The 57,671-nt window shown below is 41.5% G+C and carries 44 protein-coding genes and 3 pseudogenes (2 of these 47 only partly in view); 28 read left to right on the plus strand and 19 right to left on the minus strand.

The genetic code is table 11. The annotated features are described in order from the left end of the window. The 5 genes from WA1_RS19055 to WA1_RS55110 all read right to left on the minus strand — a co-directional run. Window positions 1–314, minus strand: the 5' portion of a protein-coding gene (locus WA1_RS19055) for a DUF6464 family protein (protein WP_148662719.1). Its footprint begins 133 nt before the window's first position; the window shows 314 of its 447 coding nt (coding positions 1–314); the start codon lies at window positions 312–314; its stop codon lies off the left edge, out of view. A gap of 1 nt (window position 315) precedes the next feature. After that, window positions 316–1,704: a terminase large subunit domain-containing protein gene (locus WA1_RS19060; RefSeq protein ID WP_026134502.1), complete on the minus strand. Its 1,389-nt coding sequence runs from the start codon at window positions 1,702–1,704 to the stop codon at window positions 316–318. Beyond that, on the minus strand, window positions 1,664–2,287 hold the full coding sequence (locus WA1_RS19065) for a hypothetical protein (protein ID WP_017741968.1): 624 nt from the start codon (window positions 2,285–2,287) through the stop codon (window positions 1,664–1,666). Before WA1_RS19065 ends, WA1_RS19060 begins: the two co-directional genes overlap by 41 nt. A gap of 135 nt (window positions 2,288–2,422) precedes the next feature. Continuing rightward, a complete protein-coding gene (locus WA1_RS19070) occupies window positions 2,423–3,361 on the minus strand; it encodes a hypothetical protein (RefSeq protein ID WP_026134501.1) in 939 nt (312 codons plus the stop codon). A 227-nt stretch (window positions 3,362–3,588) separates the two neighbouring features. Beyond that, the gene (locus WA1_RS55110; protein ID WP_148662721.1) at window positions 3,589–3,813 is read right to left on the minus strand and encodes a hypothetical protein; all 225 of its coding nucleotides are present in this window, start codon (window positions 3,811–3,813) and stop codon (window positions 3,589–3,591) included. 152 nt (window positions 3,814–3,965) lie between these two features. Between WA1_RS55110 and WA1_RS57070 the strand changes: the two genes are divergently transcribed. The 9 genes and pseudogenes from WA1_RS57070 (at window position 3,966) to WA1_RS59955 (ending at window position 9,207) form a co-directional block, all read left to right on the plus strand. Further along, the gene (locus WA1_RS57070) at window positions 3,966–4,121 is read left to right on the plus strand and encodes a hypothetical protein (RefSeq protein WP_158516659.1); all 156 of its coding nucleotides are present in this window, start codon (window positions 3,966–3,968) and stop codon (window positions 4,119–4,121) included. A 101-nt stretch (window positions 4,122–4,222) separates the two neighbouring features. Then, a complete protein-coding gene (locus tag WA1_RS19080) occupies window positions 4,223–4,483 on the plus strand; it encodes a hypothetical protein (protein WP_017741966.1) in 261 nt (86 codons plus the stop codon). 161 nt (window positions 4,484–4,644) lie between these two features. Further along, window positions 4,645–5,799, plus strand: coding sequence for a helicase HerA domain-containing protein (locus tag WA1_RS58730; protein ID WP_201789104.1), 1,155 nt, complete (start codon window positions 4,645–4,647; stop codon window positions 5,797–5,799). Next, a complete protein-coding gene (locus WA1_RS58735) occupies window positions 5,796–6,737 on the plus strand; it encodes an ATP-binding protein (protein WP_201789105.1) in 942 nt (313 codons plus the stop codon). Before WA1_RS58730 ends, WA1_RS58735 begins: the two co-directional genes overlap by 4 nt. 3 nt (window positions 6,738–6,740) lie before the next feature. Next, the gene (locus WA1_RS19090; RefSeq protein WP_017741965.1) at window positions 6,741–7,904 is read left to right on the plus strand and encodes a DNA double-strand break repair nuclease NurA; all 1,164 of its coding nucleotides are present in this window, start codon (window positions 6,741–6,743) and stop codon (window positions 7,902–7,904) included. Continuing rightward, window positions 7,871–8,032 (plus strand): annotated as a pseudogene (locus WA1_RS59945) (transposase); the annotation flags it as partial. The gene WA1_RS19090 and the pseudogene WA1_RS59945, both read left to right, overlap by 34 nt. A gap of 191 nt (window positions 8,033–8,223) precedes the next feature. Then, window positions 8,224–8,562: pseudogene (locus tag WA1_RS52910) on the plus strand (transposase); the annotation flags it as partial. Window positions 8,563–8,939: 377 nt separating this feature from the next. Continuing rightward, window positions 8,940–9,077 carry a four helix bundle protein gene (locus WA1_RS59950; protein WP_272819175.1) on the plus strand — a complete coding sequence of 46 codons (138 nt, stop codon included), beginning with the start codon at window positions 8,940–8,942 and terminating at the stop codon, window positions 9,075–9,077. Then, the gene (locus WA1_RS59955) at window positions 9,013–9,207 is read left to right on the plus strand and encodes a four helix bundle protein (protein WP_272819176.1); all 195 of its coding nucleotides are present in this window, start codon (window positions 9,013–9,015) and stop codon (window positions 9,205–9,207) included. Before WA1_RS59950 ends, WA1_RS59955 begins: the two co-directional genes overlap by 65 nt. Window positions 9,208–9,775: 568 nt before the next feature. Here the strand turns inward: WA1_RS59955 and WA1_RS19110 are convergent. Then, entirely contained in the window at window positions 9,776–10,624 is an 849-nt protein-coding gene (locus tag WA1_RS19110) for a pentapeptide repeat-containing protein (RefSeq protein WP_017741964.1), read from the minus strand. A 248-nt stretch (window positions 10,625–10,872) separates the two neighbouring features. On the opposite strand from WA1_RS19110, the gene WA1_RS19115 reads away from it, so the two are divergent. Next, the gene (locus WA1_RS19115; RefSeq protein WP_017741963.1) at window positions 10,873–11,103 is read left to right on the plus strand and encodes a GUN4 domain-containing protein; all 231 of its coding nucleotides are present in this window, start codon (window positions 10,873–10,875) and stop codon (window positions 11,101–11,103) included. A 27-nt stretch (window positions 11,104–11,130) separates the two neighbouring features. Here WA1_RS19115 and WA1_RS19120 read toward each other — a convergent pair whose 3' ends face one another. Then, complete coding sequence (locus WA1_RS19120; protein ID WP_017741962.1) at window positions 11,131–11,763, minus strand: Uma2 family endonuclease; 633 nt, start codon at window positions 11,761–11,763, stop codon at window positions 11,131–11,133. Between the two features lie 732 nt (window positions 11,764–12,495). Here WA1_RS19120 and WA1_RS19125 point away from each other — a divergent pair. Then, the gene (locus WA1_RS19125; RefSeq protein WP_017741961.1) at window positions 12,496–14,052 is read left to right on the plus strand and encodes a flavin monoamine oxidase family protein; all 1,557 of its coding nucleotides are present in this window, start codon (window positions 12,496–12,498) and stop codon (window positions 14,050–14,052) included. Between the two features lie 167 nt (window positions 14,053–14,219). Beyond that, window positions 14,220–14,396 (plus strand): annotated as a pseudogene (locus WA1_RS52915) (ISAzo13-like element transposase-related protein); the annotation flags it as partial. A gap of 283 nt (window positions 14,397–14,679) precedes the next feature. Here the strand turns inward: WA1_RS52915 and WA1_RS19130 are convergent. After that, entirely contained in the window at window positions 14,680–15,270 is a 591-nt protein-coding gene (locus WA1_RS19130) for a chromophore lyase CpcT/CpeT (protein ID WP_017741960.1), read from the minus strand. 282 nt (window positions 15,271–15,552) lie between these two features. On the opposite strand from WA1_RS19130, the gene WA1_RS19135 reads away from it, so the two are divergent. Together WA1_RS19135 and WA1_RS19140 are read left to right on the plus strand one after the other, a co-directional pair. Next, a complete protein-coding gene (locus WA1_RS19135) occupies window positions 15,553–16,785 on the plus strand; it encodes a tetratricopeptide repeat protein (RefSeq protein WP_017741959.1) in 1,233 nt (410 codons plus the stop codon). Between the two features lie 294 nt (window positions 16,786–17,079). Then, entirely contained in the window at window positions 17,080–18,063 is a 984-nt protein-coding gene (locus tag WA1_RS19140) for an FkbM family methyltransferase (protein ID WP_017741958.1), read from the plus strand. A gap of 59 nt (window positions 18,064–18,122) precedes the next feature. Here WA1_RS19140 and WA1_RS19145 read toward each other — a convergent pair whose 3' ends face one another. The 6 genes from WA1_RS19145 to WA1_RS19170 form a co-directional block, all read right to left on the minus strand. Next, entirely contained in the window at window positions 18,123–19,394 is a 1,272-nt protein-coding gene (locus WA1_RS19145) for a glycosyltransferase (RefSeq protein ID WP_017741957.1), read from the minus strand. A 285-nt stretch (window positions 19,395–19,679) separates the two neighbouring features. Further along, on the minus strand, window positions 19,680–20,939 hold the full coding sequence (locus WA1_RS19150; RefSeq protein ID WP_017741956.1) for a glycosyltransferase family 2 protein: 1,260 nt from the start codon (window positions 20,937–20,939) through the stop codon (window positions 19,680–19,682). Window positions 20,940–21,189: 250 nt separating this feature from the next. Continuing rightward, the gene (locus tag WA1_RS19155; RefSeq protein ID WP_017741955.1) at window positions 21,190–21,660 is read right to left on the minus strand and encodes a DUF2141 domain-containing protein; all 471 of its coding nucleotides are present in this window, start codon (window positions 21,658–21,660) and stop codon (window positions 21,190–21,192) included. Between the two features lie 50 nt (window positions 21,661–21,710). Continuing rightward, window positions 21,711–22,715 (minus strand): NAD-dependent epimerase/dehydratase family protein, encoded by a 1,005-nt coding sequence (locus tag WA1_RS19160; RefSeq protein WP_017741954.1) that lies wholly within the window; start codon window positions 22,713–22,715, stop codon window positions 21,711–21,713. Window positions 22,716–22,812: 97 nt separating this feature from the next. Then, the gene (gene devC, locus WA1_RS19165) at window positions 22,813–23,991 is read right to left on the minus strand and encodes an ABC transporter permease DevC (RefSeq protein WP_017741953.1); all 1,179 of its coding nucleotides are present in this window, start codon (window positions 23,989–23,991) and stop codon (window positions 22,813–22,815) included. An 88-nt stretch (window positions 23,992–24,079) separates the two neighbouring features. After that, window positions 24,080–25,288, minus strand: a complete 1,209-nt coding sequence (locus WA1_RS19170; RefSeq protein ID WP_017741952.1) for an ABC exporter membrane fusion protein — start codon at window positions 25,286–25,288, stop codon at window positions 24,080–24,082. Between the two features lie 1,103 nt (window positions 25,289–26,391). On the opposite strand from WA1_RS19170, the gene WA1_RS19175 reads away from it, so the two are divergent. The 9 genes from WA1_RS19175 to WA1_RS19215 all read left to right on the plus strand — a co-directional run bounded on the left by WA1_RS19175 (window position 26,392) and on the right by WA1_RS19215 (window position 47,035). After that, window positions 26,392–27,777, plus strand: a complete 1,386-nt coding sequence (locus WA1_RS19175) for a ParB/RepB/Spo0J family partition protein (protein WP_017741951.1) — start codon at window positions 26,392–26,394, stop codon at window positions 27,775–27,777. Between the two features lie 769 nt (window positions 27,778–28,546). Further along, entirely contained in the window at window positions 28,547–28,822 is a 276-nt protein-coding gene (locus WA1_RS19180; RefSeq protein ID WP_017741949.1) for a hypothetical protein, read from the plus strand. A gap of 240 nt (window positions 28,823–29,062) precedes the next feature. Then, on the plus strand, window positions 29,063–34,504 hold the full coding sequence (locus tag WA1_RS19185; RefSeq protein WP_017741948.1) for a type I polyketide synthase: 5,442 nt from the start codon (window positions 29,063–29,065) through the stop codon (window positions 34,502–34,504). An 82-nt stretch (window positions 34,505–34,586) separates the two neighbouring features. After that, window positions 34,587–35,093 (plus strand): peptidase associated/transthyretin-like domain-containing protein, encoded by a 507-nt coding sequence (locus tag WA1_RS19190; protein WP_017741947.1) that lies wholly within the window; start codon window positions 34,587–34,589, stop codon window positions 35,091–35,093. A gap of 182 nt (window positions 35,094–35,275) precedes the next feature. Continuing rightward, complete coding sequence (locus tag WA1_RS19195; RefSeq protein ID WP_026134498.1) at window positions 35,276–37,015, plus strand: SDR family NAD(P)-dependent oxidoreductase; 1,740 nt, start codon at window positions 35,276–35,278, stop codon at window positions 37,013–37,015. 392 nt (window positions 37,016–37,407) lie between these two features. After that, on the plus strand, window positions 37,408–42,267 hold the full coding sequence (locus tag WA1_RS19200; RefSeq protein ID WP_017741944.1) for a PfaB family protein: 4,860 nt from the start codon (window positions 37,408–37,410) through the stop codon (window positions 42,265–42,267). Window positions 42,268–42,494: 227 nt separating this feature from the next. Then, window positions 42,495–44,135, plus strand: coding sequence for a PfaD family polyunsaturated fatty acid/polyketide biosynthesis protein (locus WA1_RS19205; protein ID WP_017741942.1), 1,641 nt, complete (start codon window positions 42,495–42,497; stop codon window positions 44,133–44,135). 200 nt (window positions 44,136–44,335) lie between these two features. Continuing rightward, window positions 44,336–45,859 carry a thioester reductase domain-containing protein gene (locus WA1_RS19210; RefSeq protein ID WP_017741940.1) on the plus strand — a complete coding sequence of 508 codons (1,524 nt, stop codon included), beginning with the start codon at window positions 44,336–44,338 and terminating at the stop codon, window positions 45,857–45,859. Window positions 45,860–46,069: 210 nt separating this feature from the next. Next, entirely contained in the window at window positions 46,070–47,035 is a 966-nt protein-coding gene (locus tag WA1_RS19215) for a class I SAM-dependent methyltransferase (RefSeq protein ID WP_017741939.1), read from the plus strand. Between the two features lie 240 nt (window positions 47,036–47,275). Here WA1_RS19215 and hetI read toward each other — a convergent pair whose 3' ends face one another. Next, a complete protein-coding gene (gene hetI / locus WA1_RS19220) occupies window positions 47,276–47,995 on the minus strand; it encodes a 4'-phosphopantetheinyl transferase HetI (RefSeq protein ID WP_017741938.1) in 720 nt (239 codons plus the stop codon). Between the two features lie 535 nt (window positions 47,996–48,530). On the opposite strand from hetI, the gene WA1_RS19225 reads away from it, so the two are divergent. Further along, complete coding sequence (locus tag WA1_RS19225; protein WP_017741937.1) at window positions 48,531–48,785, plus strand: peptidoglycan-binding domain-containing protein; 255 nt, start codon at window positions 48,531–48,533, stop codon at window positions 48,783–48,785. 435 nt (window positions 48,786–49,220) lie between these two features. On the opposite strand, the gene speD is transcribed toward WA1_RS19225, so the two are convergent. The 3 genes from speD to WA1_RS19240 all read right to left on the minus strand — a co-directional run bounded on the left by speD (window position 49,221) and on the right by WA1_RS19240 (window position 54,023). Further along, window positions 49,221–49,658, minus strand: coding sequence for an adenosylmethionine decarboxylase (gene speD, locus WA1_RS19230; RefSeq protein WP_033334787.1), 438 nt, complete (start codon window positions 49,656–49,658; stop codon window positions 49,221–49,223). A 366-nt stretch (window positions 49,659–50,024) separates the two neighbouring features. Then, a complete protein-coding gene (locus WA1_RS19235; protein WP_017741935.1) occupies window positions 50,025–52,223 on the minus strand; it encodes a serine/threonine-protein kinase in 2,199 nt (732 codons plus the stop codon). 96 nt (window positions 52,224–52,319) lie between these two features. After that, entirely contained in the window at window positions 52,320–54,023 is a 1,704-nt protein-coding gene (locus tag WA1_RS19240; protein ID WP_017741934.1) for a serine/threonine-protein kinase, read from the minus strand. Here WA1_RS19240 and WA1_RS58145 point away from each other — a divergent pair. The 4 genes from WA1_RS58145 (at window position 53,964) to WA1_RS19255 (ending at window position 56,627) form a co-directional block, all read left to right on the plus strand. Continuing rightward, entirely contained in the window at window positions 53,964–54,116 is a 153-nt protein-coding gene (locus WA1_RS58145) for a hypothetical protein (protein WP_169886874.1), read from the plus strand. The two genes, WA1_RS19240 and WA1_RS58145, sit on opposite strands and share 60 nt — an antisense overlap. Window positions 54,117–54,402: 286 nt before the next feature. After that, the gene (locus WA1_RS19245; RefSeq protein WP_017741933.1) at window positions 54,403–54,651 is read left to right on the plus strand and encodes an AbrB/MazE/SpoVT family DNA-binding domain-containing protein; all 249 of its coding nucleotides are present in this window, start codon (window positions 54,403–54,405) and stop codon (window positions 54,649–54,651) included. Continuing rightward, complete coding sequence (locus WA1_RS19250; protein WP_017741932.1) at window positions 54,644–55,027, plus strand: type II toxin-antitoxin system VapC family toxin; 384 nt, start codon at window positions 54,644–54,646, stop codon at window positions 55,025–55,027. Before WA1_RS19245 ends, WA1_RS19250 begins: the two co-directional genes overlap by 8 nt. 94 nt (window positions 55,028–55,121) lie before the next feature. Beyond that, on the plus strand, window positions 55,122–56,627 hold the full coding sequence (locus WA1_RS19255) for a phenylacetate--CoA ligase family protein (RefSeq protein WP_017741931.1): 1,506 nt from the start codon (window positions 55,122–55,124) through the stop codon (window positions 56,625–56,627). A gap of 99 nt (window positions 56,628–56,726) precedes the next feature. Here the strand turns inward: WA1_RS19255 and WA1_RS19260 are convergent, their stop codons facing one another. Continuing rightward, window positions 56,727–57,671: the 3' portion of an NACHT C-terminal helical domain 2-containing protein gene (locus WA1_RS19260; RefSeq protein ID WP_017741930.1), read on the minus strand. It continues 1,575 nt past the right edge of the window; 945 of the gene's 2,520 nt are visible here — the last part of the coding sequence; the start codon falls outside the window, past its right edge — the gene reads right to left on this strand; the stop codon is at window positions 56,727–56,729.

The raw sequence follows: 57,671 nt of genomic DNA on the forward strand, positions 1-57,671 counted from the left end.
GATATATTCAAAATATCGCTCAAGTCTTCAGTTGATAAACCACTCAAGTCAGCTGCTTTTACCAATCTTCCTATATCGCGATCGCCCAAAGGGAATGACAAGCTCGTTATGCGTAACACTTCAGCTTTGGCACTTTGTTTTTGTCGGAATGTTCGTATTTGAAGATACATCCACAAACACGTTACTGACAAAGAGGTAATAGTAAGGAATATCCCTTCAAGGGTGCGATCGTTCCTAGATAGATAAAATACATTTATAGCAGTACTTACTACCACGACTGAATAAGTAAATATTTTTAGAAACTTGTTAAGCATATTACTCTGAAATCATTGACCACATATCAAAACCAGTATTCCCTAAAACTTTGATTTCAGCATACGCTCCAGATGTAGCATCAACGATATCGTTAATTAACGGGCGACGCTTGGCACCATCAAAGCCTTGAAGAGCGCTTAAAAAACTATCATTCCATCCTCCCCTCAACAGTTTAACCTTGCCAGCGTAAGCGTCAGTAGCGACGGGGATAGCACGAGTTAGTTTATCCCCAAGTGGCTTAACGGGGCTTGCATCAAACTTAGACAACCTAGCTTCCAAAGTAGAAGCATACAGTTTGCCCGCGCTACCCCCTTCTAACTCCCACCGCACACTAACGTCCCTTCCATCTACGATCGCGGTTTTTTCCAACAACTCGTCCACTTCTCCCGGTCCCACCTGAGACACAACACAATCGAGTATGTAATAAATGCCGTCCGCCTCTCTTATCTTGACACCCGCAGTGTAAAAGCTACTTGAAGTTGCGGCACTGCTTGAGGTTGCAGCTAAATCCCAGAATCTAACTGTCTTGCCTGGAGGGATGGAATCCACAACTTCAAACCAAAATCTGTTAAATACTTTCCCTTGTTCAAAACGGATCTTCCAGTTCCCACCCAGCAATCGCGCTTGATCAACCGGGTGCAACGCTTGTAAATTCGCAAGATAACTGGGGTCTTTTTTTAACAGTTCTGGGTTGTCGTAGATATTGGCTGCAATGAATGTAAAAGAGATGGGAGGGATACCGGGAAACCGCGAATCTAATTCGGCGGGAGTATCAGCCCAGTGCAATTCACCTCGATAATTAACAAACCACCGAATCTTGCCGCAGCGATCGGCGATCGGGAATCCGTCTGCATCAATGTACCAATCGACTAATTCAGCTACCCAGCTATCGGCGTCGGGGTTGGTACTAGCACGAATGTAAGGTTGAACTCCGCAAGTCGAGCGGTTCCGAGATAGCAGGTAGAAAAATTGTGATTCGGTGAAGTGCGTCAGCTCATCGTATTCAATTAGGGGGATTTGTGCGCCCTGCCAATCGAGTTTGTTCTTTTCGTGCTGCATATGAGCAAATCGCACTGTTGCCCCACTGGGAAATATCCATTCCAAGCTGGATTCACGTGCTTTTGCACCAGTGTGAGGATAGATGAGACTGCTTGAATCCCAAAGCCCTCCCTCATTTTTGATTTGTGGGCATGTGCGGCGGAACACTACCGCTCCAAACTTGGGGTTGTTGATGTGATACAGGGGTTCCAAAAGCAAGCCAAAAGATTTCCCCGAACCCGCCGCCCCGCCATACAGAGCGATTTTGGCTTTGGTTTTCAAAAACAACCGTTGCGGTCCCGGCTGCGCTCTAATCTTCGTCTTTTGATTCAAGGATAATGATGCTGTCACTGCTGTCGGGGGTAGTGCTGGGGTCAATAACTTGGAAGCCCTCGGAACTTAACTTCTTAGTAGCACTCTTGAGGCTTATGTGGTATTCCAGCCCGGTTGCTGCAGCAATCTCTTGAGTGGCACGGGCGAGAGCTAACGAGAGAAGATTGATTTCATCTGCTCGATGTTTTTTCATCATTTCAAGCCCTTGTTCCGTAGTGAGATTCTCGTTCAGTAAATCTACGGTCAAGGACATGATTTTTAGATCGAATAATTTGTTTACGTAGTCGCGGACTTTTTTATGGGATTGGTAGTTTGCGATCGCGATATCCGCCAACTCGTCACTCAGTTTTTCGCTGACTTTTTCAACTGTCTTCTCGCGGACAGTTGTCTCGACACTGTCTTGAAATTGCCCTCGTTTGGTGACCCAATCCTCGTCCCTACACCATTTTTCAAGTGTCCCCTTCGGCACACCACTGTCTTTGGCTAGCTGACGAATGCCAATCTTGTCACCACCTTCTACATAACGACGGCGACACTGAGTGCTATTCCAGGGCTTTGCCCATCTCGTCCAAAATTGGCTGGTCAATTGAGTGTATGGCAAATTTGTTCATTCCAGTCTAACCGTAGTGCTTAAAAACACCAATAGAGCAACTACGGCTTTTGTACCGTCCACCCAATCCCCAATAGCCATTGCCCAATAGCCAATGAACTATCTGCGGAAATTCCGCACCCTCGGCTATCCTTCTTCGGCAACTGCCTCGGATTGAGCTTCCACAGTCTCAGCCCCATCAACCTTGGTTGGCTCGCTGTCACCCTTGAGTTTCTTCGTTTTGTAATTCTTGAACGCTGTTTGCAACCCGAATCGAGTTGGTTTCCTCATCTCCCCAGTATAGGAAGTCATAATTTTGTCAAGATGCTTGTTCCCGATCGCACTGTCTTTGACAACCTCATTTATAATTTCCACTTGTTCTTCTGGGTTGTCTGAGGCAGCGTCCAAATAGCGCTCGATGGTCATGAAAAGATTTTTCCCGTTAGCGGGTCTAAATTCTTTTTGGAGCTTAATCCGTTTGGCAGTCTTTTTGGATTTTGCGGGTGGAGTTGCAGCGACGGTCGTAGCACTTGAACCATTCATGTTAACGTCGGGTTCGGATTTGCTCACCAGTTTTTCTCTCACTCTGGATATTGCTTGCTCTTTTTGCGCCTCGTAATACTCGGTAATTAAGCGATCGCTATCCTTTTCTTCAATCCCCCAACTTCTGCCGCCGTTCATCCAAACTATGGGAATGTACTTTTCAGCAGAAAGCTGTCTGAACTGCTCCTCGGTTTTTCCAATCGCCGTAGCTATCAAATCCCAGGGTACGAATGTTTTCTCTTGTTTTGGTTCTTGAGTAATAGTTGAGTCCGTTTCTTTTTCCAGTGTTGTTGTCAACATAGCGCCTAATTTTTGATACTCTTCTAATGATTGTAGACTGGCAAAATAAACTATTTCGTCATTTTGAAGCAATTTAAAAGAGTCTACACCCAATACAATTGCCGTCCATCCCAAAATTAAATCTCTATCTCGCTTCACTTCAGCAATTAATGCAGCGTCGGGCGCTACTAAAACGAGGCTGCATCCATCGGTTTCTGGTTTGAGCATTGTCAATTGTGGCATCAATTCCAATAATCGAGTCATTTGATGCTTTCTCAATTTCCAATAATCTTCTGTATTCAACATATTAAATGCGTATAAAAACTGACTTAATATGCATCAAATCAGGATATTCTTGCATCCGTTACACCACTAGAATGAGAATAAGCACCTACCAAAAACATTTGTAAAAAAAAAGGAGAACGTTTGCTGGCACAGAGGGTGCATTGACCCCATCGACTGCTACGGGCAGTCATTTTTTTGGGACAATCTTAGGACATAAAATTTTTAATGCTCTTGAAAGTCAGCAACAGCCAAGGTTGTAGAGTTTGACCTTCTGTCTTGTAATCGGAAGGTCGTCGGTTCAAATCCGACTGCTGGCTTTGGACAAATAATTTGGCAAGTGGTGTCAATTGCCAAATTATTTGTCTGCGTTGACAAATTAATGTCCGTATTGCCAAGTTATTGTCCGCGTTGACAGATTCGTGTATTATCACAAACAATAATGAGCGTAGCTACTATTATAGGTTCCATCAGTTTTAAACCGAGGACCTTCCGATCTTTCAACCCACCTCAATCTGAAACTGTTGTTAAAACCTACGTATGCCTAGTTCTGCGAGTGCGGACTTTCAACCCACCCCTATCCAGGATGGTTGTTGAAACCAGAATTTTAGTTTCTGCACTCACATTCTACATATCTTTCAACCCACCCCTATCCAAGATGGTTGTTGAAACAGGCGATCGCACTTCTACACCTCTTTCCCAAAGCTGCTTTCAACCCACCCCTATCCAGGATGGTTGTTGAACCCCTACCCGTCTAGACCGTCGCTGTTAAAGCTTTTCAAATGCAAATTTTGTGAACTTGATGAAAATTACTCAAAAATCAACTTGGTAGAATTGGCAGCTATGGTATATTGGCTGTCAGTAGGTTTGAGTTTTGATATTGCTTGTGAAACCTGGAAAACGCTGAAAGACCAAGAACCAGAGCTGTTTAGTTCGGGTACAGGTAGACGCTTTATGTTGTTGTTGGAAACACAGGAGCAAGCGCTTCCACTTATGGAGTTTGATCGCGATAGGGTGATCGCTTCTTTAGATGAAGGTAAACCTGTGATTCCTGTATGGTTAGATGTGATTTATCAGTTGGTAGCAAGCAGGTTGAAGGAGTAGAAATAATTGCATATTCCAATGGTTAGCTGTTAATTTTATTCAATATGAATGGACTTTATAAATGGTGGAATGCGAAGGCTAAGAAAGCGGAATGCTTACGCTGAACTCTAAACTCTTGGATGAATTGTTTAGTTTTGTCATAAAAGAGGAATTGTAACTGCATGGCTTCAGAATTAGAAAAGGCAATTCAAGAAGATCAAGATAAATTTGCTGAAAAAACAGCGAAAGAAATTTTTACAACAATAATTCAAACGAAACAATATGTGGGAGAAATTTACTCCATTAGCTACGAGACGGCTTTAGTTCAAATACACGATTACTACCGTCAACAAGTAGGGGGAATTCCTAGTTTAAGCTTTCTCATTGCTACTCGTATCAGCCCTGAAAAATCTATTGACTACAAAACTGAAGACGCATCTGTGCTGCTGTTACGTGTTATGGATGCAGCTCCACTTCCTAATGCTCCAGAAGCTGAACGGGTCAGAGTAGAAGCCGGTCAGAGAGCGAGTGGAGAAGATATACACTGGGACAGCCCAGGTATGATGGATGGACAAACTCATAATCTCTTGTCTTTTGCTGGTATTAAGTGCAAAGTCATTGGTACTTTCTTTTTAGACCAAGGATCTGAGATGGGAGCAGTTGATTCTTTAGCCTTACGTTTTGGTAGTGATATTTCTAATTACTATCCAAACAGAGGATTAAAAGTTTATAAGCCAAATAGCAAAGCTTTATCGCTTATAGTCAATTATCGGGAGCCAGAACGTAAACAACAGCAAACTAATCAATCAGTTATTGTAGGTAAAATACGTTATGCATCAACTAATCGTTCATTTCAGGGTATTTCAGATGTAGCAGTTGAGCTTATACCAGAAGATTTGCTTGGGCAAAAAACAGCTTTGTTTGGTATGACTAGAACTGGTAAGTCAAATACTACAAAAATTATTCTTCAGTCTGTTTTTAATTTGAGATTTTCAAATGATTATCCACTTCGTATAGGTCAAATAGTTTTTGATCCAAATGGTGAATACGCGAATGAAAATGAACAAGATACGAACCAACAGAAAAATCCTTCAGCGATAAAGAATGTATGGAAATTTAATATTTTTGGGAAAGAGGAAGACGTTGTAACATATGGAATTTTGCCGCATCCTAACGACCCAAAACGTAAGTTGATGCTTTTGAATTTTTTCGTTGAAGGCAATCTTCAAATTGGAAAAGAAATTATTGATAGTACATTGGTGGCGGATGGTTCAAAATATATTCAAAATTTTCGACAGGTAGTTTTTGTCCTGATGAAAATGACCGTAGTGCAATGACAAGATATAAACGCCGTGTACTTGTTTACCGCGCTTTGCTGAAAAAAGCAGGTTTTGAAGCTCCTATAACTATTCAACCGGATACTAAATACTTATTTAATAAGGAACTAATCTCACATTTGGAAAAAAGTGTAGAAACTACTGAAAATACTAATTATGAATCATCTGCGAAAATTCTTCAGAAGGAAAACCCTACATGGTCAGAGCTAGCAACTGCATTTGAGTATCTTTACAATTTCATGACTGATAAGGATGGTAGTTATCAGCAGTTTGAGAACTGGTATATTACAGAACGCCCAAAAGCCTCTGGAGATCCTTGGGCAGATGAAGATTTAAAAAAACTGCTCGAAATGTTTGTTCGTCCTAACGGTTCTAGACAAATTGGCAAAGTCCGCAATCAGCATGCCAGTAATACAACCACTGATTATGCAGTGGAAATATATCAACATTTGAAAGATGGAAAATTAGTAATTATTGACCAATCCAGTGGCGAACCCGATATTAATAAATCATCTGCTGATAGGTTAATGTGGCATATTTTTCGTGAGAACCAAAGCCTCTTTCGGCAAGGAGAAAAAAATATACCTGAAATAATTGTTTACTTGGAAGAAGCTCATAACCTTTTGCCAGCAGGTACAGATATGGATTTGAAAGATGTGTGGGTACGCACAGCAAAAGAGGGAGCAAAATATCACATAGGCATGGTGTATGCTACTCAAGAAGTGAGTAGTATTCAAAAGAATATTCTCAAAAATACAGCAAACTGGTTTATTGGACATTTAAATAATACAGACGAGACTAGAGAACTCCGTAAATACTACGACTTTGAAGATTTTGAGTCCTCAATACGTCGCGCTCAAGATAAAGGATTTCTTCGAGTTAAAACACTAAGTAATCTTTTTGTTATTCCAGTACAAATTAAAAAGTTTGAGGTATAGATAATGCCATACGAAGGAGAATTTGCACAATATAAACCTTTACGTCGTCTTGTAGAAAGTGAACGTGTTCAGAAGTTACTTGGTAGCTACAAAGTTAGAACTCCATCTGATAATATCAACTCTCTACAAATACTCCGACCAATACGAATTCAACCAGGTGATTGGATACCGGAGTTATTGATAGCAATTGATGGTAGTCATGCAGAAGTAGATATAAAAAATGGCTTTCCTGGCGCAGAAGCTTCTTATGTAACAGTAGCCTCGGTAATTTTGGACGTTGCCAAGATGCAAAAGCTTGACCAACAGCGTCCCGTAAATCCCAAAGAATTTAAAACTATAGAAAAAGCAGAGTCTATTGATTGTGCTTTACCAGGTTCTAATGTGATTTGTGAAGGAGAAAAATCAGCTCAAGACTCATTGAGAAAATCAATATTTGAAGTTTTGAGTTCAGTAAGAATGTCCGAAGAGGGGGAATCTTTACTAGATACTTATGAAGCTCTTTTAAAGTATAAACCGAGAACAGAGCAAACTCAAAAATGCCCTTACGAAGATTGTCCACAAAATAATGATTATTTGCGAGGCGAAAATAAATATACTTGCTCATGTGAACTAGCACGTTCTTTATATTCTACTGATGCTTTACGCATACATGAAAGGATGAACCCTGCTGGAACTAATGGTTCTATATTTGGTGAGATAATGCAAGTTTGGGAACGATTGTGGATGGTGCATATTTTAAGAACATTAGAGGCTAAACAATGGCTTTCTAGTTTACGTAGATTAGCAATTATCTTGGATGGCCAATTAGCTGTGTTTGGACAACCAGCATGGATTAGTCAAGCTATTTATCAGGAATTATGCCGAATTAATACCGTAGCCAAGCGATTTACAGAGGGAAAAGATATTCTGATTATTGGAGTAGAAAAAACAGGAACTTTTGTAGAACATTTTGAAAATTTGGACAGAAAAGAAAATGGTGGTTTTGGGAACTTTCCGCCTCAATCAGTTGGATTATTAACAGACTCATACATCAAACAAAATATTATTTTTTCTGATAGCACAAGACCTTATGGTGATGCTACTTACTTTGGACGCAAGTTTTTTTACAAAACTAAGTGTGGAGCGCGTCTTGTAGGCACCTACACATGGGTATGCTATCAGATATAAAACGTAAAACTTTACCGTCGATAGCGAAAGTTGTAGGGCTGGATAATCATCAACCATTGCATCATTTTTTAACAGAATCACCTTGGAATACAAAAGAATTAAGGAAACAAAGATTAGAATTTATATTATATCCCCCATTCCGCACCCCCTACTGTCACAATCGGTTTTCTCGGATGTTTACTAACGATAAAAGCTTTATTTTATACAAAGATGGGGAAATTATCGATGGCGATACTTACGGTAAGCTGCGCTAAAGCCAACCCCAAATCCTCAAACGTCCAAAATTCGTAGTGTGACACTTTAGGGTGCGGAAGGTGGGTTATATATACTTCAAGGTCGCCCAATAGTCCTGATTATCGATGAGACAGGAGACAAGAAAAAAGGAAATACAACGGATTACGTTAAACGGCAGTACATTGGAAATTTAGGGAAAACCGAAAATGGCATTGTTGCAGTTACAGCATATGCAGTTTTATCGGGAATGACGTTTCCTCTAATCTTTGAAGTTTATAAACCGAGAGAAAGATTACAACCAGGTGATAAATATTTAACCAAGCCTGAAATAGCTGCGATGATGATAAAAGAATTGCGGTCTATGGGGTTTAGATTTAATCTTGTTCTAGCAGATAGTTTGTACGGTGAAAGCGGAAAAAATTGGTTCTTCATTACTTGTTATGCTAACCTAACAAGTAATGAAGAGGGAACTCTTAACGGGGAACTCTTAACAGTGTAGATAGGGAGAAGGGAAGAAGGGAAGAGAGCATGATTTTAGCTTCGATTGGGAGAGCATTTTTTTATAATGCTTGTGCTCACAAAGGTTTGAGCTATTATTGAAGCGTGATAAATTTTGCGTTGAAATCCTCATTTTATAAGGTTTACAGAATTTTCATGCGTTTCCCCTGTTAAGAGTTCCCCGTTAAGAGTTCCCTGATTAATTAATGGTTTAGCATAACAACTACCGAAGAGCCAAAATTTGGCAAAAAGGTATGGATATAGCTGAAAGATGCTATTTTTTGACGAAATCTTTTCCTAAATATGAGTTGTACGGCATGGTTCAACAAAGCGCGGAAGTTAGCAGTGTCTATTCCAGCTAACATAGCTGAAGGATATGGAAGAAGCTCGACGACAGCTGAATACATCAGATTTCTGGTGGATTGCTCAAGGGTCAGTTAATGAATTAGAAACACATATTATTTTATCTTACCGAGTAGGACTATCTAAACAAGAAGACGTAGAACCTATTGTTTCTTTACTAAGAGAAGAAAGTCGAATGATTATTGCTCTTATTAAGAAACTAGAATAATGAGATGTATTCCCTTCTTCCCTTGTCCCTTTCTTCACTGTTCCCCGTTCCCTGTTCCCTGTTCCCTGATTTATTAATAATTTAGCATAACAACTACCGAAGAACCATAATTTTGAAACGCGGGCTTTACTATTTTGGCATTTTCCGAAAACTTTAGCCCACTAAGTACGGAAGATCCCTTTCCTTCTGCACCCCGCAGTTTGCCTCGTGCCTTCATTTAATCAAACATCTTTTGGGAGTATTTTGGGTTGAGTGATTGTATTACTTGACAATGATTTTCAAACAAAGTTTTGTCGCTTCATACTATTATGGTAGCTCTTTATCAAAAAATCTATCAACCACTACACATTCATTTCGTTTTGATTAATTGCAGAAACGAGAGAGGCTTTTTGTAGTTTATTTATATTCTCTATAATACATTTTTGGTAATCTTCTAGCGGGAAGGGAGTAGAAGAGCTGTTTGAGGGTGTCGTTGATGGTAAAAAGTCCGCGTGCGTTGGGTGGTAGTTTCTATCTCGGAAACTTCCGAGATAGATCTACTTATTCTAAGGGTTTTGCTGACGCTTCATTAGTCACCTACAGCTTGCTTGATGAAGATTGATATGAGCAGTCCAGCCATCAAGTACCCCAGTCCCGTTTCAATAACGGAAAGTATTTTCCCAACGACGGATGCTGCTTGAACGTCGCTGTTGGCTGTCACAAACGTCATAAACGAAAAGTACAGTCCGTTCCACAGTCCAGTTTTATTTAAAGAACCAGGTAGCACGGCATAAACCACGCCAAAACCCAGAATGACAACCAAGCACCATAACAAAAACCTTGGGAAAGAACGCCCGTAGTCACAGGTGATTCTGTAGAAGGCTGCGGCTACAGGGTATCTGGTTTTGAGGTTTTCAATTCGTTGCTGATTGGTAGCGTGCTTCTGTAGCAAAGCAGCCAAATTGAAATCAACAACTTTTAAGTTCACTCCAGTAAAACTTGTTTTGCCATCGAATTCTGTATTGTCAATGAGAACATCTGGCATTTTCGCGTAATCGAAGCAAGCACCTCTGATATTCGATTCTGACAACCAACTATCCGACAGATTTGCAAAGTTTAGCTTGGAATTTTCTAGTATGGCACTATAAAAATCAACTTTGCTTAAGTCAACCTTAGTTAGGTTTTCTTTCACCAAAGGGACGCCGCGCAAGTCAGTATGGTCGTAGTACTTGCCGACAAGTGAATCAAGGATTTTGCGGTCAAATCCGTTTCCCTTCCACCTACTCAGTATGTATCGACCCTCATTAGTCTTCCATCGGTCTCTCAGTTGCTCCTTTGAGAGATTCACCATTGTCATCAACTCTTGGCTTCCTTTGTCCAAGTTTACGTTTGGTAAGATGAAAAACTCAGGAGTAATCTCTTGGTTCTGAGCTTGCATAGTTCTCCGTACACCATAATCACTCTAGACGGTAGCGCGAACCTGGGTAATTCGCACACTACCCAACCGTGACAGAATAGCAAAATTTGCGATCGCGTGCTCGGATTTTGATAGTAAATTTAATCTTTGCTGGCGAGCCGGTCAAGGAAGAGGCAACGAGTGCAGGGAGCGGGGAGCGTCTCGGAAACCCCACAATTCAAGGAAGAGACGCGGAGACTGTGGGACGCTAGTCACGCGGAGACAATTGAATGGGGATTGAAGCTAATGACGAGAGTTACAAAGCCTTTGGCGATAAAGTAGGGTGGCGCGTGCAGAAAAAGTGGTTACAAGTTAATGAATTGACCTTCGACCTTTCGTCTCCAGTTGGGCATTTACCCAGTCTTGCCGTTAGGTTGGGTGGCTTGAGTTGGGGCGTTGATGGGTTTTGGTGGGAAAAGAGAAGCGCCTACGTGTTTTTGTTGTCTCAGAAAGATTGGTAATTAGGGTGCGGAAATTCTGCACCCTCGTTATGTTGGCTGAAAAACTTGCTCTGCCGTTAAATTTAATTCTGGGAACGTTGGTGAAATAATGCGATCGCGTAGCGGCTGCTTTGCAGCATCGCTATTTCTAAACTGAGTTACTTGGTACTCGCCTTCGACCAGCGAGTAAACAGAGATGGTTGGTTGCTTGGGATTGCCAATAAACCTGCGACCGCCAAGGGCAAGATAATCAACAATCCAATATTCGGGAATCCCAATCTCTTCGTATTTACCAGCCTTTGTAAAATAATCGTCTCGCCAGTTAGTGCTAACCACTTCAATAGCTAGTACGACCGATGCTCCTTGAGTGACGGTAGATTCCTTTTTCCATAGCGGTTCATTAATCAGATTAAGTCGATTCAGTATCACCACATCTGGCGAATAGCCCGATTCGTTTTCCGGTGGTTTAACTAATGCGGTCTTGGGTATGAAGTAGGGTAAATTCAACCGCCTGAATTCTGCCGTAAGTTCTGACGCTAAAAATCCTATAATCTCTTCATGGTCTCCCGTTGGTTGTACCATCTCAACAATTACTCCATCGTGCAGTTCATAGCGTCCACTATCCGGTTTCCACTTAACAAACTCTTCAAAGGTTATTAGCTGGCGTAAAGTTTGTGTCATAAAGATTTGGTAGGGGTGTGACTGCTTTTATTATCGAGCATACTTCCGCAATATCGCTTGTCGAACCCCTCTATCTCAAGCGTTGCGCCTGCCTATACTAGCTGAGGGCTTCGTGCCTCACTTTTAGGATTAGCTGACCCGATGGCGAGGGAGAGGTTCGTACTCATTACTACTAGTAGAGCATAATCGATAATTACCGGGTAATTTTGGATTGCCGCGTTGCTTCGCTCCTCGCAATGACGTGCCTAAATAACATACGGTTTTTAATGATTATGCTCTACTAGTATTTACGCAAATCGAAATTAGGGTGATTTGCCGTTGAGGATACAACAGCATCCATCAGTGAGGTTTTTGTTGTTAAAGCGAAATATTTTGTAAAAATTATTAACTTATCGATGAAGTATTTACTTAGATATCAGTAATATAAATTTACATACACCAGGGACTGTTATATGTGTTAATAACAGTATGAGCAGGTCTTAGTGTCGATAAATACTTAGACTTAGTACTAGACTACATAAGTTCCTAGCGAATGAGAGCTTCTTTCATTGAGTTTCACATGGCGCTGGTAGGGGCACCTCTTTCCGTGTTCCTACTGTGGCGTGTGGACAAAGGCTTAATCGCTTCCTCAAAACGATACGGACTTAATTAGCCCTTTCAAGGGGTAACCATAAAATGCTTCATGTCTAAGCGCTTAGACATGAAGGTCAATAGTTGGTATCAGGAGTATCTATGAAAAGAAGAGATTTTATCACAACTGTTGCTGTGTCTGGTGGTTCAGCCTATGCAGCGATGAAAGCTTTGGGTTTGTTAGAAAAATCAGCAACTGCACAGAGTCCATCACAAAGAGGTTCATTTCGGCTACAGCCTAGCAAGAGAGGTAATCGCGTCATTATTCTCGGTGCTGGTTTGGCAGGAATGACTTGTGCTTATGAGTTGGGTAAAGTTGGTTATGATTGCACCATTCTTGAGGCACGTGAACGTAGCGGTGGTCGGTGCTGGACACTTCGAGGTGGAGATCGCTTTACTGATACTTTAGGACAAACGGAGACAGCTCAATTTGATTCAGGCTTATACTTTAATCCAGGTCCTGCTCGCATTCCCCAGGAACATATCACAATAGACTACTGCCGGGAATTGGGCGTTGCTCTTGAGGTGAAAACAAACATCAACCGACGAGAATATTACTACAACATTCAGAACGCAGGCTCCCTGTCGGGTCAAAAAGTCCGTGCCCGCGAAGCCATGACTGATATCCGTGGCTACATAGCAGAACTGCTGGCTAAAGCCGTTAACCAAAATGCAATTGACGCGCCTTTGACAACTGATGACAAAGAAAAACTAGTTGAGTTTCTTCGGACGTATGGAAATTTATCTCCAGACTTGTTTTACAAAGGTTCGAGCCGACGTGGTTTTATTGATTATCCAGGTGCTGGCTTGCAACCAGGTACACCATCAGATCCCTACGATTTAAGTGCGTTAATTCAATTAGGATTTGCCAACTACGAAACTTACGAATGGAGTTGGTTGCAACAGATGACGATGCTACAGCCTGTTGGTGGGATGGATCAAATAGCTAAAGCCCTTGAACGTAAAGTCAGCAACAAAATTGCTTTCCAATCAAAGGTCAAGGAGATTCGCAAAACACCCAACGGGGTTAGCATCGTCTACGCGGATCGCTCCGGCACAAACCAACAAATCACAGGCGACTACTGCATCTGCACCATTCCGCTACCAGTACTTAAGGATATCCCGTCAGACTTTTCTGGCGAGTTTAAGGAAGCAATTACCAACGTTGCGGCTCTCTACACACGAGCAGGTAAGTGTGGCTTGCAGTTCCGACGCCGTTTTTGGGAGGAAGACGAGAAAATCTTCGGTGGCATTACTTGGACCAATCAAGACCTTGTTCAGATTTGGTATCCGTCAGAGGGTTATTTGTCTAATAAAGGCATTATTATCGGCTATTACCAAGGTGATGACGCCAAGGTAGGACCTCTGTCTCCAGATCAACGTCTCGCTCTAGCACTCGAACAAGGCAGCAACATCCACTCTCAGTACAGAAACGATTTTGAGAACGGCGTCACCCTTTATTGGCCAACAATCCCATACAGCTTGGGTGGCTGGGCTGTTTATACAGAGGAGTTACGACAGAGGTACTATCCCAGACTCAACGAACCCGATGGCAACATTTATTTGTGTGGGGAGCATCTAAGCTACTTGACAGGATGGATGGCTGGTTCTTTTGAATCAGCACGTTTGGTCACTTCCAGTATTAATGCTTTGGGGTGAATTAATATCAACTTCGGATAAACACTTATATTACGTTTGTAGTTGCGCTGTCTATGCCTACAGCACGCCTAAGGGCGAACGGGCTTAGCATTATTGACAGTTGTGCTAAATCTAGTTAAATCTCAACATAATTCCTGACACGGTCAATTATGTTGAGATTAGAGACTTCCAGAAAAAGTTGGCGATTTCCGGAAATAAAAACCTTAGTTATTAATCAAGATAATGGAGGGGAGAACAATTCACGGCGAACACAATTCATGAAACGTATAGTTGAATTTTCTCAGGAATATAAACTCAATATAGGTTTAGCATACTATCCTCCATATCATAGTAAGTATAATCCCAGGGGGAGAGGAAGCCAACCTCGTTATTGGCTCCACAGTTTCAAGTGAGTCACTCACCCAACCGTATCTGACAGCAATTAAAGGAAAGTTAAGGTTTTCTCTCCCGACACAAACCTGACAACTAGTACAACACGGCATAAATAAAGCAACCATTAACAAACAAAAAGCTTACATTCAAAGCTTTTGCGCCTTCTGCCATCTGCCTCCGGACTTCTGCCTTCATGTACTAGATACCTTGAGTAGAAATGTGTAGGTGAGCGTGAATCTGCAACTACGAAATAATTCATATTGTGACTTCGTCTGCAAAACTAGCCCAGCGAACAAAATAGAATGGTCCGGCGACAGAACCCCAAATATGCTCGTCAGTTTCTGGATCGCGTCCGCGATCGCGACTGATGAATTGATGTTCGTCTATTTCAAAATCACTATCAAGGTAAGTTTTTTGTCCTTTACGATAAACAATGCAATTTTTTCCCGGCTCTACCTTGCCTTGAAAACTGTTACCTGTCCATTCTACAATCATGTTGCATCCGGGCAGTTTTTCTAAATCATCTGCTGTTAAGGTTTTAAGGCGTTCGAGATTGCGGGATGCTCCATAGAAGTTTTTTTCTTCTTTAACAGTATAGTTCTCAATTTCAATATGGTCTCCCACTTGAATCAACTTCAACACCCGCAGGCGATAGGGATCGTCAAGTAGATAGTCGTATGCTTGCTCGACAAAAAAACCAACTCCTGATAATAAAGATAAAGGGAGAGGGCGCATGCACACGCGAATATGGGCGAAAAAAGGCGGGTTTTCAAAAGCTTGTTCTTGGTTGCTGAAGTCAGCTGCCATCAAACGGGCTAAAGTGGCAATATCTGTAGAATTCGTCATTAGATGATTTTGGATGCGTGGATTTTAGATTTTGGATTAGCTAATTCCGCAAGAAGCCAACCGCTACCCCTAAGTGGAGGTGTGTGGAGTCGTCACGATAGCCAAGATTCTATAAAAATATTGTAAAACTTAGAGTTACTCGTTTTTCAGGAGAATTTTTTGCTGCTTATCGTCAGATATTTACAGGAAGCGAGGGAGTAGGGGATAGGGAAGAAGTACTACCATACTCGTCCCTACTCCCTACTCCCTACTCCCTACTCCCTACTCAAAGGTAAAACAGTCATGTTCCGGTGCTTAGGTGTTACAATAACTACGACTGCTACATTGTTCCTTTTCTTGAACTCGTTGACATTTGCGGCTACGAAAAAACCGCAACCGCCAGATAAATTCCCTCCCAATCCCCTAGAAATTACTATACCAGACCCCCTGAGTCCGCGTTCGCCAAAGGACACTCGACCCCTAACTCCTGAAGAACGGCAAACGTTAGAGGCGGCTCTTGAAGAATTGAACCAACAAGCATTAGCTAAACTAGCAGCTGGGGAGAAGATATCAGCCTTTGAAATCTGGAATCGAGAATTGCGCTTGCGTCGCTTTTTAGGGCAATTGGCTGAGGTGCAAGCACTATCACGGGTAGGTGCGATCGCATGGAATGCAAATGACCCTCAGGAAGTTCAGTATATTACACAGCGCTTGCAAACTGTTCAAAAGCAGTCACAAACTCAAAAAACTGCGGATTTAGAATTTTTACAAGCTTTAGGTCAAGCTTACCAACAAGTACGCTCTCCGAAATTAGCACTAGCAGTTTACGACCAAATTTTAGCGTCAGTACGACAGCAGGGAGATGCAGCCGCCGAAGTTGATACCCTAAAGACAATCGGGTTAATAAATTTGAGTTGGTTTGATTATCCATCAGCCGCCGCAACCTACGAGAAATTACTCGCTATGGCTTCTTCTCAAGGCGATCGCACAAACGAGTTATTATATCTGCGACAGCTAGCATATATCTACGAGCAAGCAAACCAACCGGAAAACTCACTGAAAGTACGAAATCAGCTAGCGAAAATCTACCAAAGCCAAAAGAACTTTACCCAGTTACCAGATTTGAAGCAGGAAATTGCTACAGATTATGAAGCGCTGGCAAAAGAAAATCCTAGTTTACTGCAAGAAGCATTTAGGAACTATCAAGTCGCGTATATAACTGCGTGGGAATTGCAGCAGTATGTTCGTGCTGGAGACATTTTGCGGAAGTTAATTGCGCTTTATCGTTCTCAAGGACAAGTAGAAGAAGCTTTGCAAGCAAGCCAAATTTTGATACAAGCCGAACAGTTATCTTCCAATTCTTATGGTTTGATGACTGCTTATGACCAAATTGGGCAAATTCACATCCAACGTAAAGACTATCCGCAAGCACTCCAAGCTTTTAAAAAGGGGTTAGAGATTGCTCAACAACTTAAGTATGACGAGGAGTACTTTACCCAGCAGATTCAAAAAGTCTCAGGGCAAAGTGATAAGTAATAGGGAGTGGGGAAGGTGGGGCCCCCTCTGGGGATAAGGGGTAATGGGGAGTAGGGAGTGGGGATCTGGGGGATCGATAAGTGCCTAAAATCACAGCCAACCAATTTTCAGACAACCTCTAACCAGATTGGCGTTGTTTGATAAGTATCGCTGTGCTGCAATCTCATAAAATTGATTTTCGGAATTAGAAACTTGCGCTTTGTATCCCCACTTAAAGAGACCACAAAGCAGATTATAAGGCAAAACAACAAATTGTCATACTTAGTCAAGTTTTTATTAAGGATTTAACTAGAAATGTCAATTCAAGCTATACATCCCCCAAACCATTTTCAAAAAACACTCATCCACTCGTTAGGCTATCTGTTTCGATATGCGATAAGTCGGGGCAGAGGGATTTTACTGAGGTCAGTTTTTCCTAATAGCTCTTATTTCGACTATGATTTCACTATTTTGAACTATGGTAAACCTTACTCAGGAAATTTGAAGTTTGGCATTGACCATCATATTTTCTTTTTTCAGGTTTTCGAGCCACAAAATCTTATAATTTTACAGTCTATAGCCACTTATCTTTCCACGCAAAAGATAAGCGTTAATTTCTTAGATATTGGTGCTAATGTTGGCTCACACTCTCATTTTATGCTAGGTTTTGCGGACTCTGTTCACAGTTTTGAGCCACATCCTGAGATTTTTAAATCTCTAGCCGCTAAGTGGAATACGCATAAAAATCCATCATTTCACATTTACCAGTTCGGTTTGGGAGCGAAGGAATGTAAATTGGAATATTACGAGCCTGCTACTGACAATACAGGTACCGGTTCTTTCATCCAAGGTGCTAAGATTAATCGTGAAGTTCCCATTTCGCTACCGATACGGCGTGGTGACGATGTTTTAGCTGAAATAGGCGTGAGTCCTATATCTCTCATCAAAGTTGATGTCGAAGGTTTTGAACCATTTGTATTTCAAGGCTTGGTACAGACGCTGAAAAAAGACCGTCCTATCATTATGATGGAAATGTCAGCAATGACCCGCCAAGTTATGTCCCAAGAAAATCTCTCCCTGAGTTCACTTTTATACGATAACGTTGCTATATTTGAAATCCAACCAATAAACCAAAGAGGAAAATTCCGATTGGAAGCAAAGGATTTTGAGACACTCAGCAACGAAAATGACTACTTACAAGATTTATTGGTGGTTCCGATTGAGCACGTCAACGCTCTTATACCTAAACTGCAAGCGCAGCAATTTAATCGGAGACGCTTTCAAACTGCTCCTGGCTGAGGTAAAGCCACTAGGACGCTGGCTGGTCAACTTGAAAACACGCTTTAGAGCAGGGAGCATCAAACAGATGCAGGCTTGACTTCCGAATTTTTTGATTTTGTCACAACCTCATGCAGTTTTTTCTCGAATCTCTCCATACATGCTGACCAATCAAATTCAAGTATAGAAAGACGAGCATTTCGAGACATTTCTTCCTTAAGGTCAGGATTTTCAAGAATTGTAATGACCTGATGAGCAAACTCCGTCGGGTTGTTAGGTTCAGCTAAAAAGCCATTGCGACCGTGTATAACTTGTTCTGAGGTTGAGGGTGCAATAGCAGCCACAACAGGGGTTCCAGAAGCTAATGCTTCATTATTTGCAGTACAAAAGTTTTCAGTGATCGAGGGGTTGACGAATACATCTGCACGGGCGTATAAACCTAAAAGTTCTGTTCCATAAGACTCACCCCACACAGTCACACCAGATTTAAACTTTTCTGCTTGCTTGCGAAATTCCTCATCTTGGGGTCCCCTACCAACAACGATCAAATGGACATCAGGAACTTTAGTAGCAACGATCGCATAGGCTTCTAGAAGTTGGAAGATATTTTTTTCTGCAGTAATGCGTCCGACAAAAAGGAGAGTCGGTCTGCGATCGCCAGGAATAGGGTCATAACAGACGTTTGTTGGATTAAATTTTTGGCAATCAATTCCTTGAAAAGGGAGATATTCACTTCGTTGGGATTTTAGCTGTTGGTATCTGACAAGCTGTTCGCGAGAAGGAAATAAATTGAGATCGTACATTTCGCTAAACTGCTTCACCAAAAAAGGAATGATGAGACGAATAAAGTAGAATCCGCGATCGCCCAAATAATATCGTATGTAGGCAATGATATCAGTATGGAAGAGTGATATTATCGGAGTCCCCGTTCGCTTTGCGTATTCAGTTCCAATAGGGCGACCGTAACCTTGTAAATAAAGTGAGTAAAATCCTCGTAATTGCGGTGCTTCTTCAACGACAATAATATCTGGCTCAAACGCCTCAAGCAATTTCGTATCACTCCAATACCGATAGTTCAGTGGTTGGGGAAGAGACTTGTAGAATATCAATGGCTGTGTTGGAAATGCATAAGCCGAAAAATTTGGAAAAGGCTTTAACTCATCCAATCCCAGCATGGGACGATTGCCAATATATTCTGGATATTTATCGTTAATTTGAGGGTGAATGAGAAAAACTTCGTGTCCTTGCTGTAACAACCAACGAACTCTTTGGTGTACTCCTATAGAGACGCCTGTTAAAAATGGTGCGTACAAACTTGTAAAAATTGCAATACGAAGAGGTTTGTTGTTCATAATTTATGTGTATTATTGTATATTTTATTAGCTAAAAACAGGTGTTTTTTATCAAAAGCTAACCTCTTAACATTCTATATTCCATAACAAGACATAATTGACTCACTTGTAACTGAATGAGGAAATTCTATAGCAATCCTATCTGATTTATAAGAATTGAAATCCTCAGATTTCCGACTTTTTAAAGCAGTCGGGAGTCTGGTTTTGATATTATCTAGTACGGGCGTCCCCGCCCGTACCACAAGAGCATAGTGTGGTTCTAGATCTTAAAAAATGCTGTAATTCTTATATTGAAACCTTACTATCACCAAATTTATCACACACCTGATAAGGACGGTATTCAAGTAAAGAAATATCCCATGGCCCTTTGATACGATAGGTGACGCCGCGCCAATTAACTCTTCGCATCCCAAGGGCAATTACCATTGCTAATCCAGATACCCATTGTGTCAACGGAATTGCCACTAACATTTGTATAACTATGGCAGGAGATAACTCTGTTGTCGCTGGATTGTACTGGCGCAGAATTTGCTGTACTTCTTTTTCCAATGCGATCGCAAGCAGCAATAATGTAACTGTATAGATACTAAAACTAGCAAGACAAAAAGCAGCCGTACTCCATTGTTTTGTCCACAATGCTGTCAAAAATATCACCAAGAGTGCATTAGGAACCAATATGGTCGAAATAGAGTCAGCAACTACAGCCAACCACCAAGGGTGGTAAAGGCGAGAAGCGAGTAACTGACGTTTCAGCCATCCAAATAATCTCGGTAAATCGCACTCTTCGCGATTGAGAATCAGCACAGAAGGTACAAATTTAACCTGCTTTCCATGTTTGGCGAGCACATTACCAATCATGGTATCTTCACCGTAGGCTTGTCCCCATTTCTCTAACAGCCCTGTTTGATGGATCAATTCTGTTTTTATAGCTAAACTTCCACCCCAAGCAATCTTATAGAGAGACATTTGTAGAACCGCAGATATGTTCCAAATGTAACGCACCAATGACCCCCAGTATCTACCAGTAGGTAAGTACCAACGATTACCTGTTGTCGCACCAATTTTAGGATGGGATAAAGGGCTAACTAATTCACGCAACCAATTTGGATGAACAACTGCATCAGCATCTACAAAAGCAACGACTTTGTAAGAATCATCTAAATCCGAGACAGCTTGTATTAAAGAACTGCATTTGAGACTGCAATTGTGCCGTGGTACTCTTAAAGGGCTAATTTGAACTTTGTTTGCAGCTTGCTTGTAAATTGAATCAGTTACTATGTTCCAAGCTGGATCTTCCGGACTATCAATGACAATTTTTATATCATACTCTGGATAGTTCTGGTTCAATAGCGCTTGCAAACAGTTTGGCAAAAACGGATCGGCTCCGCGCAAGCAGAGAACTACTCCTGCTTTTGGTAGGTGGTCATCTGGTAATGAATTTTTGCGAGATGAGCGGAGGTACGATATGAAGAGCAACGTAAAAAACGTTTGAACAGCTGCCCAGCTCAGTAAATTTCTTGACAGTAATATTGCCAGTTCTTTCATGTTTAGCCAATCTGTTTTAGCATAAAAGTTGGTGTTTGTTAGGGATTGGGGACTGGTGATTGGCGATTCATGTTTCAGTCCCCAGTCCCTAATTCCCAGAATACTTGCCTTGGCGATGTTCGTAATCGCGGCTATACAAGCGAAACCCACCTACGTGGGTTTCAAGATCTTGATTTTTGATAAGTCCGCGTAGGCGGACTTCGTTTGTGTAGTAGCGAATTATATTCGCCAAAACTGTTCAGACACACTCTTAGGGATCGAGAGAGTATTTCATTTTGATGTTGATGGTTGTGTTTTTACTTAATGGAAAACTGGCATCATTAAACTTTGGAGTACCCGTTAGGATTGAGACAGTTGGATTTTTAGAAATGCCAAAACCTTCTTTGGGAATACCTAAAAAATCTTTGTTGAGTTTGTTGTCTCCGTTTTGATCGTCAACTACAGCAACAGCATATTTTCCAGGTTTTAAACCAGAGAATTGCTTTTTAACAGAATTACCTTTGATCTGAGTACAACCACTTTGCACTTCACTAGTATTGTTAAAAGGAAACCCTCGTTCACTTGAGAAAATTCGCAGGCAAACTTGACCTTTGTTATGGCGGATTCCATCGACTACGACTGTGAGTGTGGCTGTGGACTCTGCTTTTACCATTCTCGCTAAGGTTATACTGACTAAAGCCGCAAACAACAAAGAACTGAATTTTGCTATTTTCACTTTCATGTTTCTAGATTTTATTTGCATGCTGAATTGTGAATACTGAAACCTTCAATTTATAATTCATACTTCATAAATTGTTGAATATCAGTTTTTTTCAACCACTCCTGAGTGCGGCGCATTCCTTCGTCTAAGTTAATTATTGGTTTATAACTTAACAACGTTTGTGCTTTGTCAATGGAATATGCATGGGGACGAGTCATAAAATCTACAGCTTCTGGAAGAATATCGGCTGGTTTGCGAAAAAGTTTTTGTCCCTGATATCGTAGTTTAAGAAACAATTTGAGTTCATCTTTTGGCAAAGAAAAGGGCGCAGGTAATCCTGCAACGTCAGCCAATTGAGTAAAATACTCTTTCCATGAAGTCTCTTCTCCATCAGTGACGTTAAAGATTTCTCCGTATGTTTCTTTTTCTATAGCAAGAAAAATGGCGTCAATAAGGTTATCAATATAGACATGGTTGATAACTCCTCGACCATCATTTGCATATGCAAATAATCTTTGACGCATCATTAGAAGTGGTCGGATTATCCAAGGTATGCTTCCCGGTCCATATACATCTCCCGGTCTAATGATAATGACCCCAAAATTCTCTGGCTCGTTGAGTTCTAAAAGCGCTTTTTCGGCTTCTATTTTGGTTTCACAGTAGGGATTATTTTCTCCACAAAGCGGTCCATCTTCTGTCACGCGATCGGGATAGTTAAAGCCATAGACCAAAACACTAGAGAGATGAATGAAAGTTTTTACACCTGCACTCTTAGCTGCTTTTGCCATGTTGATTGTTCCATCAACATTTATCTTGCGGAATTGGTCTACCGCACCACCTTCTTTAGAAAGTTCGGCTGTATGTAAAACTACATCTACTCCTTGACAAGCAGTTTGGGCATTGGCTGGATCGGTTATGTTACCATAAGTAACCTTAGCGCCTAAATTTTGTGCCTTTTTGGTTTTATCAGAAGCATCTTGGAAACCACAAACTTTTGTTCCTTGAGCTATGGCTAGTTCTGCAGCGCGTAAGCCAATAAAGCCACTAATTCCAGTAATGAGGAGAGTTTTTGTCATAGATAGTTGATAGTTGATAGTTGTTGGTTGATAGTTGATAGTTGTTGGTTGTTAGTTGATGGTTGATAGTTGATTACCATTAACAACTAACCACTAACTAAAATATATCTGCTGGATCTGTAGAGCGTAGTTTGTTAATAGCTAGTGCTCCAGAAATCATACACATTAATATATTTGATATTAAGACAAGCACTCCATTATGAAAGCTCATCATGATTGGTAATTTAGTCGCTTCCATTGCAAAATCATATAACCACCAAGAAAGAATGCATCCTGGGATATAACTGAGTACTGCTAAAATTAAAGCTTGCTGGAAAACAACGACTAGTAAATAATTACTGGTATAACCTATAGCTTTTAAAGTTGCATAAGCTGTTAGTTGGCTGGAAATATTACTGTAAAGAATTTGATAGACAATGACTATGCCAACAACTGAAGCCATTGATAACATGAGGTTAAGTATAAAACCGATAGGTGTTCTATTAGCCCAGTATTCTTTTTCAAAGTCAATAAATCCTTGACGGGTGAACACTAAAACATCGTTAGGTAAATTTTTCTGTAAATCTTTGATTACTTTCTGCGGGTTGACTCCGGGCTTAAGAGTTATAGCGCCTATATCTATCATTTCCGCAGGACGGCTATTGGGAAATATCTTTAAGAAAGTTGAGTCACTAACGATTAAATTACCATCTACTCCAAAGGAAGGTCCTAAGCTAAACAATCCACCGACTCTTACTGTAGAACCAGCAATGGAATTATAGGGATAAACTTCAACGATTTGTTCGGTCTTCTCCTTGTTAAATCTTTCCGCAATATTTCCAAATTCGGGTCGAGAATTGCGATCAAAGAGGACAACATTAGGAATTTTTATTTTATCTAAATTATTTTTGATATCCGGTAAATTCAAAACAGGCTTTCCCGGTTCAAAGCCAATCACATATATTGAATACTTTTGACCTGTATCTGGATTTTTAAACTTGGCAAATCCTATATACATGGGGCTAACTGATTCTACACCATCAAACCCCAAGGATTGATACAAACGAGTCCGAAAAAAGCTTTGATTGGCTGTCAAAGATTTATATTGAGAACTGATGAGAAATAAATCTCCTTTGAGATGATGGTGAACTTGAGTTGCACTGGAATAAAGAGCATCTTGAAAACCAAGTTGCATGAACATGAGAATGACAATAAAGGCAATACCAGCTACAGCTACCAAGGAACGAATTTTATTTCGGGCGAGTTGTAGCCACGCCAAAGGAATTTTGACAATCATGGTTCAAGTTTTAAATACAGTTATTGGTGACAAAATAAGTCAATCGTCATTAGTCACTGGTTACTGGTCACTGGTTACTGGTCACTGGTCACTGGTCACTGGTCACTGAAATGGCGACATCCACTTGTAAGCCAGTTAATCCTGCTACTTTTTGGCTGTCTTTTGGATTATCGATGCGGATTTTTACTGGAATGACTCTACGATCTGTTTCTGCAGCTGGATTGACGCTTAAAATATTTTGTCTGTCAACTTGCAAACCAATACTGCTGACAGTTCCTTGTAATGCTCCAGAAAAAGCTGTGCTGGTAATTGTGGCTTTTTGACCTACGCGAACTTTATTAATATCGGTCTGATAAACTTCTGCTTCCACATACATTTGAGATATTTTTCCAATCTCAACGATTCCGTCGCTGCTGTTTACCTCTCCTGTTTTGGCATGAACTTTTAAAACTTGACCATTTATGGGAGATACAAGCTTTGTTAAATCTAGGTCTGCTTTTGATTGTTGAACGGCTGTACGCGCACTATTAACTTCGGCTTCTGCTAGCTGAACGTCCACTCCGCGCACTTCTTGAATACTGTTCAACTTGGCTTTTGCCTCTTTGATTTGGTCTTTTAAGGTGTTGACAGTACTATCAAGGGTTGCTTTAGCTTCTCTCAGTTGTTGCTGTACGGTATCTTGCTGCAAGCGCTTGTTATCTGCTGTGGAAGCAGAAATTGCTCCTTCTTTATAAAGCTGTTGATAACGGTTATTCTCTGTTTGAGCATTGTCTAATTGCGCTTGCAAACGAGCAATAGTTGCTTGTTGTGAGGAAATATCTCCTTTTAATTGCGATTCTAAGCGCGTGACGGTTGCTTTTTGCGCTTCAATATCTCCTCTTTTCGCCCCGGCTTTTATCTGTGCTAATTCGGCTTGAGCAACTTGCACTTTGTCTAAAGATTGCTGTAATGCTGCTTTTGCACGACCGTAACCTTCTAACGTCGCTATCACTTGTCCTGCTTGAATGCGATCGCTTTCCTCAACTAGCAGTTTTTCTACTCGAACACCACTTAAGGAACTTGGAGGAAACAATTTCGTGACTTTTCCTTGAGGCTGTAAACGTCCTAAAGCAGTTACCTCGATTTTAGGAGGAACAACATTTACGGTTTTGGGTACTTGAGTCGTGGGGGTATTATCTCGCCGTGCAAAACTGTAATAAAATATCAATCCAGTGGCTGAAGCGACGAGAACTGCTAATATAAATCGCCAGCGATATGGGGGTTTGGTGTACAACTGGCTTTCTTTGTCTGCTGCCATATTTTTATCTCAATTATGCTGGTCTACATTCAGTTATTGGCGAACAGTTATCAATACTAAATACTAATAAGTGGCTGTTCTTCATCAAATTCCATCAGTTATTGCTTGACTGGATAAACTGATGAACATTGACTTATTACGGTAATTTGATAACTGTTGTGTGAAATAAGAACCCTGTCACAAATAGCCGATCTCAAGCAAAACGAAGGGCTGCTGGAGAGAAATTGCAAAAACTTGTTCACCATATTCGCAAAAAACTTTTATTTTGTCAATCGAAATCATTTATTTGGTTAGTGGTTAGTGGTTAGTTGTTAGTTGTTGGTAGGGGAGCAAGGCATTGCGCCCTTATATGATTAAAATGCTTTTTATCCGTACCTAGAGCATCGGTCTAGTAATCCCAAAAACCTGGTTTCTTCAAGTTGAGCATACGAGATATCAAGCTTGACCACAAAGAGATACCTGGTTTTTTGCCTCCTTTTTGACTCATAGACTGGTGCTCTAGTGAGTGAAAATTCTAAGTACAGAGCCTGTAAGGTGTAGGTTTTAAAACAACCGTGTTGCTTTGTATTTTTTCAATCTTTCCAATGAGAACATCTCCTAATTTTCTATGAATTTTATATTTAAAATTTTTTATTCGTAGAAAATGTTCCATAAACTACAGAAAGTTTTTCAAAACCCTTTATGACAGTAAATAATCATTTTTATTTATCATTTCACTCGCTAATTCGGGGAACTTTCTGGTGATAGGTGCCTTCATTGACTCTAAGTCAACTGACACTAAGAGCAGTAGATAATATGAAGCATAGACCCTTAAAAGTGAATAGAGGCAAATTATACAGAACAAGTTCAAAATTTTAAATCTTGAAACTTGTACACTGATTTAATAGCTTCATTCTATGGTTTTCAAAGAATGTGTAAAGTTCATTTTGCACTTTACAACCCAAACTTCATACTGAATCCGGTTCTTAGTAACGGTTGCAATTCATAAGACATTTTCATCAGGCTTATCACAAAATTCATGTTTCTGAGAACACTGATGAAATATATTAAGGATGTCTTATTGTTGGTACTTTCACTACTAACAATACTCAAGAACAGCGCTTATGCCTATAAAGTCAGTATCCATAGACAAGATCAAATATGGTTCTAACCGCCGTCCCGTAAATGATGAAAAAGTGAAGGAATTGAAGGATTCCATTCAAGCTAACGGTCTATTAAACCCAATTACAGTGGATAGCAAGCTCAACTTGATTGCTGGACTGCACCGTCTGACGGCGTGTAAGCAATTGGGAGTTGAGAAAATCGAGTGCAATGTTGTTGATTATGACGATGTTGACCAAAGCCGCTTGGCGGAGATTGATGAGAATTTTATCCGCAATGAACTAGAAATTCTAGAGCGTGCGGAACTGTTATTGGAGCGCGAGCGCATTTTAGACCGATTGGGGCTAAGGGCTAAACCGGGAGACAATCAATACACTTACAAGGGACGTGAAACTGTTTCGCAAGTACCTAAAACAACCACAGATTTAGCAAGAGAAATTGGATACAGCGAGCGCAGTTTGCAGCATGACAAGCAAATTGCACGAGATATTCACTCCTGTGTTAAAGAACAAATCAAGGGAACGCCACTTGCTAACATGAAGACGGAGCTACTAAAAATAGCGCGGACTGGAGGTCAAGAACGAGCCTTTGCAAAACAAGCAGAACTTGCTTTAGAGGCTGCTAAATCAAAGGGAGATGAAGAAGAAGCATTAAGGCAAGCCAGAAGTGCCGCACACTGGCGGTTAAGGCAACAAGAGATACAAGTACAAGCCATGAAAAACTCTATGGTAAAGGTAAAGAGAGAGACTAAGTTGGCTCTCAAAGACCATGCTGTTCAACCCGAGCAGCAAATCCAGAAAGCCACAATGGTAACCAACCAGGTTTCAGTCAAAGTTGGTGAGGAATGGAAATTAGGTCAGCATATCGCCTGTTGTAGTAATACATCTGGCGAACAATTCACAAACTTGCTTCCCGACCGCGCCGCCCTTGCGATCGCAACTCTTTCCCCAAACTGGAACCATGATTACCTAGTCGATAGGGCTAGAATCGTCGCCGTACTGCGATCGGAAGGTTACATTTATGAATTTTACCATCGTCAGAGGATGCCGTTCCAGTATGAATTAATTCTCGGTAACATATATGTAGGTCTTTTTTCTCGCGAATCGATACCCAAACCACAAGCACCAATCAATATTGATGGAGTAGAGGGTATAGTCAACTATTTGTTGCATTTGTACACCAATCCAAGTAACTCTGTGATAGCCCCTTTTATGGGACAAGCTGAAATTCTCATTACCTGTGAAAGAATGGGACGTATCTGTTTTATTGGAGATGAAAATCCTGAATTGGTGAGTCGCGGAATCATACGATGGCAAGCATGGACTGGAAAACAAGGTCAAAAAACAGAATCACGGAGAATAGAGTCACGAAATTATGTGCATAACTAGTTGTAAAGACGCTCTGAATGAAAGCGTCTTTGCAAGAATTTGTGATGCATTTCTCGCTCTTGTACAATATCACGTCCTCCCAATTTACATTGATTTTTATGAACTTATAGAAGTTTTCTAGAAAGTTATCGAATTTACAAAACCATTATTTTCTTACTCTACAGCAATTTCCTTTCTTAGTAGATTTCTCTTGTGGGGTGGGCATCCTTTGCCCGCCCTCTTTTATAGAACGGGCGAGGACGCCCGTACCACAAGAAAGAAAATGCTGGTTTTGGTCTTATCTAAACTGTATTGCACAATATCTGGTTTTTGGTGGGTAGTCCCCACCCATCTGTTTGGATAAGAATTTTATAGAATTTTGAAGGTTGGAAACAAAACTTCTGTAAAACAAAATTGATTGAAAAACTGTCACCAAGGATATTATTCAACATAATCGTAATGCACTATACTTTTGCAAATTTACAAAAAGTTCATATATGCAACCATTTTATTGTTTATAAAAACATTTAAAAAAACCGATTCAATCTCTGTTGGTTGTGCTAGTGTTTTTAGTAATTATCACGTTTCTAGCCGAGCGGGTATTTTTTTTAGTTTATTGAGAGCGAAAAACTAAAATTAACCGAATTGCTGAGACTCAGTGAGACTTCGAGCGGTGGTTTGAGTTATTTACTTTTGTGGAAAGAGAGGAGTGCGCTTTGTGTAACGAATTTGTCAAATATAATTTGAACAAATTCCATAGAATATGTTGTCTTAAGCGTCAAAATCGTCTATGGCATTTATCAAGATACAAAACGTAATCATTAACACTAACTATGTGGTCGCAGTTAAGTTAAATAATCAAACTAGCATTGGAGAAAATAGCATTTCTGTTCTAATAAGTACTCCAAAGTTTTCGCTCTTGAGTCCGGAAACACTTTCTCAAGATTCTCAGGATTCGTGTCAAGACGAATGGGTTGAATTTACTGGACAAGCCGCGATCGCATTACAAGACTATTTTACGAGCTTTAACAATGTTATTGACCTACTGTCGAATTATGAATTATGAATTGAAAGTTTCAGCATTCAGCATTCAGCATTCATAATTCAAAAGATGAACAAGTTATCAGCGAACAGTATATAGTTATCTTTTCAGGCAAAAAGAAAAAATTCTCCCACAAATTCCCTAACTTCAGTTATGGGTATTACTGAATTGCGATCGCTATTAACTGTTAACTGTTAACTATTCATCCCCAGAAAGAGCAAGTACACTAAATGACCCACGCTATCAACTATTACGATTTCTCCTATGTCTGCTCATTCAATTGATAATGCCTTGGCGGAGTTAGCAGCCGAAATAAGTCATTTTGAAAAGGTTGTCAACAGGTGTATTGAGGAAAAAAAAATGATGCCGGAGCAATCTATGTCAATCGATAAAATTAACAGAAAATTACAAAATAGCCCTATAGCCATCATTGGTATGGCTTCTCTGTTTGCTAAATCTAGAAACTTACAGGAATACTGGCAAAACATTCTTAACAAACAAGACTGTATTACTGATGTTCCATCAACACACTGGAATATCGACGAGTACTACGATCCAAATCCCAGAACACCAGAAGAAAAAACCTACTGCAAGCGAGGTGGGTTTATTCCTTACGTTGATTTTGACCCCATGGAGTTTGGAATACCCCCCAGCATTTTAGAAGTCACAGATGTTGCACAACTTTTAAGTTTGGTTGTTGCAAAAGAAGCAATGGAAGATGCAGGCTATGATGCTTCTCGCGAGTTTAATCGTGAAACGATTGGGGTTATCTTGGGTGTAGCGGGAAGCCAATTGGGATTGCCACTGGCTGCACGGTTAGAGTATCCGGTTTGGGAAAAGGTTCTAAAAAGTAGTGGTTTATCCGATGAGGATACCCAAAAAATTATCAAGAAAATCAAAAGCGCTTACGTAAACTGGGATGAGAATGCTTTCCCTGGAATGTTAGGGAACGTAGTTGCAGGTAGAATTGCCAACCGCTTGAACTTAGGTGGTATCAATTGTGTTGTAGATGCTGCTTGTGCGAGTTCCTTTGCTGCTTTAAAAATGGCAATTAGCGAACTCATAGAACACCGTTGTGACATGATGGTGACTGGTGGAGTAGATACGGACAACACCATCATGGCGTATATGTGTTTCAGCAAAACACCAGCTGTTTCTCCTAGCGATAATGTCAAACCCTTTGATGCCAAATCAGATGGGATGATGCTGGGTGAAGGTATTGGTATGGTTTTACTCAAGCGTCTGGATGATGCAGTAAGAGACAATGACAAAATTTATGCAGTCATTAAGGGTATTGGCACCTCCAGCGATGGGCGCTTTAAGAGCATTTACGCACCTCGACAAGAAGGACAAGTAAAAGCGTTGCAGCGTGCTTATGAAGATGCTGGCTTTGCACCTGAGACTGTCTCTTTGATTGAAGCACACGGTACAGGAACTTTAGCTGGAGACCCTACGGAATTTGCATCCATAAACCAGTTCTTCGGAGAAAATAACTCTAAAAAGCAGTACATCGCACTCGGTACTGTTAAGTCTCAAATTGGACACACTAAAGCAGCTGCTGGCGCGGCGAGTCTGATTAAGACTGCTTTAGCACTGCATCACAAAATTTTACCTCCTACGATCAACATCACTCAACCAAACCCCAAACTCAACATTACAAACTCGCCTTTCTATTTAAATACAGAAACTAGACCTTGGATTCGTGTGGAAGGAGAAGCACCCAGACGTGCTGGTATCAGTTCATTTGGCTTTGGCGGTACAAACTATCACGTTGTATTAGAAGAATACGAAGCTCCAAAAGAACAAACATACCGAGTCCACAGCACTCCCAACGAGATTTTGTTGTTTGCTCAAACCCCCACACAGTTACTAGCTAGCTGTGAAGAAATGCTCGCTAAACTGCTATCGGAAGCAGGAGCCAAAAATTATGCAGAACTGGTAGAGGCGTCTAAATCCCAAGAAATTCCGCTAAGTGCAGCAAGAATTGGGTTTGTTGCAGAGTCTTGTGCTGAAACTTGTAAATTATTACAGATCGGTATTGACTTACTCAAGAATAAAACTTCTGCTCCATCATGGGAACATCCTCAAGGTATTTTTTACCGTCAAACAGGTATAGAGCTTGAAGGGAAAATCGTTGCTTTGTTCTCCGGTCAAGGTTCTCAGTACTTGAATATGGGTCGGGAATTGGGAATAAATTTCCCTGTGATGCAGCATCTGTTTGGCTACATGGATAGCCTTTTGCTCAAAGATAATTTGCAAACCCTCTCGAGCATAGTTTTTCCCCATTCTGTCTTTGAAGAAGCAGAAAAGAACGCTCAAGTAGCTGCTTTACAAAGGACAGAATATGCTCAACCAGCAATTGGAATGCTGAGTGCAAGCCTGTACAAAATATTACAACAAACTGGTTTCAAAGCAAATTTTGCTGCAGGGCATAGCTTTGGAGAACTGACAGCTTTATGGGCTGCAGGAGTGTTAAGCGAAGAAGATTATTGCTTCCTCGTGAAAGCTAGAGGTCAAGCCATGGCAGCTCCTCAAGACCCCGATTATGATGCAGGGGCTATGCTGGCGGTGAAAGAAGAAGTCGGCAAAATAGAAGGTCTTTTAAAACAGTATCCAAAGGTATCTGTTGCCAATCTAAATTCTCCCCGTCAAGTTGTATTGGCTGGTCCGGCTGCAGAAATCGCAAAATTGCGCCTAGTTTTACAGGAGCAAGGATTAACTGCTATATCTCTACCCGTGTCTGCAGCTTTCCACACGCCATCGATCGCTTTTGCTCAAAAAGCTTTTGCGAATGCGATTAAGTCCGTTAAATTCCAAAACGCAAAAATACCTGTTTACACTAACGTCACCGCAAAGCAATATCCTCAAGAAGCACAGGCTATTCAAACAATCCTCGAAAACCACCTGAGCAATCCAGTGCTGTTTAAGCAGGAAATCGAACATATTTATGCAGCAGGCGGCTATTGCTTTGTTGAATTTGGTCCGAGGAAAATTCTCACAGGGCTAGTGCAAGAAATTTTAGGCGATCGCCCTCATATGACTGTCGCCTTAAATCCCAGCACTCAAAAGAATAGCGATCGCGCTCTTCGAGAAGCCGTCGTGCAATTGCGCGTCGCTGGTATGCCATTAAAAAATCTTGACCCCTATCAATTGCCACCAACGGTACCGCCAACCAAGAAAACCAAAGGATTGACCGTACCATTAAATGGCATTAATTACGTGTCAGAAAAAACAAAGATGGCATTTCAAGAAGCTTTGCAAGATGGACACAAAGTGACATTACCTGCAAGCAAAGAGGTCACTGCAACTGAGTCCCAGCAAATCACTCCACCTGAAACAGCAACCCCAGAAAATAGCGGGAATGGGAATCACAAAACTGCCCAAGAACAACTAGTCACAGATTTTATGGCAAAATTAGCCGAGAAAAAATCTGTCACTCCCTCATCTTCTGCATCCCATGACGATTCGGATAAACCGGAACAGAAACCCGGTTTCTCCAAGAAACCGGGTTTCTCTCAACACGAACAACCCCACTCCCCCTCTTCCTCCCCCACTCCTCTTCCTTCACCTCAACCAGTCCTAGAGGCGAAAATGCAAACAAATTCCAATCAACTCGTGAATCATCAACAAGTTTTAACAAGCTTAGAATACGTCCTGACACAATTCCAGCAAAATCAGAAAGAGAACCTGCAAGTCCACGGTCAATATCTCAACCATCAAGCGGAATACGTCAAAACATTTTTCCAACTCATGCAGCAACAAAATACTTTGTTAGCTAGCAACCCTTCTTCAACAGAAGCCACAAAGCTCAAGCCATCTTTAATAGAAAGCTTAGAGCGCAGCATGATGCAATTCCACGATCAACAAGGCGATACTCTACGCATTCACGAGCAATATCTTACAGCACAAGTAGAAGTCACGCAAAACTTTTTCCAACTTCTACAGCAAGAGTATTCACAGTTGATTGGTGGTAAATTAGCGATTACTCAACCTGTAGTTCCTTCCGAGGTAACAACACCAGTTGTTTATAAAGAACAGCACACTCAGATTGTTGTAGAGACAGCAACACCCAAACAAGAAAACCTTAGCCAACCCACAACCACTACACAAGTACTCAAGGTTGAGCCACAGCCTGCTGTCAAAATGGATGCCAAATTGCATTCAGTTGCAGAAACTTTCACTGTAGAGAAAGTCGCAGTGGTAACAGATGTTGAAGCAGATACTGTAGCGACTAAGCTAACAGTTAGTCTTACACCCCAACCATCTGTTCCTAACCTTGCTAAAGCAACCAATACCAATTTAGCTGACTTAGATCAGAAACTGTTAGCCATCACAAGTGAAAAAACGGGCTATCCAGTAGAAATGCTCGATTTAGACATGGATATGGAAGCAGACTTAGGTATTGACTCCATCAAACGAGTAGAAATCTTGGGAGGACTGCAAGAACTCTACCCCGATTTACCCCAGCCTAATCTAGAAGAACTCGCAGAAAAACGTACCATTGGTCAGATTGTAGAGTATTTACAATTTAATGCTTCTCAATCTGTTACTGAAACAACTGTATTGAGTGTAGATACAGCAACTGCTTTAGTACCAATAAAAATTGCAACAGAGATTGCAGCAGATGTAGTAGGTGAGATAACCGTAAGCCCTACAGAGAACTTATCCGTTGCTGAGGGTACAGAATTGGGTCAAACTTTGCTAGCAATTACTAGTGAAAAAACAGGTTACCCAGTTGAGATGCTCGATTTAGAGATGGATATGGAAGCAGACTTGGGTATTGATTCCATCAAACGAGTAGAAATTTTAGGGGCGATGCAAGAAATGTACCCCAATTTGCCCAAGCCCAATGTAGAAGAACTCGGAGAACTACGCACCATAGGTCAAATTGTCAGTTACCTGCAAACCCTGGTAGGCGACGAAAAAAAAAAGTCTCTGAATCCGTCTTGCAACCAACCCCCTAGCCTAAACAGCAATCCTCTCCGGCGTCAAGTCCAACTCAGAACACTACCTCAACCAGATTTTTTGGATTTTACAATACCACAAGGGCATGTCTGTTTGCTAACACATGATGGTACCCTCACCACTTCCAAATTAGCTGACTCTCTTTTAGAGCATGGTTGGAAAGTAGTTGTTCTGAGTTTTCCGCCATCACTCATCTCACAACCAATGCCTCTACCAGCAGAAGCCCACTGCATCCAATTGGCCGATTTGAGCGAAGAACACCTGCAACAACAGTTGACAAACATCTCTACCAACTACGGACCAATTGGCACTTTTATTCATCTCAATCCTCTTCTTGAGGTCACGTACAACGGCAAGATTCCTTATCTAGAAGAAGAAAAAGCGATTGTCAAGTATGTTTTTCTGATAGCAAAACACCTTAAAAAGTTCTTGAATGAAGCAGCAGAATACGGACGCAGTAGTTTTATAACAGTTGCTCGCTTAAATGGAGCTTTTGGCTTAGGACAAAACGTTAATTTTGGGCCAATTTCTGCTGGTTTATTTGGATTAACCAAAACTCTTAACTGGGAATGGCAAAAAGTATTTTGTCGAGCGATCGATCTTAGCCCTCAGATTGATGACGAAGACTCAGCAAATTGCATTATTGCTGAACTGCACGATCCAAATCTTTACATCACCGAAGTTGGTTACGGTTGCGAAGGGCGAGTCACTCTGATTAGTACCCCTGAAAAGAGGGAGTGAGGGAGTAAGGGAGTGAGGTAATAACTCACCCCCAATCCCCAATCCCTAATCCAAAATCCAAAATCCAAAATCCAAAATCGTTATGGCAAAAGTTAATTACATTGGTCGCATATTAGATAGAGAGAAACATGCTCCGATCGGTGGAGCTAAAATCTCCATTGGTCTACCTGGTAAAGAACTTATTGTTTACACTGATTTGGAAGGAATTTATAAATTTCCCGTTGATTTTGGTAATTACAGTGTCCTTGAGGGAGAAATCAAAGTAGAAGCTAAAAATTACAAAAGCTACAGCGCTTTTCTAAGACTCTCTCCAGAGAACAAAGACCTTGGCGATATTCGACTCGTTTATCCCCACCATCAAGAAAGCGATCGCAAATTACAAACCTCAGTCAGTTCAGTCACCTCAGTCAGATCGGAAAGCTCGGAAAACAACATTGCACTCCCACTTGTAGCAGCTATCATGGTCGTATTTGCTCTCATTGTAGCAGCAATGACATTACCATCCTCTCAAGAAAACCAGCCTCAAGAAATCCCAGAAAACACTATCAACCTTCAAGCACCTATAAATATTGCGAAATTTCCTTTTTAAACCGCAGATGAACGCAGACGAACGCAGATAATTCTTAACTGCTCTTCCTCTCTTCTTCCTTCGCGCTCTTTGCGTCTTTGCGGTTCATTAAAAAAAAATATTTAAGCGGGAAGATAACACAAATCCAACTTTCTGCATTCTTCTTTGCAACCTGCATGAAATACAAAAAATACGGAGAATCTATGACTGCAATCAGCACAATTCAGCCATCATCAGTTTTTCTTGTCAGTGGAGGTGCAAAAGGTATCACAGCCAAATGTGTCCTTAAATTAGCACAACACTATTCCTGTAAATTCATTCTTTTAGGTCGCTCAGAACTGTTAGAAACCGAACCCGATTATGCTCGCGATTGCTTTGAAGAACCCATTTTAAAAAAGCGCATTATGGAATACCTTCTCTCACTAGGAGAGAAACCAACACCCATAAGCGTCCAAAAACTCTACAACCAAATTGCATCCAGCCGAGAAATCAAACAAACATTAGAAACAATTAAACAAGCTGGAGGATACGCAAAATATGTCAGCGCCGATGTCACCGACAACCAAGCACTCAAAGAAAAACTAAAAAGTGTCACCGAACAACTTGGTTCAATTAACGGAATCATTCATGGTGCTGGTAATTTAGCAGATAAGTTGATTGAAAAGAAAACAGAACAGGATTTTGAAAAGGTTTATACAGCCAAAGTTAAAGGATTAGAAAATCTTTTATCCTGCGTAAAAGCCAATCAACTGGAATACTTAGTTTTATTTTCCTCCGTCACAGGTTTTTACGGTAATATAGGTCAAACTGACTACGCGATCGCAAACGAAATCCTCAATAAATCAGCCCATCTTGTCAAGCAACGCTATCCTGAATGTCATGTAGTTGCTATCAATTGGGGTGGTTGGGATAGCGGTATGGTGACACCAGAATTAAAAAAAGAGTTTGCTCGTCGAGGTATTGATATCTTATCCGTTGAAGAAGGAACACAAATGCTCGTCAACGAACTCCATCCTGCAAATCACAACACCGCACAAGTCGTTATTGGTAGCCCCTTAATTCCACCTCCCATTCCATTAAAGTCCGAACTGCAAACCCATCGACTCCGTCGCAAACTATCACTCGAAAACAATACCTTTTTGCTCGATCACGTCATTGCTGGTAAAGCAGTTTTACCAGCCACTTGTGCAGTCTCATGGATGGTAGACTCCTGCGAACAGCTTTATCCAGGTTATAGATTCTTCAGTAACACTGATTTCAAAGTTTACAAAGGAATCACCTTTAATGAAACCTTAGCAAATGAATACATTTTAGATTTGCAAGAAATTTCCAAAACAGAATCTCAAGAAATTATCCTGCAAGCCAAAATCTGGAGCCAATCCCCCAACGGAAAACCCATCTATCATTTTAGTATAGATCGCGTTCAGCTTGTGCGAGAACTGCCTAAGCGTCCTACATATGAATCCTTAAATTTGACAGAAGATAATATCATTACCATGACGGGTAAAGATTTTTATCAAGCAAAAACAGCGTCTTTTTTCCCACTATTTCATGGAGACTCTTTCCAAGAACTCAGACGAGTTTTAAATATTAGCGCTGAAAAAATTACAACCGAGTGTATTTGGCGTGAAATTACCCTAAAACAACAAGGACAATTCCCGGTAGGTTGGGTTAATCCTTATTCCATTGATTTAAGCACTCATCCCTTATGGATTTGGATGCAACATTTTCATCAAGAAATTTGCTTACCTGCTAGCCAGCAAAAGTATGAACAATACACCCAAATTCCATGCAATACGCCTTTTTATGTATCTTGTGAGGTGATATCAAAGACAGCAACTAGTGTAGCTGCAAATTTTATCGTACACGATGAGCAAGGTAATATCTGCTCGCGTCTTTTAGGTGGCAAAGGTACTATTATCCCTACTCAGTCTTTGAGTTAGGGGGTAGAAGGTAGGGAGTAGGGGGTAGGGGTTAGGGGTTAGGGATTGGGGAATAGACACTAGAAACTATTCCCTTCCCAGTCTAAAATTACCTAAACCTCTCCAACTCTTTTCTCTGCGTCCTCTGCGTCTCTGCGGTTCATTCAAATAAGTAATTTGGAAACGGAAAACAGTAATCCCTACTCCCGACTCAATACTACTCGGATAAGAATTTTGTGGGTTGGGCTTTCCCCTTGGGGAAACTCAACAATGTCCTGTAAATGTTGGGTTTCGTTCCTCAACCCAACCTACGTATTTTCGGATTTTTACGCAAAACCTACGCAGTATTGACTCCCTACTCCCTACCCCCTAACCCCTAATCCCTCGAATTAACTATTACAAGGAAATTAATTGTGGAAAAAATAGCGATCGTTGGATTTTCATGTCTTTTTCCTGAAGCCAAAAACTCAGAAGAATTTTGGCAGAACCTTATTCAACAAAAAGATTCAACATCATTTGTTACTACTCAAGAAATAGGAGTCGATCCACAAGTTTTTTACGATCCAGCCAAAGGTCAAGCTGATAAATTTTATTCTCTGCAAGGAGGATTTATTCGTAACTTTCAGTTTGACTCAACTGGATATAAACTACCCGCAGAATTTCTGCAAAGTTTAGATAATACCTTCAAGTGGTCTCTTGATACTGCAAAACAAGCATTGCAGCATAGCGGTTATCTAGGAAATGAAGCGATTCTTGCAAAATGTGGAATCATATTAGGCGCACTCTCATTGCCTACCCAATTCTCCAATAAAATATTTGCTCCCATTTATCAGCAGGTACTATCCCCCGCCATTAAAGAACTTTTGCAGTGTCAGAACTTTGATTTCACTTCTCCAAATGAGCCTGCAAAAGTTTCTGCTCACAATGCAATGATATCGGGTTTGCCAGCTGCAATTGTTGCTCAAGCTTTGGCTTTATCAAATATTCATTTGTGTATTGACGCTGCTTGTTCTTCACCGTTATACGCTGCTAAACTAGCCTCTCATTATTTGCGGACGCATAAAGCAGATTTAATGTTAGCTGGAGGTATTAGTTGTTCTGACCCTCTGTTTATTCGGATGTTGTTCTCTGGTATCCAAGGATATCCTGAAGATAATGACCTCAGCCGTCCTTTGGATAAGTCATCGCGAGGGCTGATTACTGCAGATGGAGTAGGGATGGTTGTCCTGAAACGATACAGCGATGCAGTTAAAGATGGCGATCGCATTTACGCTACTATCTCTGGTACAGGGCTTTCTAACGATGGTAGGGGTAAGCACTTGCTTAGCCCCAGTTCCAAAGGACAAATTCTCGCTTTTGAACGGGCTTACAAAGAAGCACAAATCAGCCCGAAAGACATTGACTACATGGAGTGCCATGCTACCGGTACACTATTGGGAGATACTACCGAATTTAATTCAGTAGAAACATTCTTCGGCAAACATCAAGCAACCCCTCTAGTAGGTTCTGTAAAGGGAAATGTTGGGCATTTGCTAGTTGCGGCTGGTTCCGTCAGCTTGATTAAAGCCCTTTTAAGTATGTCCAAGGGTGTCATTCCACCGACTATCAATATTAGTGACCCCATAGGAACAGAGAACAACGTCATCGCACCTCAAAGAATTGTTACCAGTACCACTGATTGGCCCAACAAAACACCAGTTAAACGAGCAGCTATTAGTGCCTTTGGTTTTGGTGGAACTAACGCACATATGATTTTGGAACAAGGAGAAAATTCTCCCTCATCCCCCACTCCCCCGACACCAGTAGCCAAAGTCGCTATCGTGGGTATGGATGCGTTTTTCGGTTCCTGTAATGGATTAGATGCTTTTGACCGCAGCATTTATGATGGAACACAAAATTTTATTCCTCTTCCCTCAAACAGATGGCATGGTATAGAAGATCGACAAGACCTACTTCAGCAGTACGGATTGCCAGAAGGTAAAGCACCCGTGGGGGCTTACATCCAAGATTTAGAACTAGATACCCTATCATATAAAATCCCACCCAATGAGCTAGCAAAGCTTAACCCGCAGCAACTGTTACTTTTGAAAGTTGCCGATCGCGCCTTAAAAGATGCAGGATTGAAAGAGGGTGGAAATGTCGCCGTTTTGATTGCGGCGGAGACAGAATTCTCAGTACACCAGTTACAGCAAAGATGGAATTTGTCTTGGCAAATCAAAGAAGGATTGGCTACTGGTGGAATTTCTTTACCGGAAGACAAACTTGCTCAACTGGAAAACATTACCAAAGATGCCGTTCACCATCCTGTAGAGATTGCGGAATATCTCAGCTATATCTCTAACATTATGGCAAGTCGCATCTCCTCCCTTTGGGATTTCACAGGTCCAACTTTCACTGTGACTGCAGGAGAAAACTCCACTTTCAAAGTCTTAGAGATAGCACAAATGCTACTCTCCGCCGGAGAAGTCGATGCCGTGTTAATAGGTGCTGTGGATTTGGCGGGAGGTTTGGAAAATGTCCTATTACGAAGCAAACTCGCACCAGTTAATACAGGTACAAATACTTTAAGTTACGACCAGAAAGCAAATGGCTGGATAGTTGGCGAAGGTGCAGGGGCTGTTGTACTGAAGCGCCATGATACAGCTAAAAAAGACAATGACCGTATATATGCAGTTGTAGATGCTGTTGGTTTTGGAACCGCACCCTGTAGCAGACGCACGCAGATAGAAGAACAAAATATCAGCGTCCATCAGCGTTCGTCTGCGGTTAGAATTACATCACTTGATGCAGGGACAGTCAGCCAAGCTTGCCAAGAAGCTTTTCAAATGGCTGGTATTAAACCCACAGACGTAGAATATTTGGAAGTTTATGGTAGTGGAATTTCCCAAGAAGACGAAGCAGAAATCAAGGGTTTAATTCAAGCGTATCCCGCAGGCGAAAATAATTTAAGCTGTGCCATTGGAAGCGTCAAAGCCAATATCGGTCATACCTATGTTGCTTCGGGTATGGCTAGCTTGATTAAAACTGCACTGTGTCTCTATCACAAGTATATTCCTGCAACTCCTAAATGGTCTGGTGTAAAAAACCAAGAAGTTTGGCAAGGTAGCCCTTTTTATGTGAGCGCGGAATCAAGACCTTGGTTTTTAGGTAAGGATGCTAAAAAGAGAGTCGCTGCAATTAACAACATGGGAATGGATGGCACCTATGCCCATATCATCCTATCAGACGAACCCGAACAGCAACAGCATAACAGCAGGTATCTGCAGCAAATGCCTTACTACCTGTTCCCAATTGTAGGTTGCGATCGCACTGAGTTACTCCAGCAGGTTAACGCTCTCCAAACAACCATAGATAATTCTCATTCTTTAGCGGCTGTAGCACGCCAAAGTTTTCTAGAATTTCAAAAACATTCTGAAGCTAACTACGCCCTCGCCATTTTGGGACGGAATAAAAATGAGTTAGCAAGAGAAATGGAATCTGCTGTCAAAGGAGTGAATAAGGCTTTTGAGAGTGGGGAAGATTGGCAAACACCAGCAGGGAGTTATTTCACAGCAAAACCACTCGGCAAAAAGGGAGGAATTGCTTACGTCTATCCGGCTGCTGTCAATTCTTATCTTGGCATTGGTCGAACGCTCTTTCGCTTGTTCCCAAGAGTTCACGGTGATACAGTTATCAAGAGTCTTTTCAGCCTGTTTGCAGAAGTTTCTCAACTTGTCTTTCCTAGAAGCTTAAATAAATTATCAACCAAGCAGTTGGAAAGTCTCGAAAAGCAGTTACTGAATAATGCCCTAGCAATCTTTGAAACAGATATGGCATTTGCCAGACTGATTACAACAATTGTACGAGATGATTTCCGAGTTAAGCCAAAATACGTCTTTGGCTACAGCTTGGGGGAGACAAGCATGATGACTGCTATGGGAGTGTGGAGTAACTTTAGCGAAGGAATTAATGCCTTTCACTCCTCTCCCTTGTTTGCAGACAGAATAGCTGGGCCAAAAAATGCCGTGCGCGAACATTGGGGATTGCCAAAAACGCCATCGTCCAACGATGATTTTTGGAGTACTTATCTTTTGATGGCAAGCCCATCTCAAGTTCAAGAATGCCTCAAACATGAAAATCGCGTTTACTTAACTCAAATTAATACACCAGAAGAAGTCCTGATTTCTGGTGATTCTTTATGTTGTCAGAGAGTTATTAAAACCTTGGGTTGCAACGCTTTTCGCGCCCCTTTCAACCACGCAATCCATTGCGAACCGATGCAGTCTGAGTACGAAGAGGTTGTGAGAGTCAACACCTTACCCTCACACAATATACCCGGAATTGCCTTTTACTCCTCAGCAGAATACGAACCGATACCACTTGAGAGTCATGCGATCGCACGCAGTTTAGCAAAAGGTTTGTGTCAACCGCTAGATTTTCCCCGACTCGTTAACCGAGTCTACGACGATGGGGCAAGAATATTTATTGAAGCAGGATCTGGTAACGTCTGTTCGCGATGGATAGATAAAATCTTAGAAAACAAAGAACACATTACCATACCCCTCAATAGAAGAGGCATTGACGACCATGCTTCCATTATAAGAGCGTTAGGAAAACTCCTCAGCCATCAAGTCGCCGTAGACTTATCACTCTTATACGGTGAAACATCAGAAGCATCAAGCCAACGCAAACCAACAGTCAAAACACTCACTTTAGGAAGGGCTACCCCAATCGGAGAAATCCCACAGGAAAAAGTTCCTCAAGGAAACCGAATTGTTGCCAGTATTTTAACAGACGAAAACCGAAAAATTTTCCAAAACGCAGCCCGCAAACTACCCCCGCGCATTGATACCAAGCAACAACAGAACAAACCGCAATCTACAGAATCAGAAAGCAGAAATTACCCCAAAACGACCATTCCCAACCAACCACCCGCAAGCAACATTCACAACATTATTACACCATCAATACCCCAGCCCGAAAAATTAAACATGAAAAATGCCCCCAATAACAGTTTTGAACCTAAAAAACGAGTACAATCTGGTGAGCAAAAAACAACTCAAGAAATTGTTTCCCATAGAACCTTGTCAACACCAAATAACATTCAACAACTTAGTCACATCACCACTCAACGGTACCCAAACAAGACCCAATATGAAAAGTTAAGCAATAACAATTTTATTGTTCATCAAACCCACGCCAAGTTCTTAAAATCAAGACATCAATTTAGTCAACAAATGAGTGAAATCATTCAATTACAACTAACCTGTGTTGAGAATTTGCTAAATAGTTAGTGGTTAGTAGTTAGTAGTTAGTAGCTGTAAGAATCTAGTAGAATGCGTGAAAATCAACTCTTTTTTCTCTCTGTGCTCTCTGCGCCTCTGCGGTTCATTAAAAAGTTCATAATTCAACAAGATTCTCATAGCTACCAACCACCAACCACTATACGGGCGCAAGGCCGCCGCGCCCCTACCAACCACCAACCACCAACAACTAACAACTAACAACTAACAACTAACCAATGACAGTTTTAACTAACTACGATAACGGTCTCAACTTCCACACCAACTCATTCCATTACAACCAAGTGTGGAAAGGCGCATTAGATTGCGTTGCTTTTGAACACTCAGCAATCAAAGAGAAATTGCTGAAATTAGAGAAACCATGCTACATCATTAGAGTCGCCGGAAAAATTGGTGTGACCAACGATGGTTATCTCTCTCCTACAGACAATGGGAAAACAGGACAAGCCGAACTTTTGGTAGCAACCCCACCCGTATCAACAGCAAATTTAGGAGACCCTAGTTTTTTATCATTTCACGACGTGAAATCAGCTTATTCTACTGGTGCAATGGCTGGTGGTATTGCTTCTGAAGAAATGGTCATTGCACTGGGGAAAGAAAAACTATTAGGTTCTTTCGGAGCGGGTGGATTGAGTCCGGATCGACTAAAAGCAGCGATTCATCGCATTCAAGAAGCATTACCCCAAGGTCCCTACGCCTTTAATTTGATTCACAGCCCCAATGAACCTGCGAATGAACGTCGTGCGGTGGATTTGTACCTCAAATATGGGGTAAGAACCATAGAAGCATCTGCATTTTTGGATTTAACTCCCAATATTGTCTATTATCGTGCTGCAGGGTTAGGCGTTAATGCTGGAAATCAAATTGAAATTAAAAACAAAGTCCTTGCCAAAATTTCTCGGCGAGAAGTTGCGAGTAAATTTCTCCAACCAGCACCGCTAAAAATTTTGAAAGAACTTGTTCAACAAGGGCTGATTACTGAATTACAGGCAAATTTAGCAGCACAATTACCAATAGCTGATGATATTACTGTAGAAGCAGATTCTGGCGGTCATACAGACAATCGCCCCCTAGTGTGTCTGTTACCTTCGATTCTGGCTTTAAAAAATGAAATTCAGGACAAATATCATTACTCAACACCCATTCGAGTTGGAGTTGCAGGAGGAATTGGTACACCACAATCAGCTTTAGCAGGATTTATGATGGGTGCTGCTTATGTGGTGACAGGATCGATCAATCAATCTTGTGTTGAAGCAGGAACAAGCGAATATACCAAGCAATTACTAGCGCAAGCCGATATGGCTGATTTCATGATGGCTCCGGCTGCAGATATGTTTGAAATGGGAGTTAAACTTCAAGTTCTCAAGAAAGGAACTATGTTTGCTTTAAGAGCGCAAAAATTATATGAGTTATACAGAAACTATAACTCAATTGATGATATTCCTAATCAAGAACGAGAGAAGTTAGAAAAACAGATTTTTCGCAAGACTTTAGACCAAGTTTGGGAAGAAACTGTTAGTTATTTATCCCAAAGAAACCCGGAAAAACTCAACAAAGCAGCCAGCAATCCCAAAATCAAAATGGCGGCAATTTTTAAATGGTATTTAGGATTATCCTCTCGTTGGTCTACTGCTGGAGAAAAGGGAAGAGAAGTTGATTATCAAGTTTGGTGCGGTCCAGCAATAGGAAGCTTTAATAACTGGGTCAGTGGCTCTTACCTCGCTGAACCAAAGAATCGCAAAGTTGTTGATGTTGCTCATCATATTATGACGGGAGCAGCATATTTACACCGCATTCAAAGTTTGAAAATTCAAGGCTTGCAAATGACTGACTACTACAGTCAATATCTGCCAAATTAGGGGATAAGGGATTTTAGATTTTAGATTTTGGATTTTGGATTGAGATAGTCCTGACTGAATTGAATTTCACCCAACTATCTGTCACGTTCTTTTTTCAAATTGGTATAATCTCCAATCCCAAATCTCCAATCCCAAATCTTCAATCCCCAATCCCCAATCCAAAATCCAAAATCCAAAATCCAAAATTTCAAGAGGTAAATATGGTTTCCAATCAATCTCGTACTTCAGAAGAAATTCAAGCATGGTTAGTATCCAATCTTGCGGAAGCTTTAAAGATTTCACCACGTGAAATCAATGTTCAAGAGCCTTTAGATAGTTATGGTTTGAATTCAGCCCAGGGTATGGTACTGATTACCAAAACAGAAAAGATGCTGGGATTTGAAGTTTCTCCAATGCTGTTGTGGCATTATCCTAATATCGCGGCTCTTTCAGAACGCTTGGCTGAAGAATCGCAAGAGAAAAATTCGGGTGTTTCAGACACCAAGAATGCATCCCTAGCAAATTCTTCTGCAGCAAAAGCTGCAACTCTAGATTTGAGTGCTGAGGTTGTTTTAGACCCAAATATCCGACCTGCATCTTCATCTTTTGAATTCACCCCTGAACTCAATAATGTCTTCTTAACTGGAGGAACGGGTTATTTAGGTGCTTTTATTATTTACGAACTGCTTCAATCAACTCATGCAGATATTTACTGCTTGGTACGCGCATCTAATTCTGAGGAAGGTAAGCGCAAGTTGAAGCAAAACTTGCAGCAGTATGCCATTTGGGAAGACAAATTTAGTTCTAGAATCATTGCTGTTCCTGGAGATTTGTCTCAGCCCCTTCTTGGTCTGAGCAAAGAAGGCTTTGATATGCTAGCAGCTAACCTTGATGCCGTGTATCACAGTGCTGCTATGCTGAATTATGTATATCCTTACTCTGCACTTAAGACTGCTAATGTTTTAGGCACGCAAGAAGTGATTCGCTTGGCAAGTGATATCAAAACTAAGCCCCTGCATTACGTTTCTAGTGTGGCAATTTTTGAATCCCCTGTTTATGCCGGTCAAGTTGTCAGAGAGCACGATAGCTTTGACCATTGGGAAGGTATTTTTCTAGGATACTCTCAAACAAAATGGGTTGCTGAAAAGCTAGTCAAACTAGCAGGCTCACGCGGACTACCCATCACAATTCACAGACCTCCGTTAATTGGCGGACACAGCGAAACAGGTGTATCCAATACGAATGACTTTATCTGCTTGATGATAAAAGGCTGTCTGGAGATGGGGTATTTTCCAGATGTAGATTACATGATGGATATGTCTCCTGTAGACTATGTGAGCAAAGCAGTTGTTTATTTATCGCAGCAAAAAGAATCGATTGGTAAGGCTTTCCACTTACAACATCCTCAACCAGTACCCTTAAAGATGTTAGTGGATTGGATGCGCTCTTTTGGTTATCCCATCCAACTGATGCCTTATGACGCGTGGCAATCAGAATTAATGAAGAGCCTATCTTCTGGCGACAATTCTTTGTATACACTGCGACCTTTCTTGCTTGAGAAGTGGTCGCAAGAAGGGCTAACTATTCCAGATTTATACCTGCAAGCAAAAAGACCTATTATCAGTTGTCGGGAAACCCTTGATGCCCTAGCAGGAAGCTCTATTGTTTGTCCCCCCATCGATTCTAGGTTATTCATGACTTACTCTGCTTATCTCATTGAAAGCGGTTTCTTGAAAGTAGCGTAGTCACACCTCTTACTCTTCTCTCTGTGTCCTCTGTGCCTCTGCGGTTCAAAAGTAATTTATTTAACCGCAGAGGCACAGAGGAAAGAAGAGTTTTTTGTCTAAAAATTTTGTTTACCTAGACATTACCAAGTGTAAAAACCTCATCCCAATCCAATACTGCGAGGTTTTTTTCATGAAAACAGCAAATTTCCACAGTTATTAAAATTGCAGATGTCTAATACAACGATCGCGAATCTCTCAAACCCTGCTTTGAATTCTGCTTTATCCCCACGCACTTTCCCAAGAATTGGTCAAAAACGCAATCAATGTGTTGTTTGCGATTACACCATACCTCTTAACGATATTTCTGCATTTCGCAACTTTCCCTGTAATGTCAGAGCTTTTAGGAATGAGAAATTTCCAGTTTGGCGATGCCCTCAGTGCAAAACCATTCACTGCTTGGACGTTGTAGATTTGGCGCATTACTACGAAAAATACCCGTTTGCTAATGCAAAGCTAACTTGGGTTTTGCGGATATTATATAACAATCTGCACCAACAACTTACAAAGCAGGGGTTTTCCAAAACTCACTCAATGCTTGATTACGGTTGTGCTAACGGGTTGTTTATAGAGTATCTTCAAGAACGCGGTTTTACAAATTGTTACGGTTACGATCCTTACGCGCCCAAAAATGGTTTTGGCAATCCTGCAACACTTGAGAAAGGGCCTTTTGATTACATTTTGCTTCAGGACGTTATCGAACATGTTGAAGATCCATATGCACTCATACGCGAGTTAGATCGTGTCCTTGCACCTGGTGGTTATATTTTCATTGGTACACCAAATGCAGCTAAAATTGACTTAAATCAACCTTATTTATCCGATTACTATAACTCAGTGCATGCGCCCTACCATCTTCACATTTATACTCGCAAAACTTTAGAATCCCTGGGACGTTGTCAAGGTTGGAAACCTATAAAATTTATTGACCGCGCTTTTCACGATACACTTTTGTTCGGTTTAAATACTCGTGCCTGGAATCAATACCAGCGCCTCTTTGACAGCACTTTAAATGTTATTTATGAATCTCTCGACTTACGGAAAGCGCTAAGTTCTCATAAGTTTCTTTTCTACGCCATTTTCGGCTATTGGCTGAGTTTTCAAACTGAGATGACTATAGTTTTTCGTAAAATGTAGAAACGCCCTGTTTAAAAAATTTTGTCCACAAGATCCCCGACTTCTTCAAGAAGTCGGGGATCTGACTCTTTATCAGACTTTTAAACAAGGCAGTCCCAATGAAAAAATTTTCACTGATCTTACATGAAAATCCCTCTTTCCCACTCCCTACTCCCCACTCCCTATTTTCAAGGCAGAGGGCATATATGAAAGAAAAAGTTTTGAGAAAAACCTTTCTGCCATCTGCTCTCTGCCTTCAAATTAATATTGCCAACGGGTGAGACGAATCCCAGAACCTTCCACAGCGATCGCCGCAACAGAATTACTATCAGGTACAATCTCTAGTAGACTCCACTGTTGCTCTGTTTTTAGCTTAGCTGGTTGCCCTGGTGTCAGCATAATCTCGATTTGCTCTAATTGTGCTATTCCCACGCCAGTTGCTTTTAAATATGCTTCTTTACAAGTCCAGTAACGGAAAAATACTTCTTGCATTTGGTGAGGTGACAGCGAACTTAACACTGCATACTCCCCTGGTGCAAAGAACCGATTGGCAAGACTGAGAACATCCGAAATTGGGCGAACATATTCTAAATCTATACCGACTTGGCGATCGCAACTCACTGCACACAAGGCTAACCCTTGAGAGTGGGTGAGGTTAAACCACAGCTTGCGATCGGCAAAGGAATCAGCTAAGATAGGTTTGCCTGAAGGTTCGTAAGAAAACTGCAAAAGTTGCGGTTCCACTTCCAAATAACGACTTAAAATAGTACGCAAGATCCCCCGACCAGCAATAAAACGCTGCCGATGCTGTTCTTTATAAAACCGCTTAGCCCGACAAACTTCATCACTAGATAGAGTAGCTGCTAAATGTTGTAGTTGTGCATCTGGTTGGTCAAGGTTAATTCGCCAGACATGAACTTCATCCTGTAGCAGGGTTAAGTTTGTTGGTGCAGTCAGCCACGAAGAATTATCAACGCTCATTGAGTTACGCAGTAAGGATCGGAATGAATGCTTGAAATTTCAATACCTAAATTTTGAAGGGAGGGAGAGGTAGGTTTTCCTCGCCTGCGGTAGTGCCTACGATTGTGAACTACCGTTCCCAACCAGTATCTAGTAATTTACCGCTCACATGACAAGACATTGAGGATTGGTAGAGTTACCTCCTTTCCTCCTACCGGGTATGCACCAGAAGACTGCTGTATAACCCGATGCTTAAACTCACATCACACAGTCAAACAGCCTTGTCGCTTTTTCAGGAGATAAAAAAGTGAGTTGTCAAAATCGGTTTTGCTTTTTGACTTACCTTTTATTATACTATTTCAGGAGCTGACACGAATAGTCTACTTGGAAACCATTTTGGCTCAATTTTCGTCTTTTATAAATTATTTAATTATTCTAAAGTTAGAAATCAGAAGACTTGGCAAAATATTACCCTGGTGAGTACCATAAAAAAAACCGTAATTTCCGATGATGGCAGTGATGAATTAATCAGTACATTATTCAAGGAAAACAAACTATGGAACCCGAAGTTCAAGCATCTGCTGTTAGAGAACTACCCTCTGTAAAACGTGGTGATACTGGTTCATCTGTAAGATTGCTACAGAATATCCTCATTTCTTTAGGCTATCTTGAGAGAAATCTCAACACTGGAAATTTCTTGGAGCAAACAGATGAAGCTGTAAGAAGCTTTCAAGCAGATAATGGTTTGCGTGTAGATGGTATCGTTGGTCCCAGAACTTGGGACGTTTTGGGCGGTTTACTCTGGGAGTAATTGGGTATTGGAGATGTCTTGTGGTGCGGGGCGCATTGCCCACCCCACAAGATGCAATACTGCTCGGATAAGGGACTTCCAAATAAAAAGTCTTCAAATATCTCTTGTGATACGGGCGGCACGAGCCGTCACTAGTATAGAACGGGCGGGGACGCCCGTACCACAAGTAGTGGTAATTTATCCGAAGGAAGAAGTTTGAAGGAAGGACCGAAGTTGGAATTTCTATGCCGAAGACGGCACGCTTCGCGAACAAACTTCTTTCTATAGGGGTTTAAAACCCCATCCCCTTAGGGTTGCCCGTTCTTATCTTGAGTCTGAATCCCCATCTCAAAACAAAACTTCTTTCTTCTTTCTTCTTCCTTCGTTCAATTCTTGGAAATCCCTTACTGACTTGCGTACAGTTTACTGATAACTGTGTACTTCTGACTGATATGACTAACGTTCACCAGCAACTTGAAGAACCAAACTTTCCTCAAGTTGTGTTTGGATTTCAGGCGATAACTTCCCTCTGGGAAGCGTTAAGAGGGTATGATTGCTAGCTTGGAAAGCTTGTACAAGGTACTTACAAGCTTTCTCCGGTTCGGCATGTTCGCCGCAGGTAAAGATATCCACAGCTATATAACCATATTCCGGCCAAGTATGTATTGAGATGTGAGACTCGGCTAAAAGTGCTAGACCAGTGACTCCATAAGGCTCGAAATGGTGAGTGAGCTCCGAAAGCAAAGTGGACTTTGCCACTTTAGCCGCTTCCTCAAGAGCCTGTTTCATAAAAACAGGATTGTTGAGTAGGTGTGTTGGACAGTTGTAAAGCTCTAAAATGCAGTGTCTGCCAACTGGAACCAAAGGTATGCCCCCCACCGGGTAAGATAGCATTTTCAATTTTTCACCCTTAAAACACAGAAAACTACAGAAAATAACCCCCTGGCATTAAATACACCTTCGCTACTTTCAAGCTAGACTCCCACGGGCAATTGCCCACAACGAGGTAATGAAAAATTTCTTACCCCCTACTCCCCACTCCCTACTCCCTACTCCCTATTTTCTAGACAGATGAATCCGGCAGAAGCCTCTCACTTACGCGTTCGCGCAGCGTGCCTCCGGCATAGGAAAGTGATGAGATGAATGCCGTCACCTATTGTAATTAAGCAGCTGTTGTGCAGTTATGCACAGAACGGCAATTATGGCACATAAGAAGTGATTTTGTGTATAGGGTTTTGTTATAAAATATTATTTTGAATTTTAGATATTTGACGGAATGGGTGTGGGTGTCGGAGTAGATGTAGGTGTTTCTGTAGGTGTGGGCGTAGGTGTTTCTGTAGGTGTTGGAGTAGATGTTGGTGTTTCTGTAGGTGTCTCTGTAGGTGTCTCTGTGGGTGTTGGGGTAGATGTAGGTGTTGGGGTAGGTGTAGGTATTGGCGTAGGAGTTGGAGGTGGGGTAGGATCTTCTGCTGTTGCTGTAATGGTAAGCGTATAATCTAAGGCGTCTCTTGAGGCTGTAGACACAACAACAAATTCATAAAATCCGCTTTCCGGAAGTTTAAGAGATAAATTACGTTTTTGTGAATCTTCTGAAATTTTGAGATTGCCACTAGGAGAGTAAACGGAAAGCAAAATTTTGAGGCTTGCACTCAGTTTGACTTCCATCAGCTGCTCTTTCCGAAGGTCTGCTATAAAAACTTGACCTTCACCTGGTTTTAAAGTCCCCTTTCTTCTGGTACTCGTAGCCCCCGTTTGAAATGAAATTTTTCTAAAAGCACTTCCAGCCAAAATAGCATTCAGTTTATCAGTTACAAATCCATGCCATACTTGCCCAATCGGTTGGTCAATAAAATTTTTGCCTCGCTGTTGTGGAAAGTACCGAAAGAAAGCAGCATCTCCTAAATCAAATAAAGAACGGCTCCCAACATTAACTTGATTGACTTGCACTTTCCAGCGATCGCGTTCTGCGGACGTAAAACTACCTAACTCTCTGCGTGAACCAGAACTCAAGACAGAAATTTTGGAGAGGGTATCATCTGCAATTGCGTCCCACTCTGCTCTCAATTGTAAATCATCTGGAGAATCTGTCAGTATGCGCTTGGGTAAATTCGGGTTTTTCTCCCAAAACAGTTGATTGACGACATCGTTTAAAAATTTGACATCGATCCCCAATTGCTGGCGGCGTTCCTCAAGCCTTGCTTTGCGCTGTCGTTCTTCTGCGGGTAACTTGGGATCGTCTGATGACAAAATTCCATCGGAAGAAGAGTTGATTAACTGAGTGACTCCCCAAAAACCTACACCAGCCGTTATCGTTAATACTGCGGCTATGACGATGATTTTCGCAGGAGTCCACCAGCTTTTGGAGGGAGATAAGGGGAGAGGGGAAGAGGGGGGGATAGGGGAATGGGGAGAGGGGGAGAGGGGGAGAGGGGGAGATATAGCTACGGTTTGTTCTGTACGTTGGGGTGGTGCTGGTGGGGGAGAAGGCGGTGATGGTGGGGAAACAACAGGGATTGGGTTGAGTGCTTGCAGGACTTGAGTCGCACTTTGGAAACGGACTCCTGGTGTTGGAGACAGCATCTTATCCAAAATCATCCCTAAGGAAGGGGTAATATTAGCTTCCTGACGCCACTGCCAAGTGAGACTTTGAGTATCAATTAATTCTTGTGGTTGTTTGCCTGTCAGTAAAACGAGAATCGTCGCTGCTAAAGCGTACAAATCGCTGTGAGGTTCAACTAACCCTGTCTGCATCTGTTCTGGAGGAGAATACCCAGCCTTACCTAAAAGTGTAGGTGGTATAGGAGATACCACAGCACCCTGTTGATAATACTGTGATTCAACAGTTGCAGCGACTTGTTTGACACCACCAAAGTCAATTAAAACTGGTAATTGGTCAATGTGGCGAAGCATTAAATTGTCTGGAGAAATATCGCGGTGAATAACTCCTATAGAATGGATGTACTGTAGAACTGGCAAAATTTGCTCCAACAGCAAACGCGTTTCTGCTTCTGAAAATCGCAAACCTGGTTGTTTTTTAGCATCCAATAGAGAACCGTAAGTTTGCCCTTCTACATAATCTTGTACGAGAAATAAGTATTCCTTCCCGTTTATATTATTGCGGAATAATTCTCGAAAGCGGGGTATCTGAGGATGTTGCAACTTATAGAGAACAGTGGCTTCCCGTTGAAATAGTTCTTCCGCTTTTTGTAAAACGTATGGTGTTTGAACTTGAGGTGAAAATTCTTTTAAAACACAAAGTTCGCTAAAACGATTACTATCTTCAGCTAAATACGTGCGTCCAAATCCTCCTTGACCAAGTTGACGCACAATAAGATATCGATTGCCCAAAGTTTGTCCCGGTTGAATACCAGCAAGATTCACCTGGCTATCTAAGTTTTCACCGCAATGAAGACAAAAGCGGCTACCTGTGGGATTTTCATGTCCTTTGGAACAATACATAAGGGAATGGGGAATGGGAAATGGGGAATAGGGTATAGGGAATAGGGAATAAGGGTTAGTATTTAGTGGTTTTTTCTACTCCCCACTCCCCACTCCCTACTCCCTATTCCCTAGTTTACTCACTCGATCGGCAGCTAGTGCATACCAAATTTGACCGTATGTTTGGGATTCGAGTTTCTCATTGCTACGGCGCAATCCTGGAAATAATCTATCAAATTTTTTATTCGTGTCTTTGGTAAGTTGTTCGATACTATAGTCTCCTAATTGTCCTGATTCTGCTTGTTTCCTCCAAGTTTGGTAATCTTCCCCAGTGTATTTTCCTAGTTTGTTCCTAGCTCTGGTGCCAAGTTCTGCCCTTTCTAACTTATCTAGCAAGTCTTCGGCAATACGATACCAGTTATTTCTTAAAGCTGCATCTTCTGGATTACTTGTCAGAGCACGTCCTTGGGCTTCAGGATGTTTGGTATAAAAAATTTTATCTACTGCTGGCGTAAAATAGGCGTCTGAAATTCCTAACTGCTGGCGACGACTCACGATCGCATTTATCCGGTTTCCTTCATTGTTGGTTGAGGGATTAGTCGCAGGTTTGGAACCATCCGGTAATTTTGGTAAAGAAATGCTTGGTATGGTAATGGATGATACTGTAGCAATAACGGCATTGACTAGCGCCCAAGTCCCAGCAAAGGTTAACAGAACAACACTTGTCCCTACAAGGCTTAAAGCAAAGGGACGAAGCCAAGCAGGTAAAGGGAGTGTTTGGGCAATTGCTTGAGTTCTGTTATGAAGATTGGTAATAATAGTTCTGATGGGTTTTCGTCCTGGAGCAACCACCATTGTTTTGATTTTTGTCGCTTGATGGGTGCTTACTGGTTTAGCAGGGGCGTATAGTTGTAGATTTTTGAGAACTTCGTCGGCTTTTTGGTAGCGATCGCTTGGTTTATAGGCAAGCATTATTTTTAACACTGCTTCCAGTTTTGGGCTGACTTGAATGTCTGTTCCCCAACGCCAATTTCCGTCATATGTATCGTAAAGTTGCTGCGGTTCTTTCCCTGTTAATAATACGAGTGCAGTCACAGCTAAAGAGTATAAGTCACTACAAGGAAAAGCTTTCCCTTGACGCAATTGTTCTTCTGGAGCATATCCTTTTTTGCCTAAAATAGTGCGATTTCCACTGAGTTGAGTAAACCAAAAACCTTTAGAAGCGGGTAATTGTTTGACGGCACCAAAATCGATTAGCACTGGCATACTATCAGTACGTCGCAAAATCAAATTATCAGGAGAAATATCGCGGTGAATCACATTGCGAGAATGAATATAAGATAATATAGGTAGGAGTTGGTGCAACAGTTTGACAACTTCTTCTTCACTAAAGGTTTGCCCCTGTTCGTTACGCTCTTGTAAGAGATCCCAGTAGTTATCGCCCTCTATATAGTCTTGCACCAGCAAGAAAAAATCTTTGTTACCCAACTTCACTTGCAGCGATTCATGAAAACGTGGAATCTGGGGATGCTGTAGTTGTTTCAAAACACTAGCTTCTCGTTCAAAAAGCTCTTTTGCTTTCTGTAAATCTTGTTGTTCTTCAACTTGGGGTGCAAATTCCTTCAGCACGCACTGTTGTGGAGACTGCTTTAAATCCTCAGCTACGTAGGTGCGCCCAAAACCGCCCTCCCCCAAATGACGTATAATTCGATATCGATTGTCCACAACCTGCTCTGGTGCAAGAGGCAATGGTTCTCCGCATTGAGTGCAAAAGCGGTTCCCCTCTTTATTCGCGTGATTTTTGCTGCAATAGACGTGCATGGTGCTGAAGGATATATCAAAGATTTTTATGAATGGCTACAAGGCGGTCATCTCCATTTACGCATATTAGCTTTTCTCCTTCTACTTTTTTAAGCGATTGCAGAGGAGATTTATTACAGCAGTTTTCAGATTCATAGACCACACCACATGGAGTGAGGTGGGCGTCCCCGCCGAATGGCACGCTTGAAGTGCGACGCGGAGACAGAGGGATGCAAAGACGCGGAGAGATTAGGTAGAGCAGCGAAGTTGGGAGGAAGAAGAAAAAGTGTTAAGGGCTTCTGACTGTTCTTGTCGCAGACAAAGTGGAAATTTGTTGCGGTGTCAGTGAAAAAAACTATGGGATATAATTTCAAAACCTATAGTCTCAAAAAAATGTCATATGCAAGCCATTAAGACAAAAATATTTGAAGGTGGTAGAGTTGTAATCCCATCTGAGTATCGCAAGCAACTAGGATTAGAAGTAGGTGACGAAGTTATGATTCAACTAGTGGACGGAGAAATGAGAATTTTTACGCTGAAACAAGCTGTGAAACGAGCACAAGAAATAGTACGTCGATATATTCCTGAAGGGCGATCGCTTAGTAATGAACTCGTAGCAGAACGCCGTCAGGAGAATTTGAGTGAGTAATTATGTTTTGGATGCTTCTGTTATTTTGGCACTGTTAAACAATGAACCTGGTAGCGAAATTGTACTAAATGTCTTGACCACAGCTGTCATCAGTAGTGTCAATTTGAGCGAAGTCGTAGCAAAACTTGCTGATAGTGGAATGCCAGAGGTAGAAGTCAGGGAAGTTATCAGTACTCTGGGGTTAGAAATTATTAATTTTGATACTGAAATGGCTTATCGTGCGGGGATGTTACGTCCCCTAACGAGAAGTGCTGGATTATCATTTGGTGATAGAGCTTGCTTAACACTGGGAAAATCTTTGGATTTGCCAATACTAACCACCGATAGAACTTGGGCTGATTTAAATTTGGGGATAAATGTGCGGGTGATTCGTTAACTAATGCGATCCCATCTACTTAGCAGTTAGCTACCATAAAGTATCTACTGCTATTAAATCTGTAGCTATATAAAAAGCGGAGGGAGTGTTGGAAATGAAGGTAGAACAACAGCAACGTGCTATTACGGCATTTCAAGAGTTTTTAACTACACCCTTAGACTCACTCCTCCAGCAACATATCAACACGGATGCTTCCGCAGCCGCCTTGGCATTATTTCACGATGTGGCTGGTAACGTACCTGCTTACAAAGATTTCTTGGCACAACACGCGATCGCTCCTGATGAGTACCAAACTGCTGAGGATTTCCAAAGGCTTCCAGAACTTACAAAACAAAATTACTTGCAGCGTTACTCTTTAGCTAACTTATGTCGTCACGGACAGCTAGAAACGTGCGACACGATCGCAGTCTCTTCTGGTTCTACAGGGAAACCCACATTTTGGCCTCGGTTTTTCTCTGATGAAATGGAAATTGTAACCCGCTTTGAGCAGGTGTTTCATGATAGTTTTTCCGCAGATACCAAACGCACTCTCGCTGTTATTTGTTTCACTCTGGGAACCTGGGTTGGTGGTATGTTTACAGCCAATTGCTGTCGTTATCTTACCAGCAAAGGTTATCCCATGACTACGATTACTCCTGGTAATAATAAAGAAGAGATTTTTCGAGTCGTGCAGGAACTGGGTTCGGCTTTTGAGCAGGTTGTTTTGTTGGGATACCCACCATTTTTAAAAGATATCATTGATACTGGCATAGCTCGTGGGATTGAGTGGCAGCAATATCAGGTAAAGTTGGTTATGGCGGGAGAGGTGTTTAGTGAGGAATGGCGTAGTTTAGTAGGCGATCGCCTCGGTTCCCGTAATTTCTGCTATGATTCGGCATCTCTCTACGGTACGGCAGATGCAGGGGTATTGGGCAATGAGACACCCTTAAGTATTTGTATTCGGCGCTTTTTAGCAAACAATCCAGAGGTAGCAAGAGATTTGTTTGGTGAATCGCGTTTACCGACACTAGTACAATATGACCCCATCAGTCGCTTTTTTGAAGTGAAAGATGGCACGTTGTTATTTTCAGGAAACAACGGCATCCCTCTCGTGCGTTATAATATACTGGATAATGGAGGTATAGTTCATTACGATGCTATGCTGCAGTTTCTAGCTAAATGGGGCTTCGATCCAGTTACAGAATTGCACAAAAATGGTGGACGAGGTATTCGTTCGCTACCGTTTGTTTATGTCTTCGGACGCTCTAACTTTACAGTTTCTTATTTTGGAGCGAATATTTATCCAGAAAATGTTTCTGTGGGATTAGAGCAAGCAGTCATCAGAGAATGGGTGACGGGTAAATTTGTGTTGCAGGTGAAGGAAGATGCAGATAAAAATCGCTCCTTATCTGTAGTTGTGGAGTTGGCACCAGGTATAGAAGAAAGTGAAGAGAAAAAACAAGCGATCGCATCTTCTATTCTCGAACAGCTAAAACGCCTCAATAGCGAATTCTCTAACTACGTGCCTCCAGAATACCAAATGCCGCAAGTTGCTTTAGCACCATTGGGTGACCCTGAATATTTTCCTGTTGGAGTTAAACATAGATATACTAGAAAATAAGAAATTGTTAAAAGATTGGGAATCAACCGCCTAACAATTAAGTTGTGCGATCGGATTTCTGTAATCGCGTGGCTAGAGCACTTTAATGTCAACTAACTGTCATCTTTCGGTAAATAACAATGTATCCTCGATTTTTTGGCGCAATTCCCGACTAACGTAACAATCGCTTTTTAGACAATCAACTAGCAGCTTATTTGCATAGTAGTACTGCTTGAGGAGTTCAATTTGAGGTTCGTTGAACTGCCAGTCATAACCAATGTTGCGATGTTGAACGATCGCAGTTCTAAGTTGTTCAGTCCAAACGTAACTGTTTGTCTGCAACCAACATACAAAATTTTCCCTGTTTTCATAAGACGTGTCAGGTAATTGCTCTTTAAGCTGTTGTAGCTTATGTTGCAATTCGAGATCGATCTCACGGGCGAAAGTGTGAGTGAGATCTTCAAAGCGAGTGAGGGCGCGAGTGAGGACGCGAGTGAGGTCGAGGGTAAAGTCATGGTCGAGAGCTAGGGTCAGGTCGCGGCTGTGGTTTCGAGCTAGGGTAAGGGCGAGAGCTAGGGCGAGAGCTAGGGCGAGGTCGCGGTCAAGAGTGAGGTCGCGGACACGGTCACGGGCACGAGCACGGGCAAAAATGAAGTCGTGGTTGTGGTCGAGGGTAAAATCGAAGGCAAGGTCGCGATCGCGGGCAAGGTCGAGGGCAAGATCGCGGGCAAGGTCGAGGGCAAGACTGTGGGTAAGGGCAAGGTCGAGAGCAAGATCGCGGTTGTGGTCGAGAGCGAGGGCGAGGGCGTATTCAAGGTTGAAGTAAAAAGCTCGAATCGCAGCTGCTTTATAGGGAGTTTCTACAGAACGGGATTTTTGATTAACCCAAGTCAGGAACTGCTGCAATTTTTCATCACCTGTTAAAACTGTATTAATTTGCTGTTTTATTAACTGTAACAAATCATCTGCATTTTTTAACATTCCAACTGTCAATAAGAAAACTTCTTGCCAACGTTTTTCAGTCAAATGGCTAACTAAACTTTTTAAAGCCTTTTCTTGATGAGA

Origin of the sequence: Scytonema hofmannii PCC 7110 (assembly GCF_000346485.2) — a bacterium.
Taxonomy (GTDB): Bacteria; Cyanobacteriota; Cyanobacteriia; order Cyanobacteriales; family Nostocaceae; genus Scytonema; species Scytonema hofmannii.

Coding starts and splice junctions, on each gene's coding strand:
- WA1_RS19070 (WP_026134501.1), bottom strand. CDS start 3,361: ATGACTCGATTATTGGAATTGATGCCACAATTGACAATGCTCAAACCA.
- WA1_RS57070 (WP_158516659.1), top strand. CDS start 3,966: ATGGTTGTTGAAACCAGAATTTTAGTTTCTGCACTCACATTCTACATA.
- WA1_RS19080 (WP_017741966.1), top strand. CDS start 4,223: ATGGTATATTGGCTGTCAGTAGGTTTGAGTTTTGATATTGCTTGTGAA.
- WA1_RS58730 (WP_201789104.1), top strand. CDS start 4,645: ATGGCTTCAGAATTAGAAAAGGCAATTCAAGAAGATCAAGATAAATTT.
- WA1_RS58735 (WP_201789105.1), top strand. CDS start 5,796: ATGACAAGATATAAACGCCGTGTACTTGTTTACCGCGCTTTGCTGAAA.
- WA1_RS19090 (WP_017741965.1), top strand. CDS start 6,741: ATGCCATACGAAGGAGAATTTGCACAATATAAACCTTTACGTCGTCTT.
- WA1_RS59950 (WP_272819175.1), top strand. CDS start 8,940: ATGAGTTGTACGGCATGGTTCAACAAAGCGCGGAAGTTAGCAGTGTCT.
- WA1_RS59955 (WP_272819176.1), top strand. CDS start 9,013: ATGGAAGAAGCTCGACGACAGCTGAATACATCAGATTTCTGGTGGATT.
- WA1_RS19110 (WP_017741964.1), bottom strand. CDS start 10,624: ATGCAAGCTCAGAACCAAGAGATTACTCCTGAGTTTTTCATCTTACCA.
- WA1_RS19115 (WP_017741963.1), top strand. CDS start 10,873: ATGGGGATTGAAGCTAATGACGAGAGTTACAAAGCCTTTGGCGATAAA.
- WA1_RS19120 (WP_017741962.1), bottom strand. CDS start 11,763: ATGACACAAACTTTACGCCAGCTAATAACCTTTGAAGAGTTTGTTAAG.
- WA1_RS19125 (WP_017741961.1), top strand. CDS start 12,496: ATGAAAAGAAGAGATTTTATCACAACTGTTGCTGTGTCTGGTGGTTCA.
- WA1_RS19130 (WP_017741960.1), bottom strand. CDS start 15,270: ATGACGAATTCTACAGATATTGCCACTTTAGCCCGTTTGATGGCAGCT.
- WA1_RS19135 (WP_017741959.1), top strand. CDS start 15,553: ATGTTCCGGTGCTTAGGTGTTACAATAACTACGACTGCTACATTGTTC.
- WA1_RS19140 (WP_017741958.1), top strand. CDS start 17,080: ATGTCAATTCAAGCTATACATCCCCCAAACCATTTTCAAAAAACACTC.
- WA1_RS19145 (WP_017741957.1), bottom strand. CDS start 19,394: ATGAACAACAAACCTCTTCGTATTGCAATTTTTACAAGTTTGTACGCA.
- WA1_RS19150 (WP_017741956.1), bottom strand. CDS start 20,939: ATGAAAGAACTGGCAATATTACTGTCAAGAAATTTACTGAGCTGGGCA.
- WA1_RS19155 (WP_017741955.1), bottom strand. CDS start 21,660: ATGAAAGTGAAAATAGCAAAATTCAGTTCTTTGTTGTTTGCGGCTTTA.
- WA1_RS19160 (WP_017741954.1), bottom strand. CDS start 22,715: ATGACAAAAACTCTCCTCATTACTGGAATTAGTGGCTTTATTGGCTTA.
- devC (WP_017741953.1), bottom strand. CDS start 23,991: ATGATTGTCAAAATTCCTTTGGCGTGGCTACAACTCGCCCGAAATAAA.
- WA1_RS19170 (WP_017741952.1), bottom strand. CDS start 25,288: ATGGCAGCAGACAAAGAAAGCCAGTTGTACACCAAACCCCCATATCGC.
- WA1_RS19175 (WP_017741951.1), top strand. CDS start 26,392: ATGCCTATAAAGTCAGTATCCATAGACAAGATCAAATATGGTTCTAAC.
- WA1_RS19180 (WP_017741949.1), top strand. CDS start 28,547: ATGGCATTTATCAAGATACAAAACGTAATCATTAACACTAACTATGTG.
- WA1_RS19185 (WP_017741948.1), top strand. CDS start 29,063: ATGTCTGCTCATTCAATTGATAATGCCTTGGCGGAGTTAGCAGCCGAA.
- WA1_RS19190 (WP_017741947.1), top strand. CDS start 34,587: ATGGCAAAAGTTAATTACATTGGTCGCATATTAGATAGAGAGAAACAT.
- WA1_RS19195 (WP_026134498.1), top strand. CDS start 35,276: ATGACTGCAATCAGCACAATTCAGCCATCATCAGTTTTTCTTGTCAGT.
- WA1_RS19205 (WP_017741942.1), top strand. CDS start 42,495: ATGACAGTTTTAACTAACTACGATAACGGTCTCAACTTCCACACCAAC.
- WA1_RS19210 (WP_017741940.1), top strand. CDS start 44,336: ATGGTTTCCAATCAATCTCGTACTTCAGAAGAAATTCAAGCATGGTTA.
- WA1_RS19215 (WP_017741939.1), top strand. CDS start 46,070: ATGTCTAATACAACGATCGCGAATCTCTCAAACCCTGCTTTGAATTCT.
- hetI (WP_017741938.1), bottom strand. CDS start 47,995: ATGAGCGTTGATAATTCTTCGTGGCTGACTGCACCAACAAACTTAACC.
- WA1_RS19225 (WP_017741937.1), top strand. CDS start 48,531: ATGGAACCCGAAGTTCAAGCATCTGCTGTTAGAGAACTACCCTCTGTA.
- speD (WP_033334787.1), bottom strand. CDS start 49,658: ATGCTATCTTACCCGGTGGGGGGCATACCTTTGGTTCCAGTTGGCAGA.
- WA1_RS19235 (WP_017741935.1), bottom strand. CDS start 52,223: ATGTATTGTTCCAAAGGACATGAAAATCCCACAGGTAGCCGCTTTTGT.
- WA1_RS19240 (WP_017741934.1), bottom strand. CDS start 54,023: ATGCACGTCTATTGCAGCAAAAATCACGCGAATAAAGAGGGGAACCGC.
- WA1_RS19245 (WP_017741933.1), top strand. CDS start 54,403: ATGCAAGCCATTAAGACAAAAATATTTGAAGGTGGTAGAGTTGTAATC.
- WA1_RS19255 (WP_017741931.1), top strand. CDS start 55,122: ATGAAGGTAGAACAACAGCAACGTGCTATTACGGCATTTCAAGAGTTT.